This is a genomic window from Jiangella aurantiaca, assembly GCF_004349105.1.
Taxonomy (GTDB): Bacteria; Actinomycetota; Actinomycetes; order Jiangellales; family Jiangellaceae; genus Jiangella; species Jiangella aurantiaca.
The window spans coordinates 57672-115342 of sequence record NZ_SMLB01000003.1 but is presented as its reverse complement, the minus strand read 5'-3'; the positions used below and the strand labels follow the sequence as shown (position 1 = coordinate 115342).

At 72.1% G+C, this 57671-nt stretch carries 55 protein-coding genes, 2 tRNA genes and 1 riboswitch (2 of these 58 cut by a window edge); of the genes, 18 read left to right on the top strand and 39 right to left on the bottom strand.

What is annotated here, in order from left to right; genetic code table 11:
- Window positions 1–205 carry the beginning of a peptidylprolyl isomerase gene (locus tag E1262_RS03045; protein ID WP_132101565.1) on the bottom strand. The gene continues 320 nt to the left of window position 1, outside the view, so 205 of the gene's 525 nt are visible here — the first part of the coding sequence; its start codon is at window positions 203–205; its stop codon lies beyond the left edge, outside the window.
- A gap of 148 nt (window positions 206–353) precedes the next feature.
- Here E1262_RS03045 and E1262_RS03040 point away from each other — a divergent pair, with 148 nt between their 5' ends.
- Window positions 354–1136: a hypothetical protein gene (locus E1262_RS03040; protein WP_132101564.1), complete on the top strand. Its 783-nt coding sequence runs from the start codon at window positions 354–356 to the stop codon at window positions 1134–1136.
- A 32-nt stretch (window positions 1137–1168) separates the two neighbouring features.
- On the opposite strand, the gene cobT is transcribed toward E1262_RS03040, so the two are convergent.
- The 11 genes from cobT to E1262_RS02985 all read right to left on the bottom strand — a co-directional run bounded on the left by cobT (window position 1169) and on the right by E1262_RS02985 (window position 14552).
- The gene (gene cobT / locus E1262_RS03035; protein ID WP_203453487.1) at window positions 1169–2239 is read right to left on the bottom strand and encodes a nicotinate-nucleotide--dimethylbenzimidazole phosphoribosyltransferase; all 1071 of its coding nucleotides are present in this window, start codon (window positions 2237–2239) and stop codon (window positions 1169–1171) included.
- Entirely contained in the window at window positions 2236–3837 is a 1602-nt protein-coding gene (gene cobC / locus E1262_RS03030; protein ID WP_162605747.1) for an Rv2231c family histidinol phosphate aminotransferase CobC, read from the bottom strand. The genes cobT and cobC overlap by 4 nt, the downstream gene beginning before the upstream one ends.
- Window positions 3838–3995: 158 nt before the next feature.
- Window positions 3996–4763: an adenosylcobinamide-GDP ribazoletransferase gene (gene cobS, locus E1262_RS03025; protein WP_132101562.1), complete on the bottom strand. Its 768-nt coding sequence runs from the start codon at window positions 4761–4763 to the stop codon at window positions 3996–3998.
- Entirely contained in the window at window positions 4760–6154 is a 1395-nt protein-coding gene (locus tag E1262_RS03020) for a cobyric acid synthase (protein ID WP_132101561.1), read from the bottom strand. Before E1262_RS03020 ends, cobS begins: the two co-directional genes overlap by 4 nt.
- A complete protein-coding gene (gene cbiB / locus E1262_RS03015) occupies window positions 6151–7062 on the bottom strand; it encodes an adenosylcobinamide-phosphate synthase CbiB (protein WP_203453486.1) in 912 nt (303 codons plus the stop codon). The genes E1262_RS03020 and cbiB overlap by 4 nt, the downstream gene beginning before the upstream one ends.
- Window positions 7059–7853 (bottom strand): ABC transporter ATP-binding protein, encoded by a 795-nt coding sequence (locus E1262_RS03010; protein ID WP_420810500.1) that lies wholly within the window; start codon window positions 7851–7853, stop codon window positions 7059–7061. Before E1262_RS03010 ends, cbiB begins: the two co-directional genes overlap by 4 nt.
- Before the next feature lie 5 nt (window positions 7854–7858).
- Window positions 7859–8875 carry a FecCD family ABC transporter permease gene (locus tag E1262_RS03005; RefSeq protein ID WP_132101704.1) on the bottom strand — a complete coding sequence of 339 codons (1017 nt, stop codon included), beginning with the start codon at window positions 8873–8875 and terminating at the stop codon, window positions 7859–7861.
- Between the two features lie 49 nt (window positions 8876–8924).
- Window positions 8925–9902, bottom strand: a complete 978-nt coding sequence (locus E1262_RS03000) for an ABC transporter substrate-binding protein (RefSeq protein WP_132101559.1) — start codon at window positions 9900–9902, stop codon at window positions 8925–8927.
- Between the two features lie 73 nt (window positions 9903–9975).
- Window positions 9976–10121, bottom strand: a riboswitch (cobalamin riboswitch).
- Window positions 10122–10144: 23 nt separating this feature from the next.
- Window positions 10145–11050 carry a sigma-70 family RNA polymerase sigma factor gene (locus E1262_RS02995; RefSeq protein ID WP_132101558.1) on the bottom strand — a complete coding sequence of 302 codons (906 nt, stop codon included), beginning with the start codon at window positions 11048–11050 and terminating at the stop codon, window positions 10145–10147.
- 29 nt (window positions 11051–11079) lie between these two features.
- On the bottom strand, window positions 11080–13965 hold the full coding sequence (locus tag E1262_RS02990) for an FAD-binding and (Fe-S)-binding domain-containing protein (protein ID WP_132101557.1): 2886 nt from the start codon (window positions 13963–13965) through the stop codon (window positions 11080–11082).
- Window positions 13966–14156: 191 nt separating this feature from the next.
- Window positions 14157–14552, bottom strand: a complete 396-nt coding sequence (locus E1262_RS02985) for a winged helix-turn-helix transcriptional regulator (protein ID WP_132101556.1) — start codon at window positions 14550–14552, stop codon at window positions 14157–14159.
- A 65-nt stretch (window positions 14553–14617) separates the two neighbouring features.
- On the opposite strand from E1262_RS02985, the gene E1262_RS02980 reads away from it, so the two are divergent.
- Window positions 14618–16900 (top strand): LLM class flavin-dependent oxidoreductase, encoded by a 2283-nt coding sequence (locus tag E1262_RS02980; protein WP_203453484.1) that lies wholly within the window; start codon window positions 14618–14620, stop codon window positions 16898–16900.
- 84 nt (window positions 16901–16984) lie between these two features.
- Window positions 16985–17191, top strand: a complete 207-nt coding sequence (locus tag E1262_RS02975; protein ID WP_132101555.1) for a hypothetical protein — start codon at window positions 16985–16987, stop codon at window positions 17189–17191.
- 751 nt (window positions 17192–17942) lie between these two features.
- Here the strand turns inward: E1262_RS02975 and E1262_RS02970 are convergent.
- The 12 genes from E1262_RS02970 to dnaA form a co-directional block, all read right to left on the bottom strand.
- Window positions 17943–18018, bottom strand: a tRNA-Ala gene (locus E1262_RS02970).
- A gap of 143 nt (window positions 18019–18161) precedes the next feature.
- The gene (locus E1262_RS02965) at window positions 18162–18914 is read right to left on the bottom strand and encodes a MerR family transcriptional regulator (protein WP_132101554.1); all 753 of its coding nucleotides are present in this window, start codon (window positions 18912–18914) and stop codon (window positions 18162–18164) included.
- Window positions 18915–19068: 154 nt separating this feature from the next.
- Window positions 19069–19209, bottom strand: coding sequence for a DLW-39 family protein (locus tag E1262_RS30745; protein ID WP_169790490.1), 141 nt, complete (start codon window positions 19207–19209; stop codon window positions 19069–19071).
- Window positions 19210–19353: 144 nt separating this feature from the next.
- Window positions 19354–19427 (bottom strand) — tRNA-Ile (locus E1262_RS02960).
- Between the two features lie 88 nt (window positions 19428–19515).
- Window positions 19516–20541: a DUF3566 domain-containing protein gene (locus tag E1262_RS30740; protein WP_203453483.1), complete on the bottom strand. Its 1026-nt coding sequence runs from the start codon at window positions 20539–20541 to the stop codon at window positions 19516–19518.
- A complete protein-coding gene (gyrA, locus tag E1262_RS02950) occupies window positions 20538–23009 on the bottom strand; it encodes a DNA gyrase subunit A (protein ID WP_132101701.1) in 2472 nt (823 codons plus the stop codon). Before gyrA ends, E1262_RS30740 begins: the two co-directional genes overlap by 4 nt.
- Window positions 23010–23212: 203 nt before the next feature.
- Window positions 23213–25213, bottom strand: coding sequence for a DNA topoisomerase (ATP-hydrolyzing) subunit B (gene gyrB, locus E1262_RS02945; RefSeq protein ID WP_203453482.1), 2001 nt, complete (start codon window positions 25211–25213; stop codon window positions 23213–23215).
- A 252-nt stretch (window positions 25214–25465) separates the two neighbouring features.
- Complete coding sequence (locus tag E1262_RS02940) at window positions 25466–26086, bottom strand: DciA family protein (protein WP_132101552.1); 621 nt, start codon at window positions 26084–26086, stop codon at window positions 25466–25468.
- A gap of 22 nt (window positions 26087–26108) precedes the next feature.
- Entirely contained in the window at window positions 26109–27284 is a 1176-nt protein-coding gene (recF, locus tag E1262_RS02935) for a DNA replication/repair protein RecF (protein WP_132101551.1), read from the bottom strand.
- 19 nt (window positions 27285–27303) lie between these two features.
- Entirely contained in the window at window positions 27304–28245 is a 942-nt protein-coding gene (gene gnd / locus E1262_RS02930) for a phosphogluconate dehydrogenase (NAD(+)-dependent, decarboxylating) (RefSeq protein ID WP_238992804.1), read from the bottom strand.
- Between the two features lie 105 nt (window positions 28246–28350).
- Window positions 28351–29484: a DNA polymerase III subunit beta gene (gene dnaN, locus E1262_RS02925; RefSeq protein WP_132101550.1), complete on the bottom strand. Its 1134-nt coding sequence runs from the start codon at window positions 29482–29484 to the stop codon at window positions 28351–28353.
- 427 nt (window positions 29485–29911) lie between these two features.
- Complete coding sequence (gene dnaA, locus E1262_RS02920; protein WP_238992803.1) at window positions 29912–31387, bottom strand: chromosomal replication initiator protein DnaA; 1476 nt, start codon at window positions 31385–31387, stop codon at window positions 29912–29914.
- 512 nt (window positions 31388–31899) lie between these two features.
- Between dnaA and rpmH the strand changes: the two genes are divergently transcribed.
- The 8 genes from rpmH to E1262_RS02880 all read left to right on the top strand — a co-directional run bounded on the left by rpmH (window position 31900) and on the right by E1262_RS02880 (window position 37246).
- Window positions 31900–32037 (top strand): 50S ribosomal protein L34, encoded by a 138-nt coding sequence (rpmH, locus tag E1262_RS02915; RefSeq protein WP_053203721.1) that lies wholly within the window; start codon window positions 31900–31902, stop codon window positions 32035–32037.
- Window positions 32038–32074: 37 nt separating this feature from the next.
- Window positions 32075–32446 carry a ribonuclease P protein component gene (rnpA, locus tag E1262_RS02910; protein WP_132101549.1) on the top strand — a complete coding sequence of 124 codons (372 nt, stop codon included), beginning with the start codon at window positions 32075–32077 and terminating at the stop codon, window positions 32444–32446.
- On the top strand, window positions 32443–32790 hold the full coding sequence (gene yidD / locus E1262_RS02905) for a membrane protein insertion efficiency factor YidD (RefSeq protein ID WP_132101548.1): 348 nt from the start codon (window positions 32443–32445) through the stop codon (window positions 32788–32790). Before rnpA ends, yidD begins: the two co-directional genes overlap by 4 nt.
- Window positions 32791–32797: 7 nt before the next feature.
- Complete coding sequence (yidC, locus tag E1262_RS02900) at window positions 32798–33724, top strand: membrane protein insertase YidC (protein WP_203453481.1); 927 nt, start codon at window positions 32798–32800, stop codon at window positions 33722–33724.
- A 78-nt stretch (window positions 33725–33802) separates the two neighbouring features.
- Complete coding sequence (locus E1262_RS02895; protein WP_132101546.1) at window positions 33803–34324, top strand: Jag family protein; 522 nt, start codon at window positions 33803–33805, stop codon at window positions 34322–34324.
- Window positions 34325–34381: 57 nt separating this feature from the next.
- The gene (rsmG, locus tag E1262_RS02890) at window positions 34382–35059 is read left to right on the top strand and encodes a 16S rRNA (guanine(527)-N(7))-methyltransferase RsmG (protein ID WP_203453480.1); all 678 of its coding nucleotides are present in this window, start codon (window positions 34382–34384) and stop codon (window positions 35057–35059) included.
- A 242-nt stretch (window positions 35060–35301) separates the two neighbouring features.
- Window positions 35302–36216, top strand: coding sequence for a ParA family protein (locus E1262_RS02885; RefSeq protein ID WP_132101697.1), 915 nt, complete (start codon window positions 35302–35304; stop codon window positions 36214–36216).
- Window positions 36209–37246 (top strand): ParB/RepB/Spo0J family partition protein, encoded by a 1038-nt coding sequence (locus tag E1262_RS02880; RefSeq protein ID WP_132101545.1) that lies wholly within the window; start codon window positions 36209–36211, stop codon window positions 37244–37246. The genes E1262_RS02885 and E1262_RS02880 overlap by 8 nt, the downstream gene beginning before the upstream one ends.
- A gap of 26 nt (window positions 37247–37272) precedes the next feature.
- Here the strand turns inward: E1262_RS02880 and E1262_RS02875 are convergent, their stop codons facing one another.
- The 3 genes from E1262_RS02875 to E1262_RS02865 form a co-directional block, all read right to left on the bottom strand.
- On the bottom strand, window positions 37273–38238 hold the full coding sequence (locus E1262_RS02875; protein WP_132101544.1) for a D-alanine--D-alanine ligase family protein: 966 nt from the start codon (window positions 38236–38238) through the stop codon (window positions 37273–37275).
- Window positions 38239–38253: 15 nt separating this feature from the next.
- Window positions 38254–39591 carry an aminotransferase-like domain-containing protein gene (locus E1262_RS02870; RefSeq protein WP_238992801.1) on the bottom strand — a complete coding sequence of 446 codons (1338 nt, stop codon included), beginning with the start codon at window positions 39589–39591 and terminating at the stop codon, window positions 38254–38256.
- Window positions 39592–39708: 117 nt separating this feature from the next.
- A complete protein-coding gene (locus E1262_RS02865) occupies window positions 39709–40845 on the bottom strand; it encodes an N-acetylmuramoyl-L-alanine amidase (protein ID WP_132101543.1) in 1137 nt (378 codons plus the stop codon).
- A 418-nt stretch (window positions 40846–41263) separates the two neighbouring features.
- Between E1262_RS02865 and E1262_RS02860 the strand changes: the two genes are divergently transcribed.
- Both E1262_RS02860 and E1262_RS02855 read left to right on the top strand, forming a co-directional pair.
- Window positions 41264–41644: a hypothetical protein gene (locus E1262_RS02860; protein ID WP_203453479.1), complete on the top strand. Its 381-nt coding sequence runs from the start codon at window positions 41264–41266 to the stop codon at window positions 41642–41644.
- The gene (locus E1262_RS02855) at window positions 41638–42567 is read left to right on the top strand and encodes a hypothetical protein (RefSeq protein WP_132101541.1); all 930 of its coding nucleotides are present in this window, start codon (window positions 41638–41640) and stop codon (window positions 42565–42567) included. Before E1262_RS02860 ends, E1262_RS02855 begins: the two co-directional genes overlap by 7 nt.
- A gap of 64 nt (window positions 42568–42631) precedes the next feature.
- On the opposite strand, the gene E1262_RS02850 is transcribed toward E1262_RS02855, so the two are convergent.
- The 12 genes from E1262_RS02850 to E1262_RS02795 all read right to left on the bottom strand — a co-directional run bounded on the left by E1262_RS02850 (window position 42632) and on the right by E1262_RS02795 (window position 54176).
- On the bottom strand, window positions 42632–45742 hold the full coding sequence (locus tag E1262_RS02850) for a LysM peptidoglycan-binding domain-containing protein (protein WP_162605746.1): 3111 nt from the start codon (window positions 45740–45742) through the stop codon (window positions 42632–42634).
- A 125-nt stretch (window positions 45743–45867) separates the two neighbouring features.
- Window positions 45868–46299, bottom strand: a complete 432-nt coding sequence (locus E1262_RS02845) for a hypothetical protein (RefSeq protein WP_132101539.1) — start codon at window positions 46297–46299, stop codon at window positions 45868–45870.
- Window positions 46296–46733 carry a TadE family protein gene (locus E1262_RS02840; protein ID WP_132101538.1) on the bottom strand — a complete coding sequence of 146 codons (438 nt, stop codon included), beginning with the start codon at window positions 46731–46733 and terminating at the stop codon, window positions 46296–46298. Before E1262_RS02840 ends, E1262_RS02845 begins: the two co-directional genes overlap by 4 nt.
- Window position 46734: 1 nt before the next feature.
- Window positions 46735–47079 (bottom strand): TadE family protein, encoded by a 345-nt coding sequence (locus E1262_RS02835; RefSeq protein ID WP_162605745.1) that lies wholly within the window; start codon window positions 47077–47079, stop codon window positions 46735–46737.
- A 90-nt stretch (window positions 47080–47169) separates the two neighbouring features.
- Complete coding sequence (locus E1262_RS02830) at window positions 47170–47370, bottom strand: hypothetical protein (protein ID WP_132101536.1); 201 nt, start codon at window positions 47368–47370, stop codon at window positions 47170–47172.
- A gap of 124 nt (window positions 47371–47494) precedes the next feature.
- A complete protein-coding gene (locus E1262_RS02825) occupies window positions 47495–48388 on the bottom strand; it encodes a type II secretion system F family protein (RefSeq protein ID WP_203453478.1) in 894 nt (297 codons plus the stop codon).
- A gap of 55 nt (window positions 48389–48443) precedes the next feature.
- The gene (locus E1262_RS02820; RefSeq protein WP_203453477.1) at window positions 48444–49352 is read right to left on the bottom strand and encodes a type II secretion system F family protein; all 909 of its coding nucleotides are present in this window, start codon (window positions 49350–49352) and stop codon (window positions 48444–48446) included.
- Window positions 49349–50947 (bottom strand): TadA family conjugal transfer-associated ATPase, encoded by a 1599-nt coding sequence (locus E1262_RS02815; RefSeq protein ID WP_132101534.1) that lies wholly within the window; start codon window positions 50945–50947, stop codon window positions 49349–49351. Before E1262_RS02815 ends, E1262_RS02820 begins: the two co-directional genes overlap by 4 nt.
- A complete protein-coding gene (locus E1262_RS02810) occupies window positions 50940–51749 on the bottom strand; it encodes a CpaE/TadZ family protein (RefSeq protein WP_132101533.1) in 810 nt (269 codons plus the stop codon). Before E1262_RS02810 ends, E1262_RS02815 begins: the two co-directional genes overlap by 8 nt.
- Window positions 51749–52447: an SAF domain-containing protein gene (locus E1262_RS02805; protein WP_162605744.1), complete on the bottom strand. Its 699-nt coding sequence runs from the start codon at window positions 52445–52447 to the stop codon at window positions 51749–51751. The genes E1262_RS02810 and E1262_RS02805 overlap by 1 nt, the downstream gene beginning before the upstream one ends.
- A 72-nt stretch (window positions 52448–52519) precedes the next feature.
- Window positions 52520–52939, bottom strand: coding sequence for a hypothetical protein (locus tag E1262_RS02800; RefSeq protein ID WP_132101531.1), 420 nt, complete (start codon window positions 52937–52939; stop codon window positions 52520–52522).
- Between the two features lie 436 nt (window positions 52940–53375).
- Window positions 53376–54176, bottom strand: coding sequence for a hypothetical protein (locus E1262_RS02795; protein ID WP_132101530.1), 801 nt, complete (start codon window positions 54174–54176; stop codon window positions 53376–53378).
- A 254-nt stretch (window positions 54177–54430) separates the two neighbouring features.
- On the opposite strand from E1262_RS02795, the gene E1262_RS02790 reads away from it, so the two are divergent.
- The 5 genes in view from E1262_RS02790 to E1262_RS02770 are tightly spaced (at most 51 nt apart) and all read left to right on the top strand, a layout consistent with a single transcriptional unit that may run on beyond the window.
- Window positions 54431–54757, top strand: a complete 327-nt coding sequence (locus tag E1262_RS02790) for a hypothetical protein (protein ID WP_132101529.1) — start codon at window positions 54431–54433, stop codon at window positions 54755–54757.
- A complete protein-coding gene (locus E1262_RS02785; protein WP_132101528.1) occupies window positions 54754–56037 on the top strand; it encodes a conjugal transfer protein in 1284 nt (427 codons plus the stop codon). The genes E1262_RS02790 and E1262_RS02785 overlap by 4 nt, the downstream gene beginning before the upstream one ends.
- A 46-nt stretch (window positions 56038–56083) precedes the next feature.
- Window positions 56084–56407 carry a hypothetical protein gene (locus tag E1262_RS02780; protein ID WP_132101527.1) on the top strand — a complete coding sequence of 108 codons (324 nt, stop codon included), beginning with the start codon at window positions 56084–56086 and terminating at the stop codon, window positions 56405–56407.
- A 51-nt stretch (window positions 56408–56458) separates the two neighbouring features.
- Entirely contained in the window at window positions 56459–57199 is a 741-nt protein-coding gene (locus E1262_RS02775) for a hypothetical protein (RefSeq protein ID WP_132101526.1), read from the top strand.
- On the top strand, window positions 57192–57671 hold the 5' portion of the coding sequence (locus E1262_RS02770) for an ATP-binding protein (protein ID WP_132101525.1). 2109 nt of this gene lie beyond the right edge of the window; the window shows 480 of its 2589 coding nt (coding positions 1–480); the start codon lies at window positions 57192–57194; its stop codon lies beyond the right edge, outside the window. The genes E1262_RS02775 and E1262_RS02770 overlap by 8 nt, the downstream gene beginning before the upstream one ends.

The window sequence follows — 57671 nt, the reverse complement described above, 5'->3', positions numbered from 1 at the left end:
TGAAGCCCGAGATGACGCGGTGGAAGACGGTGCCGTCGTACAGCTTGTCGGTCGTCTTGTCGCCGGTCTCCGGGTTGACCCACTCGCGCTCGCCCTTGGCGAGCTCGACGAAGTTGCGCACCGTCTTCGGGGCGTGGTGCGGCAGGAGTGCCACGGTGATGTCGCCGCGGTTGGTGTGCAGGGTGGCATGAAGCTCATCGGCCACGGGTAAGCCCTTCGCTGTTCGATTTCCTCGATTTGCTCCATCCTCGCACGCCGTGGCGTATGTCGGCATACGGTCGTCGGTAAGGCAAGATCGGGGGGATACGACGGGGACAGGGGCCCTGCACGCGATCCGACAAGGGAGGCCCAACGTGAGCAGGCTATTCAGCATCCGGCGGAAGAGCCGCACCGAGGACGCGAAGGTGCGCACGCAGGAGGCTGCGGAACAGGCCCGCCAGGCCGCGCGCGAAGCCGGTCGGCGCGCCCGCGAGGCCGCGACACCGGTGGTCGACTCCGCGCGTGAACGGCTGACTCCGGTGGTCGAGTCGGCCGTCGACAAGGTGGGCCCGAAGGTCCAGGCCGCCCGCGAGAAGGTGGGCCCGGCCGCCAACCAGGCCAAGGACACGCTGCTGCACGACGTCGTCCCGCGGGTCGCCGACTCGCTGGCCGTCGCGGCGGACAAGTTCTCCGAGCGCGCGCACGAGCTGTCCGAGCGCACAGCCGCGCTCGCGGAGAAGGCCGAGAAGCAGCGCAAGAAGCAGCGCCGCCGCCGCGTCGTCGCGGTGCTGGGCGGGTTCGCCGCCGCGGGCGCCGCGGTGGCCGCCGTGGCGCGCCGGCGCGGGCAGTCCGACCAGTGGACCACCTACGACCCCTCCACGGGTCCGTGGGCTCCGGCGCCGTCGCCCGACGACAAGTCGGCCGAGAAGGCCACCCCGAGCGGGTCGGCTGCGGCGGCGACGTCCGACGCGAGCGATGAGGCCGCGAGCACCGACGGGACGGGTGACGACAAGCCGGCCGCGAAGAAGGCAACGCCGGCGAAGAAGAGCGCTCCGGCCAAGAAGACCACCGCCAAGAAGGCGCCGGCGAAGAAGACCGCGCCCGCCTCGGCCGCCAGCAACAGCAGCCAAGGCACCCTCGACGGTAGCCAGAACTAGGAGGTGTCTCCCGGCCTCCGGGACACCCGCCCCTAGCCGGCGTCCTTCGTCACGTCGGCCAGCGTCGCCATCTCGGTGAGCACCCGCGCCGCGGCCTGCACCAGCGGGACCGCCAGCAGCGCGCCGGTGCCCTCGCCGAGCCGCAGCCGCAGATCGAGCAGGGCCGGTTCGCCGACCCGGTCGGGCAGCGTTCGCCCGCCCGGCTCGGCGGACGTGTGTCCGGCGACCAGATAGCCGGCCAGGTCCGGGCAGAGCGCGACGGCGGCCAGCGCCGCGGCCCCGGTGACGACGCCGTCGATGACGACGGGGATCCGCGCGGCCGCCCCGGCCAGCATGACGCCCACCAGCGCCGCGTGCTCCAGCCCACCCAGCGATGCCAGCGTTGCCAGTGGTCCCTGTGCCCCGGCCGCGGCGTCGGTGGCGTGCCGGGCCAGCGCCGTCCGCACGACCTCCACCTTGAGCGGCGTCCGCCCGTGGTCGAGGTTGGCGCCTTTCCCCGTCACGTCGGACGGGTCCGCGCCGGTGAACGCGGCGAACAGGGCGGCCGACGCCGTCGTGTTGCCGATGCCGACCTCGCCGGTCACCAGGAGGTCGGTGCCGCCGTCGATCAGCTCGGCCGCCACCCGGGCGCCCGCGCGGATCGCCGTCCGGCACTCCTCGAGCGTCATCGCCGGCTCGACCGCCAGGTCGCGGGTCGCGCTGCGCACCCGCTCGTCGCGGACGCCGTCGGGCACCGGGCCGAGCCGCAGCGTCCCGACGTCGACCACGACGACCCGCGCGCCGACGGTCCGGGCGATCGCGTTCACCGCGGCGCCACCTGACGCGGCGGTCGCGACCATCGCCGCGGTCACCTCCTGCGGCCAGTCCGACACACCCTGGGCGTGCACGCCGTGGTCGGCCGCGGCGACGACCACCGCGGGCGACGACGGCACCGGCGGCGGGCAACGGCCGCTGATCGCGGCCAGTCGGGCGCCGAGGTCCTCGAGCCGTCCGAGGCTGCCCGGCGGCTTGGCCAGCCCGGCGTGCCGCTCGCGGGCCCGCTCGAACGCCGCGTGGTCGACTTGCAGGACCGACCCGATGAGCTCCTCCACCGTCGGCGTCACACCGACCCCCCTTCCTCGATGGTGCGCAGTGCGGCGACCAGCCGCTCGTTCGTCGCCCGGTCGCGGACGGCCACGCGCACGGCGCGGTCGTCCAGCCCGGGGAACGTGTCGGCCCGGCGGGCGGCCAGGCCGTGCTGCAGCAGCCGGTCGCGCAGGCCGGGCCGGCCGGAGCGGACCAGCACGAAGTTGGCGTGCGCGTCCCACACGTCCAGGCCGCCGACGGACCGCAGCCCCGCGACCAGCTCGGTGCGCAGCTCCGCGACGGCGCCGGCGCGGGCGCGCCGCTCGTCCTCGGCCACCGGCGCCGTCAGCGCCTCGATCGCCGTCAGCGCCAGGCTGTTGACGGTCCACGGCTGGCGGCCGGCGGCGAGCCGGCTGATCAGCTCGACTGGCCCGACGACGTAGCCGACGCGGAGGCCGGCCAGCCCCCACAGCTTGGTCAGGCTGCGCACGGCGACGACGCCGGGCAGGTCGCGGCGCCCGGCCAGGCCGTCGGCATCGTCGAGGAACTCGGCGAACGCCTCGTCGACGACGACGGTCCGGCCGGGCCGGGCCAGCGCCGCCACCGTCTCGCCGCGATCGAGCACGCCGGTCGGGTTGTCCGGCCGCCCGAGCACGACGAGGTCCGCGGCCGCGGGGATGCCCGCCGGATCCAGCCGCCAGTCCTGCCCGGCGTCGCGCATGACCCGGACGACAGGGACGCCGGCCGCCAGCAGCGCCGCCTCGGGCTCGGTGAACGAGGGGTGCACGCAGGCGGCCAGCCGCGGCCGGAGCACCTGGGCCAGCAGCCAGAACGCCTCCGCGGCGCCGTCGACGACGAGGCACTCCTCGGCGGGACGGCCGTGCCGGGCGGCGGCCGCGGCCCGGGCGGCGCGGTCCTCCGGGTAGGCGGCGAGGTCGCGCACGGCCGCCGCCAGCCGGTCCGCCAGCCACGACGGCGGGCCCGGCTGCACGTTGACGGCGAGGTCGACCGCACCGGGCGGCACCTGGGTATCGCCGTGCTCGCGCAACAGCGGATCCACCACCGGCGCGGACCTGGCCGGCTCGGACGTGACGTCGGCCTCGAGCCGGACCACACGGCCGCCGACGACGAGGAGCGCCTCGTCCGCCGCCGCGGACAGAACCTGCACCGCTCGTCCGTGCACGTCGACGTACAGGCGGGCGCCGGGACCGCCGGCGTGCACGCCGAGCCCCGGCTGCCCCGCGATGACCAGCACGTCGACGTCCAGGGCGGCGACGGCATCGGTGAACGCCCGCAGCGCCGCAACCACGGCGTCCTCGGCGCGCGCCCGCAGCGCCGGGTCGGGCACCTCGTCGCCGACGAACACGCCGGCCGACTCCAGCGTCTCGGCCAGCCACGTGTCCAGCGCGTCGACCAGCACGAACGACCCCGCACCGGCGTCGGCGACCGCGGCGGCCAGGTCGAAGGTCTCGAGCGTCCGCCAGTGCGCCGGACGGTCCGCGCGGTGTCGCGCGACCCGCGCCTTGAACTCGTCGTCGCGGACGACGGCCGGCGCGACGACCACGACCGGACGACCGCTCGCCTCGGCCCGGCGCGCCGCCAGGCCCGACTTGCCCGACTTCTGCCCGCCCAGCACCAGCGTCAGCCGCCCCCGCGACGGCCCCCTGTCCCGTTGATCACGGAGAAAGTCGGGCTTCCGGGCACTCGGAACCCCCCTTTCTCCGTGATCGACTTCGGTTGGGGTGAGGCGGGAGCGAGGGTCGGACGCAGGCGTCGGGGGCGACGGAGTCACAGTCACAGCAGGTCCTCTTCCTGGGCAGCAAGGGCCGCGACGGCGATCGCGACCGCGAGATTCGTCAGCGCCACCCCGGCACCGAGCACATCGCCGGTGACCCCGCCGATGCGCCGACGGGCCGCCCGGCCTAGTCCGAGCACCGGCACGGCCGCCGCGGCGAGCACGACGAACGCCCACCAGCCGGCCGCCAGTACGGCGACGACCAGCACGGTGAGCGCCGCCACCGCCGAGTCCACCACGCCCAGCCGGCCGAGCCGCCGACCTTGGCCGTCGGTCCGGGCGGGCGGCAGCCACGCCGCCAGGACCAGCGGCGCCGCTCGCCCGATGACGTGGCCGGCGAGCAGGATCCGGGCGACGTCGGCGAGCCCCGACGACCCGGCTCCGGCCGAGGCGAGCACCGCCACCCGCAACAGCAGGTCGCCGGCCAGGGCCAGCGCGCCGTACGTGCCGAGCCGGCTGTCGCGCATGATCTCCAGGCGCCGCTCCCGGGTCGCGCCGCCCCAGAGCCCGTCGGCGGTGTCGGCCAGCCCATCCTCGTGCAGGGCGCCGGTGACGATCACGGTCGCCAGTACCGCCGCGACCGCGGCCACCAGCGGACCGGCCAGCGCGTCCGTCGCCCACCACATGACCAGCCCGACCCCGCCGACCAGCGCGCCGACCAGCGGGAACCACGCACCAGCGCGGTCCAGCGCCGGTCCGGCGAACGGCGCCGAGCCGACCGGGATCCGGGTCAGGAATCCCACCGCCGCCCGCAGCGCCCCGATCACGACAGCCCCGCCAGCGAGCGCAGCAGCCGCGTGTCCAGGTGGTCCTGCACCACGTCGGCCAGCCGCTCGAACGTCGCGTCCAGGCTCCGCGTCGGCCGGCCGCCGAACAGCGCCTCGAGCACAGCCGCGTCTTCGAACAGCCCGTGCAGGTACCAGCCGGCGACGTTCCCTTCAGACACGACGACGGCGTCTGCGCCGGCCTCGCCCACGGTGCGGCCCTGCCGGATCTCGTAGCCGTCGACCCCCAGCCCGCTCAGTGCCGCCCACGGCTCGCCGAACACGGGCAACGACAGCGACCGCCGCCGGACCAGCTTGTCGCGCTCGAACGTCGTGGTCAGCGGCAGCAGGCCGAGCCCGTCGCCGGCACCGTCGACCCCGAACGGGTCCTCCAGCCGCCGCCCGAGCAGCTGCAGCCCACCGCAGACACCCAGCACCCGCACTCCGGGCCGCCCGGCCGCCGCCACCACGGCCGCATCGACACCCGACGCACGCAGCCACGCCAGGTCGGACGCCACGTGCTTCGACCCCGGCAGGATCACCGTCGCCGCACCCTCGAGGTGCCACGGCTGCGTCGCCCAGCGCACGTCGGCCACCTGCTCGAGGAGCGCGAACTCGTCCAGGTTGGACGCCGTGGGGTAGCGGACGATCGCGACCGGCGGCAGCCCGCCCCGGACCGGTGCCCGCAGCGCCGCGCCCTCCTCGTCGGGCAGGTCGTGTCGGATCATCGGCACGACGCCGACGGTGGGCACGCCGGTCAGCCGTTCCAGCTGCTCCGGGCCGGGCGGCAGCAGCGAGGCGTCGCCGCGGAACCGGTTGAGCACGAAGCCGCGGATCCGCCGCTGGTGGTGCGGCGGCAGCAGCGACCACGTGCCGTAGAGGTGGGCGAACGCGCCGCCGCGGTCGATGTCGACGGCGAGCAGCACCGGCGCGCCGGCCCGCTCGGCGACCCGCATGTTGACGATGTCGTTGGCGGCGAGGTTGATCTCCGCCGGGCTGCCGGCACCCTCGATGACCACGATGTCGTACTCGTCGAGCAGCTCGGCCAGCGCGTTCTCGACGGTGGGCCAGAGGGCCTCGCTGCGATCGCGCCACGGCCACCGGGACAGCTCGGCGTCGACCCGGCCGAGCCGTACGACCTGGCTGGACCCGGACTCGGGCTTCAGCAGGACGGGGTTCATCCGCGCCTCGGGTTCCACCCCGGCGGCCCGCGCCTGCAGCCACTGCGCGACGCCGATCTCGCCACCGTCGATCACGCGCGCGTTGTTGGACATGTTCTGCGCTTTGAACGGCGCGACCTTCAGGCCCTGCCGGGCGTACCAGCGGCACAGGGCTGTCGTGAGCAGGCTCTTCCCGGCCCAGCTCGTACAGCCCTGGATCATGACGGCGGTCATCGGCGGCCTCCGCGCGTCCGCACCCCGGCGATTACGGCGGCAGCGACGGCCAGCGCCCACCCGCGGCGCCGGGCCAGCCGGAGCGCGGACGCGACGTCAGCAGGGCCGACCGGCCGCCCCTCCGCGCCCAGCACGTAGACGCCAGGCTTGGCCAGCCGCACGCCGAGCCGCAGCGCCAGCGCCGCCATCGGCCAGCCGGCGTTCGGCGACGGGGTCAGCGCGGCCTCCGCGCGCAGCCGGCCCCACGACACGCGACGGCCGCCCAGCAGCCCGCCGGTGAGCCGGGCCGGGACCAGGTTGAGCACGTCGTCGGCGCGGGCGGCGATCCGGCCGGCGTGGTTCCAGCGCGGCGTGCGGTAGCCCCAGACGGCGTCGGCGGTGTTGGCGAACCGGAACACGGCAGCCGCCGGCAGTCCGCCCACGGCGTACCAGAACAGCGGCGCGACGACGGAGTCGGACAGGTTCTCGCCCAGGGACTCGACCGCCGCCTGCCGCACCTCCTCGGCCGACAGCGCGGACACGTCGCGGCTGACGATGCGCGCCACCGCTGCCCGGCCGGCCGCCACGCCGTCCGAGGCCAGCGCCCGCTCGACCCCCGCGACCTCGTCGAGCAGCATCCGATGCGCGAAGAGCGGCCACAGCGCCACGCCGGCGACGACCGGCCGCACCGGCAGCGGCAGGCGTGCCGCCGCCCGCGACACCGCCAGGCCCGCGGCGTACGCCGTCGCCGCACCGGCCGCCCATGCCAGCCCGCCGGCCACCACCGCGCGGCCGGGCGGGCTCGACGGCACGCGGCGTCCGGCCCACGTCAGGTAGCGCCCGGTCCAGCGCACCGGGTGCACGGCCAGCGGCGGCTCCTTGAACGCCGCGTCCAGCACGACGGCGACGCCCACCGCCACGGCGCTCACGCCACGCCCTCCTGACCGCGGGCCGGCCGCGAGCGGAGTGGCACCACCACCACGCCGCCGTACGGGTCGGTGACCACGCGCACGCGCGCGCCGTAATGCTCCCGGATCAGCTCTTCGGTCAGCACCTCCTGCGCCGACCCCTGCGCGACCATGCGACCATCGACCAGCAGCACCAGGTGGTCGGCGAACTGCCCGGCCGTGGTGAGGTCGTGCAGCGCACTGACCACCGTCAGCCCACGCGACGCCCGCAGCTCGTCGACCAACTCGAGCACCTGCTGGGCGTGGCCGAGATCCAGCGAGCTGGTCGGCTCGTCGAGCAGCAGCACCGGCGCCTGCTGGGCCAGCGCCCGGGCCAGCACGGCGCGCTGGAACTCCCCGCCCGACAGTGCGGTGACCATCCGTTCGGACAGCGAGCGCAGCTCCAGCGTGTCGAGCAGCTCACCTGCCACCGCGAGGTCCTCCGCCGATTCCGTCCCCAGGTACGGCACGTACGGCGTGCGACCGAGCAGCACGTAGTCGAGGACGGTCATGCCGTCGGGCCGCGCCGGGTCCTGCGGGACGACCGCCACCTGGCGGGCCCGCTCGCGCGAGCGCAGCCGCGCCACTTCGACGCCGTCGAACGTGATGGTGCCGACGTGCTCGACCGCCCCGGACACCGCCCGCAGCAGCGTCGACTTCCCGGCGCCGTTCGGCCCGACCAGCGTCAGCCACGTCCCCGCCGGGACGGTGAGGCTGACGTCGTCGACCACCCGGCGCTGCAGCAGGGTGACGCCGACGCCGTCGACGGTCAGCGCGGTCACCACGGCCTCCGCGAGCTGCGCAGCACCAGGGTGAAGAACGGCGCGCCGACGAACGCCGTCACGACGCCCACCGGCAGCTCGCCGGGCGAGACGACGGTGCGCGCGACGAGATCCGCGACCACCAGGAACGTCGCACCCACCGCCGCCGCCAGCGGCAGGACGATCCGGTACGACGAGCCGGCCAGCATGCGGACGATGTGCGGCACGACGATGCCGACGAACCCGATCAGCCCGCTCACCGACACCGCCGCCGCCGTCCCGAGCGTCGCCGCCAGGACCACCGCCAGCCGGACCCGGGCCGCCGGGACGCCGAGCGTGCCGGCTTCGTCCGAACCGACACTGAGCACATCGAGCAGCCGCCGGTGGGCGAGGATCACGATGGCCGACACCCCGATGTACGGCAGCACCGCCAGCACCTCGTCCCACCCGGCGGTGAGCAGCCGGCCCAGAATCCAGCCGTACACCTCGCGCAGCGAGTCGGAGTTGCGCTGGTTCACGTACGTCTGCACCGACGTCAGGAACGCCGCGACCGCGACGCCGGCGAGGATCAGCGAGTTGGTGCTGCGCCCGCCGACGCTGCGGCCCAGCGCGTACGTCGCGGCCACGCCGAGCACGCCGCCGGTGAACGCCGCCAGCGGCACCAGCAGCCGGTTGCCGCCGGAGACGATCGCGAACGTCGCGCCCAGCCCGGCGCCGGCGGCGACGCCCAGCAGGTACGGGTCGGCCAGCGGATTGCGGAACACGCCCTGGTATCCGGCCCCGGCCAGCGCCAGCATCGCGCCGACCAGCAGGCCGAGCACCACCCGCGGCGCCCGCAGCTGCCAGAGTACCGCCGCCTCGCGGTCGTCCAGCCCGCCGGCGAGGTCGACGCCCGGGACCACGTCGACGATCTCGGTGACGACGCCGCGCAGCGGCAGCCCCGCCGGCCCCACGGTGAGGCCGAGGAGGACCGCCGCCACCAGGACCGCGAGCGACCCGAACACCCAGCGCCGGAGCAGCCGGACCGGCCGCAACGTCGGCGTCGCGGCGTCCTGCTCGGTTCCGGCGGCACGGCTCACGGCGTCATTCGACCGGCGCGAGCGCCGTCCGCTCCTCGACGACGGTCCGCAGGAAGTCGACGATGCGCGGACCCCAGCGGCTGGCGATGTCGGGGTCGACCTCGACGACGCGATTCTCCTGGACGGCGGTGAGCTGGTCCCAGCCCGGCCGGGCTGCGATGTCCTCGGCGGTGACGCCACCGACGCCGCCGTCGGCGAAGAAGACGACGTCCGGGTTCGCGGTGACGATGAACTCCGGCGACAGCTGCGGGTAGCCGCCGGCGGCGTCGGGCGCGTCGTCGGCGATGCTGGTCATGCCGGCCAGCGAGTAGATCTCGCCGATGAACGTGCTGCTGGTGACGGTGTACAGGTTGGCGTCGAGCTCGTGGTAGTACGTCACCGGCGGCGCGTCGGCGGGCACCTGCGCCACCAGCTCGTCGACGTCGGACTGCAGCCGCTCGACCAGCTCGGCGGCGTCGCCGACGTGCCCGGTGACGGCGCCCAGCTGCTCGAGCTGCGTATAGGTGTCGTCGAGCGTGGCGGCCGGGGCCAGGACGACCGCCGGGACGTCCACCGCGGCCAGCCCGGAGACCAGCCCGCCCGGGTCGCTGGACGCGATGACGAGGTCCGGGTCGTAGCCGACGATCGCCTCGATGTTCGGCTCGAACGCGGAGAGGTCCGTGGTCGGCGCCTCCGCCGGGTAGTTGGAGTACGAGTCGGCGGCGACGACGGCGTCGCCGGCGCCGATGGCGAACAGCATCTCGGTGGCCGTGGCCGACAGCGAGACGATCTTCTCCGGCTGCTCGGCGATCTCGACCGGCCCGTCCTGGGTGTCGATCGTGACGGGGAACGTGGCCTCGTTGCCGGCGTCTGTGGCCGCGGCCGGCGGCGGAGCGTCGCTGGGCGCGGCGGCGTCGCCGTCGCCGTCGTCGCCACAGGCCACGAGGACGAGCGGGAGCGCGGCCGCCAGCAGGGCGAGCCGCAGGGGACGGGTGGATCTCACGTAGCGCCTCCTTCACGACGGTAAAGGGGCGCGGATGGCGGGGCGCCATCTGCGAACCGCCCTTCTACCGAGGACGAATCCGAGCCACGAGGCTGGCGACCTGGCTCGTCCGTCCGCGGCAGGCGGGCGGCATCACAGTTGCGGGACAGCGCCGGAATCGAACCGGACTTCGCAGACACTCGTCGCACCCGGGCCGCAGCCCGGGCATTCGCGATCCTATCGCCTCCCGCGCGGTGCCGGCATCACGGCCGGAGCAGGGTGACCTCCAGCCGGGCGATCTCGTCCGGGTCGCCGACCAAGTCGATGGCGGTGATGCGGTCGCCGTCGAAGGTGAACCGGAACAGCGCCCGGGGCCGCCCGCCGGGCGCCCAGGCCGCCGCCGGGACGCCGTCGACGAGGACGGTCTCGGCGCCTGCCGCGCGGCCGGAGAAGACGCCCGCGACGGCGTCCGCGCCGCGGAGCAGGCGGACCAGTTCCGGCGCCCCCTGCGCCCGACCGGCCCGCGCGTTCTCGACCGCGACCTCGTCCGCACGGAGCACGACGTCGGGGTCGAGCAGGGCGAGCAGGTCCTCGAACTGGCCGTTGCGCGAGGCGGCGAGGAACGCGTCGACGACCAGGCGCTGCCGGGCCGGATCGGCGGACGGGGCGCGGGCGCCCTGGACCCGGCGGCGGGCCCGGCTGGCCAGCTGCCGCGTGGCCGCCGGCGTGCGCTCGAGGATGGCCGCGATCTCGTCGAACGGCATCCCGAACAGGTCGTGCAGGACGAATGCCAGCCGCTCGGCCGGCGCGAGCGAGTCGAGCACCACGAGCAGCGCCGGCCCGACGGCGTCGGCCAGCATCGCCTCGCCCTCGGGGTCGGGTGCGGCGGTGTCGATGGTGGCGGCGTCGCGGTCGCTGTCGTCGTCGAGCGGGTCCTCGCGCCGTGACGTCCGCGAGCGCAGCATGTCCAGTGCCACCCGCGACACCACGGTCGTCAGCCAGCCGCCGAGGTTCTGCACGTCGCTGGTGTCCGTGCGGCTCAGCCGCAGCCACGCCTCCTGCACGGCGTCGTCGGCCTCGACGGCCGAGCCGAGCATGCGGTAGGCCACGGCGCGCATCCGCGCCCGGTTCTCCTCGAACCGCTGAGCCAGCCAGTCGTCGTCGTGCATCACGTCCCACTCTCCCGTGCCGGGTCCAGTCACATCCTTGACGGACCGCGCGCCGCGGATGTGACCGCGCCGCGTACCAGCAGCTCGGCCAGGTGCAGGCCACGCACGCCGGCCAGCTGGTCGGCCTGGGTGCGGCAGGACAGCCCGTCGGCCAGCAGGACCGTGCCGGGCGCGGCGGCGCGCAGGGCCGGCAGCAGCGCGTTCTCGGCCACCGCGACCGACACGTCGTAGTGGCCGCGCTCCATGCCGAAGTTGCCGGCCAGCCCGCAGCACCCGGTCAGCACGGTGGTCGTGGCGCCCAGTTCGCGCAACAGCTCCTGATCCGGTCCGTAGCCCATGACGGAGTGATGGTGGCAGTGCGGCTGCACCACGACCTCGACCCCCCCGAGGTCCGGCCGCTCCCACTGATCTGCGCCGGTCCGCGTCAGCAGTTCGGCCAGCGTCACGGTGCCCGCGGCGACGGTGGCGGCGCGCGGGTCGTCCGGCAGCAGCTGGACCAGGTCGGACCGCAGCACTGCCGTGCACGACGGCTCCAGGCCGACGATCGGGACGTCCTGTTCGGCGTATGGGGCCAGCGCGGCGACCAGCGCAGTCAGCCGCGACCGCGCCGCCGTGAGCTGGCCGGTGGTGATCCAGGTCAGCCCGCAGCAGACGCCTGGCGGAGGGGTCAGCACCTCGTAGCCGGCCGACTCCAGCAGCTCGACCGCCGCCACGCCGATGGACGGCGAGAGCAGGTCGGTGAAGGTGTCGACCCACAGCAGCACTCGTGGCCTCGTCGTCGTCGTCGCCGCCGCCGGCCGCCGGCGCCGCCACCACTGGTGGAACGATAGCGGCGCGAACCGCGGGATCGACCGGCGCGGGTCCATGCCGCCCAGCCGCAATGCGAGGCTCTCCACCGAGCGGACGGAGAACAGCGCGTTCAGCGGCCGGGCGAACCGCGACGCCATCCCGGCCCACTGCGGCAGCCGGCCGAGCGTGTAGTGGGTCCACGGCCGCCGCCGTCCTGCGTACGCGCGGTGCAGCACCTCGGACTTGTAGGTCGCCATGTCGACGCCGGCCGGGCAGTCGGTGCCACACGCCTTGCAGGACAAGCAGAGGTCCAGCGCCTCGTGCACCTCCGGCGCACGCCAGTCGCGGGCCACCAGCGAGCCGTTGAGCATCTCCTGCAGCACCCGGGCGCGGCCGCGGGTGGACGTCGTCTCGTCGCCGACCGCCACGAACGACGGGCACATGAAGCCGCCGGTGGACGTGTGATCGGCCCGGCACTTCCCGACGCCCACGCACCGGTGCGCCGCGTTCGTGATGTCGCCGCCGTCGTGCGCGAAGGCGAACCCGTCGGTCGCGGGCATCGGGGCGGCCGCCGGACGACGCAGGTCGCGGTCGAGCGGCGCCGGCCGGACCACGACCTCCGGGTTCAGCACGTCGGACGGGTCGAACAGCGCCTTGAACCGCTCGAACACTCCGATCATCCGGTCGGAGTACAGGTACGGCAGCAGCTCGCCGCGCGCTCGTCCGTCACCGTGCTCGCCGGACAGCGAGCCGCCGTAGCCGGCGATCAGCCGCACGGCGTCGGTCATCAGCGCCCGCAGCGCGGCGCCGCCGGTGTGCAGCGGCACGTCGACCCGCACGTGCACGCAGCCGTCGCCGAAGTGCCCGTACGGCGAACCGGACAACCCGTGCTGCTCCAGCAGCGCGTCGAGGTCGCGCAGGTACGCGCCGAGGTGCTCGACCGGCACGGCGGCGTCCTCCAGCCCGGGCCACGCCTGTGCACCGTCGAGCGTCCGGCCGGCCAGCCCGGCGCCGTCCTCGCGGATGCGCCAGATCGCGCGCGCCTCCGGCCCGTCCGGCACCACCCGGATGCCGGTGGCGCCGGCCTCCCGGCCGTCGCGGACCAGCCGGTCGGCCCGCTCCCGTGCGTCGTCCGGGTCCCCGCCGCCGACCTCGACCAGCAACCAGCCGTTCCCGTCCGGCAGATCCGGCACCGCTGCGGTACCCCGGACGGTCCGGAGGGTCTCGATGATGCGGCGGTCGAGCCCCTCGATGGCCAGCGGCCGGTGCGACAGCAGCGCCGGGACGGCGTCGGCGGCTGACGGCATGTCCGGGTAGCCGAGCACAACGAGCGCCGGCCGCTGCGGCGCCTCGACGAGCCGCAGCGTCGCCCGTACCACGACGCCGCAGGTCCCCTCGGTGCCGACCAGCGCCTTGGCGAGGTCATGGCCGCGCTCCGGGAGCAGGTGCTCCAGCGAGTAGCCGGAGATCTGCCGGTCGAACCGGCCCAGCTCGGTGCGGAGGACGTCGAGGTTCGTGCGCACCAGGGCGGACAGGCCGGGGACGGCGTCGAGGTCGCGGCCAGCGGTGAACCGGCGGCCGTGACCGTCCACGACGTCGAGCTCTAGCACGTTGTCGGCGGTGCGCCCGTACACCAGCGCGCGGGGACCGCAGGCGTTGTTGCCGATCATGCCGCCGACGGTGCACCGCGACCACGTCGACGGGTCAGGGCCGAACCGCAGCCCGTGCGGGGCGGCCTGCTGCTGCAGCGCCCCGAGCACGACGCCGGGCTCCACGACGGCGATCCGCGCGTCCGGGTCGACCAGCTCGACGCGGTCCAGGTGCGCCGACAGGTCCATGACGATGCCCGGCCCGACGGCGTTGCCGGCCACCGACGTGCCGCCGCCGCGCGCCGTCACCGGGACGCCGAGGGACCGGGCGACCTCGACCACGCCGGCCACCTCGTCGGCGTCGCGGGGGAACACGACCACCCGCGGGACCACGCGGTAGTTCGACGCGTCGGTGGAGTACTCGGCGCGGCGCAGCGACGACGCGTCCACGTCGCCGATGCCGTGGGCCCGGAGCGCCGCCGCGACGAGCTCTCCGTCGGCGCTCCGGCTGTTCACGAGGGGCGACGCCAAGCGCATGGATCTCCTTCCGATCCGGCACGGACGAGCGCCCATCCATCGTAGGCATCGCGGCCGACCGTTCCGGCGAGATCGCCGGGACGAACCCCTACCATCACGCCGTCGCAGCCCTTCGCCACGATGACCGGCAACCAGCTGGGTTCTGCCGGCACCGAGCCGGTCGGCGACAACTGGCTGATCGACGACGTGGGCTACACGCGTCCCTGATCCGGCCGCCGATGCGTGCGCTCGTAGTCGTCGACGCTCCAGGCGACCAGCGGCTGGAGCGCACGCATCAGGCTCCGGCCGCGTTCGGTGAGGCGGTACCGCACCAGCACCGGAGTGGTCGGCACCACCGTCCGCTCGATCAGCCCCTCGGCCTCGAGCTCCTTGAGCCGCTGGTTGAGCAGGCGGTCGGAGATGCCGCGGACCGCCGCGCGATACTCCACGAAGCGGGTGGCGCCGCGCGCCGCGGCCATCATGATGCCGCCGCTCCACTTCTTGCCGATGGTCTCGATGTAGCCCGTGAACAGCCGGCACTTCTCGTCGTCGATGTGCTCGTAGCCGGTGGTCGGGCGCTCGGGGGCGACTCTGGTTTCGATAGCCACTTACTCATGATAAGTCTCTGACCGCGGGTTGGCCAAGTGTGGCGCCGATCCGGAGACTGAGGATCGTGAACTACGGCCACCGTCTCGAGTTCGGCACCTTCATCACCCCCACGAACCAGTCGCCGCAGACCCCCGTCGCGCTCGCGCAGCTGAGCGAGCAGCTGGGGTTCGACGTGGTGACGTTCCAGGACCATCCCTACCAGCCCGCGTTCCTCGACACCTGGACGCTGCTCACCTGGGTCGCGGCGCAGACGTCGCGCGTGCGGCTGTCCGCAAACGTTCACAGCATCCCACTGCGTACGCCCGCCGTCCTCGCCCGGGCGGCGGCCAGCCTCGACCTGCTCTCGGACGGCCGGGCCGAGCTCGGCATCGGAGCGGGCGGGTTCTGGGACGCGATCGAGGCGATGGGCGGGCGCCGGCTCACCCCCGGCGAGTCCGTCCAGGCGCTCAGCGAGGCGATCGACGTCATCCGCGCGCTGTGGGACGTGGACGCGCGCGGCGGCGCCCGCGTCGGCGGCGACTTCTACCGGCTGGACGGCGCCAAGCGCGGCCCCGCGCCGAAGCACCCCATCCCGTTGTGGATCGGCGCGCTGAAGCCGCGCATGCTCCGCCTGATCGGCGAGAAGGGCGACGGCTGGCTGCCCAGCCTGCCGTATCTCGAGCCGGGCGACCTGAAGCGCGGCAACGCGATCATCGACGAGGCCGCGCGCGAGACCGGCCGCGACCCGCGCGAGATCCGCCGGCTGCTCAACATCGGCGGCCGGTTCGGCGCGTCGCGCACCGGGTTCCTCCAGGGCACCAGCCAGGACTGGGTCGACGACCTGCTGCCGCTGGTCGTCGAGGACGGCATCGGCACCTTCATCGTCATGGGCGACGACCCACGGACGATGCAGCAGTTCGCCGAGGAGGTCATACCCGCCCTGCGTGCGGCCGTCGACGACGCGGTGCCGGCGGGCTCCGCGGGCGAGCGGATCCGGCCGGCGGCGGCGCTCGCGGCCCGTCGCGAGGGCATCGACTACGACGGTGTGCCCGCGTCGCTGCGGGACTCCGCCGTCGAACCCGGCGACCCCGACTACCGGACCGTGCGCGGGGGCTACCTGCGCGGCGGGTCGCCCGGCCTGGTGCTGCGCCCGTCGTCGACCGCTGAGGTGGTCGAGGCGCTGGCGTACGCGCGGCGCCACCCCGACCTGCCGCTGGGCATCCGTAGCGGCGGCCACGGCATCAGCGGGCGGTCGACGAACAACGGCGGCATGGTCATCGACGTCGGCCGACTGGACCGGATCGAGGTGCTTGACGAGTCGCAGCGGTTGGTGCGTATCGGCGCCGGCGCACGCTGGATGGACGTGGCGACGGCGCTGGCTCCGCACGGCTGGGCGTTGTCGTCCGGCGACTACGGCGGGGTGGGTGTCGGCGGGCTGGCGACGGCCGGCGGGATCGGCTTCCTGTCACGGTCGCACGGGCTGACCATCGACCACCTGCGCGCGGTCGAGGTCGTGCTGGCCGACGGGTCGGTGGTGCGGGCCAGCGAGACAGAGCACCCCGACCTGTTCTGGGCGGTCCGCGGCGCCGGCGGCAACTTCGGCATCGTCACCTCCTTCGACTTCGTCGTCGACGAGGTGGGCGAGGTCGGCTGGGGCCAGCTCACGCAGGTCCCCGAGAACGTCGCGGACTACCTGGTCGGCTGGGGCGCCGCGGTCGAGGGCGCGCCCCGCGACTTCACGAGCTTCCTCATCATGGGTCCGCCCCGAAACGGCCAGCCGGCGATCGCGCAGACCTACTCGGTGGTCGAGTCGTCCGACCCCGACGTCGTCGTCGCGCGGCTGCAGGAGATCGCGTCGATCGCGCCGCTCTACGACCAGGAGGTGACGATCCGGCCATACGCGTCGATCATGCAGAACGCCGCCGGTCCCGCCCACGTGTCGACCGGCGAGCCGCTCGCGCACAGCGGCCTGATCGAGCACATCACACCCGAGTTCGCCGCGGCCGTCGCCGCGGCCCTGTCGAGCGGCGCGATCCACTTCTTCCAGATCCGCGCCGTCGGTGGCGCCGTCTCGGACGTCCCCGCCGACGCGACGGCGTACGCGCACCGGTCGGCGAACTTCTCGGTGTCGGCGATGGGAGCCCACGTCCAGCGGCTGGCCGAGGCCTGGGCCACGCTCCAGCCGTTCTTCTCCGGCCTCTACATCAGTTTCGAGACCGACCAGAGCGCGGAGGTGCTGGCCGCGGCCTTCCCGCCGGCAACGCTGGAGCGGTTGGGCGAGCTCAAGGACCGCTACGACCCCGACAACGTCTTCCGGCACAACTTCAACGTCGCACCCACCACCGCGACGGCAGCCGTGGCGACCTGACCGTCACGGCCCGGAGCACCGCCTCACGATAGAGCAGTAGCTGCTACTGACGTCCGATGCATTGTCACAGGTTATTCTGTGTCCATGTCACAGGATCCCGGCCAGCTGCGCTACCGGGGACGATGCGTCGAGTGCCCCTGGGTCGGACGGCAGTTCGTCCGCTACAGGCTGGCCGACGCGGCGGCGCGCCACCACACCAACGCCCACCACCACACCACCTGCGTGGTCGACCAGTACGACCTGCGCATCGCCGGGTCGATGGTCCGGCCGGGAGGCGCGCGAAAGGCGTAGCGCAGCGACCTGGCTCGAACGGGCACGAAGCGTCGCCGACCAGGCGCCTACCCGACGGTCGGTGCCGGCTCGTCCTCCGGTCGTTCAAGGCAGAATGGCTTGCATGAGCGCTGGCGGCACCCCTGGGCTACTCCGCCCACCTGGGCGGGGATGGTCCCGGGAGGTCACACGATGGCGCACTCGCCACACCGGCGCCGCAAGGGCTGCGGTACCTGCAAGCCGCACAAGCACCGCGGGCACGGGGACGCTGCCCGCGCGCCGTGGTCGGTGAATCGCAAGGTCGGTCGCCGGCGGCGCTGGAACCGCCACGACGTCGATCGGGAGGGCTGAACTCAGAGCGACAGGCGGCCCCGCACCACTGTGTCTTAGCCGCCATCGAGATTGCCGATGATGGCGTCATCGTTCATGAGGATCTGGCGGTCAGGTGTGACCGGCGCGGCAACGGCGCCGTCGTCACGGCGTCACCCCGCTCGGGGCGCTGGCCGACCCGGGCAGGACAGGCGATCACGACCCGGCGTGTTGACGCCAGCGCCAACCGTTGGCGCTCATGCCACCACCCGCGCCTCACCGAGTTGATCATGGAGAAGGTCGGGTTTCCCGCGACTCCAGAGCCGACCTTCTCCATGATCAAGCGTGCCCGGTCGTCGCGGCCTGTGGGATCTCTGTTCAGGTCAGCCGTAGGTGTCCAGGTCGTCGTTCTGCCGCGATGACAGCCACCGTCGTTGAACGCGCAGGTGAATCTCAGGAGATCTGGTGGAGACGAGGGGAATCGAACCCCTAACCCCTGCCTTGCAAAGGCAGTGCTCTGCCAATTGAGCTACGTCCCCGATGGTGCGGAGCGGCGCCGCGCCGAGGGCACGGGCCGGACCGCGCCGACAACCTTAGCGTGTCACCGCGCTGTACAGCGAATTCGTACCCGAATCCAGGGCCCGCGGGCCGGGAGATCTGCAGCTCTCCCGAACCCGTCGGACTACTGGCCGAGCCGCGAGTCGGCGTAGGCCTTCATCGCGTCGCGGAGGTACTCGACCAGGGCGTCGTCGCCCTGACCGATGTTCTGGCGGAAGCGGTCGTCGTCGACGTAGAGGTCGGCGAGGCCGCGGTAGGCGTCGCGGTCGGGCGTCCAGAACAGGCACACCCACCGGTAATGGCCGTCCACGACGTCCTGTGCCCGCGGGTCGTCGACGGGCACGCCGTCGGCGCGGAGCGCGGCGAGCGCGGCCAACGCCGCGCCGAAGCCCTCGCGAGCCTGCGCCGCCTGGTCCGCCGACCAGCGGCGCATCCGGGCGGTCGCGTCGTCCACCGCGAGGTCGCCCCAGCGGGAGCGCGCCTCCTCCTCGTACGGGTTCTGCTCGAACCCCGCGAACATCGAGTTCACCGTCATGGTCCCTCCCTTCTCGAGGGTGGTCATGGTGGACTCCACGGTCACGACGAGCCGGTCGAGCCGGGCCCGCTCGGCCAGCAGCCAGGCGCGGTGCCGCCGCAGCACCTCGACGGCGCTGGCGCCGTCCTGCGCGGCGAGCACCTCGCCGATGGCGTCCAGCCCGAGACCGAGCTCGCGCAGCAGCAGGATCCGCTGCAACCGCAGCAGCTGCTCCTGCTCGTAGAAGCGACGGCCTCCGTCGGCCGTCCAGGCCGGCTCGAGCAGCCCGATCGCGTGGTAGTGCCGCAGCGTCCGCGACGTCACCCCGGCTGCCCGCGCCACCTCGTTGATCGACCAGCTCATCGTGTGTTCCGTGTCGTTCACCGGACCGGGCTCTCCGATCCGCCCACGACGGTAGTCGTTGACGCTACGTCAACTTCAAGTCGAGCAGACAGCAGACGGCCACGCAGACCTCGCCGCGAAGGGGCGAGGGCTCACGTGGCCGTCGGTGGATGAATCAGCGCGGGTCGGCGGGCGGGATCGGATCCGTGGCCTCGGCCCACAGGTCCTGCTCGGCCCGTCCGGACTGGTAACGGCGGTAACCGAGGTAACCGACCACGGCCACGACCGCTCCGAACAGGATCTTCTTGTTGAACACGATGGTCCGCCTCCAGACGGTGATCGACTCTCGTGTGAGGTTAACGCAGAGCCGCCGGCGGCAGCAGGGCGACGTCGGAATCACGCATGGGGACGTCAGCAGCACGAAGCCCTGCCGAGCGAGTCGACAGGGCATCAGGTGGGGTGGGCCTAACAGGACTTGAACCTGTGACCTCTTCCTTATCAGGGAAGCGCTCTAACCGTCTGAGCTATAGGCCCGGTGTGTTTCGCACCAAGTGCGCCGCAGCAGCGTACCTCACCGTCGGCGGCCAACCCAAACCGGGCGACTACCGCCGCTGACACCGGCTCAGTCGTCCTCGGCGAGGGTCAGCTCGAGTCCGCCGAGCAGGCTGGCGGAGAGGTTGTACAGGAACGCGCCCAGCGTCGCCAGCGCCGTCAACAGCACGACGTCGACCACCGCGATGAGGGTGGTGAAGCCGAGCACGCGGGACAGCTCGACGTACTGGTTGATGTCGATGCCGGAGTTGCTGTCGGACGCCGTCATGTCGGTGACGACGTCGTCGATGGAGCTGAACACGCCGGCGGCGTCGAGCACCGACCAGAGCACCGCGACGGCGACGAACAGCGTGATGCCGAGCGCGACGGACAGCAGGAACGCCGTCTTCATGACCGACCACGGGTCGACCCTCAGCAGCCGCAGCCGAGCCTTGCGGACGCGGCCGGGGCGGCGCGAGCTGGTGGACCGGGACGGGCTCGGGGTCGCCGACGCCTTCGCCGGGGCGGACGGACGGGGCGCGGGCGGGACGGCCTCGAGGCTGGCCTGGGTGTCGACGGCGAGATTCGACGGCGGCACGGGCGCGGCCGGGACCGGGCCGGGCTGCGTGCCGGGCGCGGCCGCCGGGAAGGCCGACGGCGCCGCGCCGCCCTGCTGGGCGACCAGCGACGGCGGCGGCACCGGACCTTGGTGCGGCGACGCGCCCGCGGCCTGGCCGGACGGGGCCGGGGGCGGCGCGGGACCGTTCGGCGAGGCCGCGGCGTTCGGGGCTCCGTTCTGGGCGGGCTGGTCACCCGGGCGGGCCCACGGGTTCTGCGTGGAGTCGCCCCCGGTACGCGGCGTGGTGTCTTCGCGCGAGCGGTTGCGGGTGGCGACCCGGGCGGCCGCGGCACCACGCGGCTGCCCGCCGCCCTGCTGGCGGCGGTTCTCGACCGCTGGATCCGCGCCGCCCTGCTGGCCGTTCGGCGACCCGTTGTTACTGGGAGGCCCGGGCTTCGCGCCGTTGGACTGCTGGTCCTGCCGGTCCGCCGGGGGCGCGCTCTTGTTGCGCGCGTCCTGGTCGGTCCCCGGACGCCCGGTCGCGCCGCTGCTCGTCACGAGCCATCACCCTCCGCGTCGATCTCGGAGTCCGTCACGTCCTCGACAGCCTCCTCCACCGAGTCATCCTCGGCACTGTGCGCGATGGCGACGACGGCATCGTCGCCACCCAGCGCAACGTACTTGACTCCCATGGTGTCACGACCCTTGGCGGGAACGTCCGCCACTGGACTACGCGTCACCCCTCCGGACGCCCGGATGGCGAGCACCTCGTCGCCGTCGCCGACAACCAGGGCGCCCACGAGAGAGCCTCTGTCCTCATTGATCTTCATTGCCTTGATACCCAAACCCCCGCGTCCCTGAACACGATATTCCTCGACAACGGTTCGTTTGGCGAATCCACCATCTGTGACGGTAAAGACGTACGAGTCGGTTCCATCACGCACAACGGACATCGAGAGTAGTTCGTCCCCGTCGCGGAACTTCATGCCGAAGACGCCGCCGGTGGCCCGGCCCATCGGCCGCAGCTGGTCGTCGGTGGCGGTGAACCGGATGGCCTGCGCCTTGCGCGACACCAGCAGGATGTCGTCGTCGGCGCTGACCAGCTCGGCGCCGATCAGCTCGTCGTCCTCTTCGCGGAACAGGACCGCGATGACGCCGCCGGAGCGGTTGGAGTCGTACTCGGTGAGCCTGGTCTTCTTCACCATGCCGTGCTTCGTGGCCAGCACGAGATACGGCGCTTGCTCGTAGTCCTTCAGGGTGAGCACCCGGGCGATCTTCTCGTCGGGCTGGAAGGCCAGCAGGTTCGCGACGTGCTGGCCCTTGGCGTCGCGGGCCAGCTCGGGCAGCTCGTACGCCTTGGCGCGGTAGACCCGGCCGCGGTTGGTGAAGAACAGGATCCAGTGGTGCGTAGTGGTCACGAAGAACTGGTCGACGACGTCGTCCTCGCGCAGCTGCGCGCCCCGGACGCCCTTGCCGCCGCGCTTCTGCGAGCGGTAGAGGTCGGCCTTGGTGCGCTTGGCGTAGCCGCCGCGGGTGATCGTGACGACCACCGGCTCCTCGGGGATGAGGTCCTCGGCGGTCATGTCGCCCTCGCCCGGGATGATGCGGCTGCGGCGCTCGTCGCCGTACTTCTCGACGATCTCCGCCAGCTCCTCGCGGATGATCGTCCGCTTGCGCTGTTCGGAGGCCAGGATGTCCTCGAGATCGACGATGTCGGCGACCAGGGTGTCGTGCTCGTTCTGCAGCTCGTCACGCGACAGCGCGGTGAGGCGGCGCAGCTGCATGTCGAGGATGGCTCTGGCCTGCAGCTCGTCGATGTCCAGCAGCTGCATCAAGCCCGCCTGCGCCTCATCGGCGTCGGACGACCGGCGGATCAGCGCGATGACCTCGTCGATCGCGTCGATCGCCTTGAGCAGGCCGAGGACGATGTGCAGCCGCTCGCGCTTCTTGCGTAGCCGGAACTCGGTACGCCGGCGGATGACCTCGATCTGGTGGGTGACCCAGTGCCGGACGAAGCCGTCCAGCGGCAAGGTGCGCGGAACGCCGTCGACCAGCGCGACCATGTTGCAGCCAAAGGTGTCTTGCAGCTGCGTGTGCTTGTAGAGGTTGTTCCGGACCACCGTCGCGACGGCGTCGCGCTTGAGCACGACCTCGATGCGCATACCTGTGCGGGACGACGAGTTGTCCTTGAGGTCGGCGATGCCGGGCACCTTGCCGGTGTCGGCGAGCTCGGCGATCTTGCGCAGCAGCGCGTCGGGGTTGACCTGGTAGGGCAGCTCGGTGATCGCCAGGATGGCGCGGCCCCGGCTGTCCTCCTCGACATCGACGACGGCGCGCATGGTGACCGAGCCGCGGCCGGTGCGATACGCCTGCTCGATACCGGTGGTTCCGACAATCAGGGCGCTGGTGGGGAAGTCAGGCCCCTTGATCCGCTCGAGCAGCGCGTCGAGGAGCTGCTCGCTGTCGGCGTCGGGGTTGTCCAGGTACCAGTCGACACCCGCGGCGACCTCACGCAGGTTGTGCGGCGGGATGTTGGTGGCCATACCGACGGCGATGCCGCCGGAACCGTTGACCAGCAGGTTGGGGAACCGCGCCGGCAGGACGTCGGGCTCGTCGCTCCTGCCATCGTAGTTCGGCGAGAAGTCGACGGTTTCTTCCTCGATGTCGCGCACCATCTCCATGGCGAGCGGCTCCATGCGGCACTCGGTGTACCTCATCGCCGCTTGCTTGTCGTCGCCGCGCGAACCGAAGTTGCCCTGGCCCTTGACCAGCGGGTACCGCATCGACCACCACTGCCCGAGCCGGACCAGGGTGTCGTAGATGGCGGTGTCGCCGTGGGGGTGGTAGTTGCTCATCACCTCGCCGACCACACGCGAGCACTTGTAGAACCCGCGGTCGGGACGGAAGCCGCCGTCGTACATCGCGTAAAGCACGCGCCGGTGCACCGGCTTGAGGCCATCGCGGACGTCCGGCAGCGCGCGACCGACGATGACGGCCATCGCGTAGTCGAGGTAACTGCGCTGCATCTCGACCTGCAGGTCGACCGGTTCGATCCGTCCCCCGGGCCCGAACCCGTCGCCGGCCGTGGTGATGTCGTTCGTCACGAGTGGTTCCTCCAGGTGCGACCTGCCGGTTGCACATCAGGTATGACGCGCGGGACAGCCTCGCGGTTGTCCTCGGCCCCGTTGTCTTTCATGTCGTGCTCGGATTGCTGTGTTTCGCGCCCGGCTCAGATGTCCAGGAAACGGACGTCGCGGGCGTTGCGCTGGATGAACTTGCGGCGGCTCTCGACGTCCTCGCCCATGAGGGTGGAGAACACCTCGTCGGCGTGCGCGGCATCGTCGAGCGTCGCCTGCAACAACAGCCGCTGTGTGGGGTCCATGGTGGTCTCCCACAACTCGTCGTCGTTCATCTCGCCCAGACCCTTGTAGCGCTGGATGCCGTTTTCCTTCGGCAGCTTCTTGCCGGCGGCGACACCCGCCTCGACGAGGGCCTCCCGCTCGCGTTCCGAGTACGCGTACTCGGGCTCGACGTCACGGCCGCTCCACTTGATCTTGTAGAGGGGCGGGCAGGCGAGGAAGACGTGGCCCTGCTCGATGACGGGGCGCATGAACCGGAACAGCAGCGTCAGCAGCAGGGTGCGGATGTGCTGGCCGTCGACGTCGGCGTCGGCCATCAGCACGACCTTGTGGTACCGCAGCCGGTTCAGGTCGAGCTCCTCCTGAACGCCGGTGCCCAGCGCGTTGACGATCGCCTGGACCTCCTGGTTCTGAAGGATCCGGTCGATGCGCGCCTTCTCGACGTTGAGGATCTTGCCTCGGATCGGCAGGATCGCCTGGGTCCGCGAGTCACGCCCCTGCTTGGCCGGCCCGCCCGCGGAGTCACCCTCGACGATGAAGAGCTCGCACTCCTCCGGGTCGGTGGACTGGCAGTCGGCCAGCTTTCCGGGCAGGCCGGCACCGCCCATCAGCCCCTTGCGACTGCGCGCGGCGTCGCGCGCCTTGCGGGCGGCCACGCGGGCGATGGCGGCGCTCTGCGCCTTGCGGGCGATCAGCTTGCCCTCGGTCGGGTTCTGCTCGAACCAGGCACCGAGCTCGTTGTTGACGACCTTCTGGACGAAGCTCTTGGCCTCGGTGTTGCCCAGCTTGGTCTTCGTCTGGCCCTCGAACTGCGGTTCGGCCAGCTTGATGCTGATGATCGCCGTGAGACCCTCGCGGACGTCCTCACCGGTCAGGTTCGGGTCCTTCTCCTTCAGCACGCCCCAATCGCGGGCGAACCGGTTGACCAGCGTGGTCAACGCCGCCCGGAACCCCTCCTCGTGCGCGCCGCCCTCGTGGGTGTTGATGGTGTTGGCGAACGTGTGCACCGACTCGGTGAACTGGTCGTTCCACTGCATCGCGACTTCCAGGCTCATGGCCTGGCCGTCGCCGTCCTCGGACTCCGCCTCGAAGTCGATGACGGTGCGGTGTACCGGCGACTTGGCGTTGTTGAGGTGCTGGACGTAGTCGACCAGTCCCAGCTCGTATCGATAACGGACCTCGCGCGGCTCGGAGCTCTGGTCGCTGTCGACGTCCTCGTCGGCGCCGACGTCGACGCCCTCCGGCCGCTCGTCGCGCAGGATGATGGTCAGGCCCTTGTTGAGGAAGGCCATCTCGCGGAACCGGGTGGACAGCGTCTCGAAGTCGTACTCGGTGGTCTCGAAGATGTCGGGGCTGGCCCAGAACGTCGTGGTGGTACCGGTGCGGCCGGACTCCTCGTGCCGCTGCAACGGAGCATCGGGCACGCCCAGCGAGTAGGACTGCGTCCATCGGTAGCCGTCGCGGTGGATCTCGAGGTCGATCTTCCGCGAGAGCGCGTTGACGACGGAGACACCCACGCCGTGCAGGCCGCCGGAGACCTTGTAGCCACCGCCACCGAACTTGCCGCCGGCGTGCAGCACGGTCATGACCACCTCGACCGCGGGACGCTTCTCGACCGGGTGCTCGTCGACGGGGATGCCTCGGCCGTTGTCAGTGACGCGGACGCCGCCGCCGGGCAGGAGCACGATCTCGATCTCGTCGCAGACACCGGCCAAGGCTTCGTCGACGGAGTTGTCGACGACCTCGTAAACCAGGTGGTGAAGACCTCGCTCGCCGGTGGAGCCGATGTACATTCCGGGCCGCTTGCGGACCGCTTCGAGACCTTCGAGTACGGTGATGGCGCTGGCGTCGTAGGACGTGGTGTCCGTCACGAGCGGGGGACCTCCTGCCAGGGATCAGGCCACACCGCGCCACCTGCAGGCCGATGAGAGGGCCCAGGAGACCGCGCGGCCTGGATGGACAGCCCTATTCTACCTTGTGCCGACACCAGAATGTGCGTTCTGCGGCCCTGAATGCCCCGTGGAGCCGCGTAGATCGCCGCGCATGTGTCCCCATACCCGCACCGGGAGCCTCAACGACGCTGGGGGCCGTCTGGCGCCGCGTAGCGGATCGGGGGATTTCGGTCAGCCGTAGGTGTCGCGCGGTCCTCGCCCGGGTACGCTCCGGGGCCCCCGCCGCCAGCTCGGCGCCTGCGGTCCGCGGACGTCGACCCTGGTGACGGAGCCGTCGCCGACCTCGGCGTTGAACCGGCGGACCAGCTCGGCCGCGAACAGCCGCACCTGCGTCGCCCACGCCGTCGAGTCGGCCCGCACGGTCAGCACGCCGTCCTCGTAGTGCTCAGGCTGGACGTGCGCCGCGACCTCCGGCCCCACGACCTGGTCCCAGCGGGCCACCGCGCCGTGCACCGCGATGTCCTCGGCCCACCCGTGCTCGCCGATCAGCCGGTCGACGGCCGAGCCCACCGTCTGCGGGTCGCGGTCGTCCGAGCCCGGGCCGCTCCAGCCGGCTCCGGGGGCGCGGCGCCGCCGCCAGCCGCCGCCACCACCCGAGCCGTCACCGGTCTTGCGGGCCGGCGCGCGACGACCGGTCCGGCCGGCCGCCTTCGCCCGCGCGAGCAGCGCCTTCGCGAGATCGTCGCCGTCGGGGTTCCACGTGAAACCGTCCGCGGGCCCCACGGGGTCCGTGGCGGGCGCCGGCAGGTCGACGTCCGGCGCCGGAACGGTGACATCGTCACTGTCACTCATCGCCTCTGTCCACCTCCCGTGGTCAACCCGATCGCCGGACCTCGCCGCCCAGCACGTCGACCCTGGCGCCGCTGAGCCCGGCCGGCACGTCGGCGGCAACCGCGGCAGTGACCAGCACCTGCTCCGCGCCGGCCGTGAGCTCGGCCAGCCGGTCGCGCCGGCCGGAGTCGAGCTCGGCGAAGACGTCGTCGAGCACCAGTACAGGGTCGCTGCCGGCCGAACGCAACAGCTCATACGAGGCGAGCCGCAACGCCAGCGCGAACGACCACGACTCGCCGTGGCTCGCGTACCCCTTCGCCGGCATCGGGCCGAGCGACAGCACGAGGTCGTCGCGGTGCGGCCCGATCAGTGACACGCCGCGGTCCAGTTCGTCGCGCCGGACCCCGGCCAGCGTCTCGAGCAGCGCCGCCGCCAGCGTCTCGCGCGACGGCACCAGCTCGGCCTCGCGCCCGAGCGAGGACTTGTACGTGAGCCGTGCCTCACGGTCGCCGGACGTGCCGGAGCCGCCGGCCACCGCGTCGTACGCCTTGGCGACCAGCGGCCGCAGCGCCTCGACGAGATCGAGGCGGGCGGCCAGCAGCTCGGCACCGGCCTGCGCCAGGTGGGTGTCCCAGACGTCCAGCGTGCTGAGATCGGGGCCGCGCGACGACCCGCCGCCGCGGCTGGCCCGCATGGCGGTGCCGGCGGATTTGAGCAGGGCGTTGCGCTGTTTCAGGACCCGCTCGTAGTCGGATCGGACGCCGGCGAACCGCGGCGCCCGCGCGACCAGCAACTCGTCGAGGAACCGGCGCCGCTCGGACGGATCGCCCTTGACGAGCGCGAGGTCCTCGGGCGCGAACAGCACGGTGGTCAGCACGCCGAGCAGCTCGCGGGGCCGGGAGACCGGGGACCGGTTCAGGCGGGCGCGGTTGGCCTTGCCCGGCGTGATCTCGATCTCCAGCAGCGTGCTGCGCGGCTCGCCGCCCATCGTCTCGACGACACTGCCGCGCACGACCGCCCGCTCGGCGCCGAGCCGCACCAGGGGAGCGTCCTGCGCGACCCGGTGGCTGCCCAGCGTGGCGAGGTAGTTCAGCGCCTCGACCAGGTTGGTCTTGCCCTGGCCGTTGGGTCCGACGAACGCCGTGACGCCCGGCTCGAGCGGCAGCTCGACCGTGGCGTACGAGCGGAAGTCGGCCAGCGACAGATGGGCGACGTGCATGAGCGACCGGTCCCGGCGCTCAGGAGCGGGTGTCGCCCGTCCCGGACGTCGGGCCGGCCTCCGCCGCCTTGACGGCGTGGCCGCCGAACTGGTTGCGCAGCGCGGCCACCGCCTTCATGGCGGGGGAGTCGTCCTGCCGGGACTCGAACCGGGCGAACAGGGCGGCCGTGATGACCGGCGCCGGCACGGAGTTGCGGATGGACTCCTCGACCGTCCAGCGGCCCTCGCCGGAGTCCTCGACGTAGCCCTCGATCTCGGCCAGCGCGGGATCCTGCTCGAGTGCCCGGACCAGCAGGTCGAGCAGCCAGGACCGGACGACCGTGCCGCGGGACCACGCCTTGAGCGTGCCGTGGATGTCGTCGACGATGCCGGAGGCGGCGAGCAGCTCGTAGCCCTCGCCGTAGGCCTGCATGAGGCCGTACTCGATGCCGTTGTGGACCATCTTGGCGTAGTGACCGGCGCCCACGCCGCCCGCGTGGACGAAACCTTCGTCGCGGGGGCCCTGTGGCCGGAGGGAGTCGAAGATCGGCATCAGCCGCTCGACGTGCTGCTTGTCGCCGCCGGCCATCAGCCCGTAGCCGACCTCGAGGCCCCAGATGCCGCCGGACACGCCGCAGTCGACGTACCCGATGCCGTGCTCGGCCAGGATGTCGGCATGCACGCGGTCGTCGGTGAACTTGGAGTTGCCGCCGTCGATGACGAGGTCGCCCTCGTCGAGCAGCTCACCCAGCTCCTGGACGGTGGCCCGGGTGGCCTCGCCCGCCGGCACCATGACCCACACCGCCCGCGGCGCGGACAGCCGCTCGACCAGCTCCTTCAGGCTCCCGACATCGCTGACCTCGGGGTTGCGGTCGTAGCCCACCACCGTGTGACCGGCTCGCCGCAGCCGCTCGCGCATGTTGCCACCCATGCGGCCGAGTCCGACCAGGCCCAGCTCCATGACGTTCCCTTCCGTGGCCACCAGTGTTCCTCCCCGTGACGATGCGCCCGTGCCGAGGCGCGAGCCGATGTCACCATCCTCGCGCGCCGGGTCCGCCGCATGCGACCGGGTCGCCGCCGAGTGTCGTCAGCCCGAGAGCCGGATGGGCATGGCCAGGTACCGGTAGCCGCCGTCGGGCTCGGCCTCGGCGCTGCCGACGCCCTGGATGACCACCGGCTTCAGCGGGGTGTCGGTGAAGGACAGGTGCACGAACGGCGTGCCCAGCGCCTGCAGGCCGTCGAGCAGGTAGGTGGGGTTGAAACCGGTGGCGATGGCCGGGCCCTGGACCTCGGCGGGCAGCGCCTCGGAGGCCTGCGCGTCCTCGCCGCTGCCGGCCTCGAGCACCACCTGGCCCTCGTCGAAGGCGAGCCGGACCGGGGTGTTGCGCTCGGCCACCAGGGCGACACGCTTCACCGACTCGACCAGTGCGGAGATCTCGACTCGGGCGACGGTGGCGGTCTCGGCCGGGAACAGCCGGCGATAGTTGGGCACCCACTCGCCGTCGATGAGCCGGCTGGTGGTGTGCCGGCCACCAGCGGCCAGACCCAGCAGGCTGTCTTGCGTGCCGGTGCCCAGCGCCAGCGTGACCTGGCCGGCCGGGCCGAGCGTCTTGGCGGCGTCGACCAGCGTGCGGGCCGGCACCAGTGCGACCGCGGAGATGTCGGGCGTGCCGGGGTTCCAGGTGAACTCGCGGACCGCGAGGCGGTAGCGGTCGGTGGCACCCAGGGTGACAGTCTCGCCCTCGATCTCGATGCGGATGCCGGTGAGCGTGGGCAGCATGTCGTCGCGGCCGGCGGCGACCGCCACCTGGCTGACCGCCTCGGCGAGGACGGCGCCGTCGACGGTGCCGGAGGCCTCGGGCATGGACGGGAGGTCGGGGTACTCCTCGACCGGCAGCGTCTGGAGCGTGAAACGGGCGCTGCCGCAGGTGATGGTGACCTTGGCGCCGTCGGCGTTGAGGTCGACCGGCTTGTTCGGCAGCGACCGCGCGATGTCGGCCAGCAGGCGGCCGGAGACCAGGACGGTGCCACCGTCGGCGACGTCGGCGTCGACGGACACGCGGCCGGACACCTCATAGTCGAACGACGAGAACGTCACTTGGGTGTCGGACGCGTCGATGCGCAGGCCGGCCAGGACCGGCACGGTCGGCCGGTTGGGCAGGGTGCGGGCCGTCCAGGCCACCGCCTCTGCCAGTACATCGCGATCGAGCCGGAACTTCACCGGTCCGTCCTCCCCTCGGGCACCAGCCCGGGTCGTTGTGGTTCGACGTCATCCTTCCACGGGCCGCCGACAGCGGCGGCCAGAGGCGTCAAACGACGGCCGTGAATCGCACGATCCACAGGAACCGGCCCGCCAGGCTTGTGCGCTGTTCGTCGATCCATAGATGGTCTGGTCAGGTTCATAGCGTTGGTGGAAAGTGTGGAAAACCATGAACGTCGCAGGTGAGCGGCGCTACCGTTGTCCACGAAGGCTGTGGGCGCGAGCAGTGGGTGACGTGGACCGCCCGAGGTTGTCCACCGATGGGTGACACTTTCCCCGTCCCGGTCCACGGCGATGGCACTCATGTCCACAAACTTGTCCACAGCCTGTGAGAAGTCGATCACTCCCCGTGCGTGTGCTTCCCCGGCCGTGGCGGCGCCGGCCACCGTCATGACTGCCTGGCCTGCTGCTTGATGCGGTTGGTCAGTTCGGTGACCTGATTGAAGACACTGCGCCGCTCGGCCATGAGCGTGCGGATCTTCCGCTCGGCGTGCATGACCGTCGTGTGGTCACGGCCGCCGAAGTGCTGTCCGATCTTCGGCAGCGACAGCTCGGTCAGCTCGCGGCACAGGTACATGGCGATCTGCCGGGCCGTGACCAGCACCCGGCTGCGGCTGGTGCCCTGCAGGTCCTCGATGGTCAGGCCGAAGTAGGCCGACGTCTGCGCCATGATCGTGGCGGCGGTGATCTCGGGACCGGAGTCGGTCGGCACGAGGTCGCGGAGCACGATCTCGGCCAGCGAGAGATCGACAGGCTGGCGGTTGAGGCTGGCGAACGCCGTGACCCGGATCAGCGCGCCTTCGAGCTCACGGATGTTCGTGGCGATGCGGCTGGCGATGTACTCCAGGACGTCGGGCGAGACGTTGAGGTGGTCTTGGGTGGCCTTCTTCGACAGAATCGCGATGCGGGTCTCGAGGTCGGGCGGCTGCACGTCGCACGTCAGGCCCCACTCGAACCGGTTGCGCAGGCGGTCCTCCAGCGCCGAGAGCTGCTTCGGCGGCCGGTCGGAGGTGATGACGATCTGCTTGTTGGCGTTGTGCAGCGTGTTGAAGGTGTGAAAGAACTCCTCCTGCGTCTGGATCTTGCCCTCGAGGAACTGGATGTCGTCGATGAGCAGGACGTCCACGTCGCGGTAGCGGCGCTGGAACGCCGACGCCTTGTCGTCGCGGATGGAGTTGATGAAGTCGTTGGTGAACTCCTCGGAGCTCACGTAGCGCACCCTGGTACCGGGGTACATCGTCCGCGTGTAGTGGCCGATGGCGTGCAGCAGGTGGGTCTTGCCCAGGCCCGACTCGCCGTAGACGTGCAGCGGGTTGTACGCCTTGCCCGGCGCCTCGGCGACGGCGACCGTGGCGGCGTGCGCGAACCGGTTGCTCGAGCCGATGACGAAGGTGTCGAACGTGTACCGCGGGTTGAGGTGCGGCTCGACGTCGCCGCGCCGGGCCGGGCCGTCCGACGACGGCCGCGGCACGAACGCCGGCGCCTCGGTGGCCGCGCTCACCAGCGGGATCTCCTCGGTGTCGACCGACGACGACGCCGGCTCGCGGAACCCGCCGAGCGGCGGTGGAGGAGGCACGGGGTCGAGGGGGGCGCCGTCGGGCGGCGGGGCGACGCTGACGGCGAGGCCGACCGGCCGGCCGAGCACCGCGGACAGCGCGTCGACGATGTGTGAGCGCAGCCGCTGCTCGACCTGTGCCCGGGCGAAGTCGCTGGGGACGGAGATGACGGCGGTGCCCTCGACGAGGGTGACGGGACGCGCCTGCGAGAGGAACGCTCGCTGTTGCGGCCCGATCTCGATGGACTCCAGGTCGGTCAGAGCCTTGGCCCACGCGGTCGCGAAGTCGATTCCGGCCTCGTCTGCCACAGTTCCCCTCCAAGCTCGACGATGGCCGCCGGCCGACGGCACATCAGAACATCAGTGGCGACTGGCTGGCCACCCCCGTCGTCTCTTGTCCACACGGTCGTCCACAGGGTGTGGAGGGTGTCGACACGTGCGGGTTTGTCTCCATCCGCTCCATTGTGACCTGCGCGAACGCGGCGCCGGTACCGTGGTCCGGTATCGGACTGACAGCGTGCTGGAGCACGTGACGCTAACAACATGTGGCCAGGGCTTCAACTGATGTCCACAGGTTCCCCCCAGGACACCGGCGTGTCGTTGCCGGCCGCGCCATGTTCCAGGGTGCCACGATGGGCGGTTGCCGTCGTGGGGCGCCTGCCGCATGACGAGTTTGACCTGAGGCGCGGCGACCGCGTACCGTGAATCGGTCCGACGAGGGCTCCTTTTGTCATGCCTGGGCTGCACTGCCCGGGGATGCGCGGACCCTGCACGGCAACCCGAAGCATGCACATCTCATCGATCGACACAGGAGCTCGGACGTGGTCAAGCGCACCTTCCAGCCGAACACCCGCCGTCGTGCGAAGACTCACGGCTTCCGGCTGCGTATGCGTACGCGTGCCGGCCGTGCCATCCTCGCCGCCCGCCGTAGCAAGGGCCGTGCCAAGCTGTCCGCCTGATTCGGCAGGCACGCTTGCGCTCGCTCGACGATCCGAGGTGCTGAAGGCCGAGCACCGGCTCCGGCGCTCGGCCGATTTCAGGGTGATCGTGCGCCGTGGCGTCCGCGTCGGACGACCGACCATGGTCGTGCATCTGCTGCCCGCCGGCGACTCCGCCGACACGGCCGATGCCGGCCCCGCGTCGGTGGGTCTGGTCGTCGGACGCATGGTTGGGGGTGCAGTGGTGCGCAACACCGTCCGCCGCCGCCTGCGTCATCTCCTCGCCGAGCGGGTCGACCGCCTCCCCGCCGGCTCCAAACTCGTGGTCCGGGCGCTGCCCGGCATCGCCGGCGCTCCGAGCTCCGCACTCGCGCGCGAGCTCGACGCCGCCATCGACCGCGCCGTGACCCGAGCGGAGCAGCGGCGATGAAGACTCTCCTGGTGGCCCTCCTCAAGGGCTACCGCCTCGTCATCAGCCCGCTGTACGGGCAGACCTGCCGCTACTACCCGTCCTGCTCGGCCTACGCCTTGAGCGCGGTGGAACGGCACGGTGCCCTGCGCGGAAGTTGGCTGGCCCTGCGCCGGCTCGGCCGCTGCCACCCCTGGTGTGCCGGCGGCGTCGACCTCGTGCCCACCCGCGAGAGCTACCGCTGGTGGGGCCGGGCCGCCGGTACCGACGGCGACGACGAGCCGCTCGCGGCTCCGTCGCATGGAGCTTCCGCGCCGCGGGCGGACCTGCCGCCCGGCGCACCGACCTCTCTCCGAGGAGTCTGATACACCCGTGGATACCATCCTCGCGCCGCTGTACTACCTGGTCAGCTGGATCATGATCGGCTGGCACTGGCTGTTCTCCGAGCTGATCGGCATCGATCACGACGGCGTCAACTGGGCGTTGTCGATCATCGGCCTCGTGGTGGTCATCCGCATCCTGCTGATCCCGCTGTTCGTGCGGCAGATCAAGTCGCAGCGCAAGATGCAGATCCTCCAGCCCCAGCTGCGCGAGCTGCAGAAGAAGTACAAGGGCGACCGCGAGCGTCTCCAGCAGGAGATGATGAAGCTGTACAAGGACACGGGCACCAACCCGTTCGCGTCCTGCCTGCCCATCCTGCTCCAGGCGCCGTTCCTGTTCGCGCTGTTCCGTGTGCTCGACGGCGTTGCGCACGGGCATGAGCGGGGCGCGTTCACCAGCCAGCCGGAACTGTTCGAGTCCGCAGGCCAGGCGCAGATCTTCGGTGCCCGCCTGGCCGACACCTTCCTGAACGCCGATAGCGTCAACACCCGGATCATCGCCGCGGTGATGGTCGTGCTGATGTGCGTCACGCAGTTCATCACCCAGCGCCAGATCATGCGCAAGAACATGCCGAAGGAGGCGCTCGAGGGCCCGTTCGCGCAGCAGCAGAAGATCCTGCTGTACGTGCTGCCACTGGTCTTCGCGTTCTCGGGTGTCTACTTCCCGCTCGGCACCGTCCTCTACTGGCTCACCTCGAACTTCTGGACCATGGGGCAGCAGCTGTACGTCATCCGCCGGATGCCGGCGCCCGGTACGGAGGCCGAGAAGGCGCACCAGCGCCGCCTGGAGGAGAAGGCGCGCAGGAAGGGCATCGAGCTGCCCACCCCGGACACCGGCCAGCCGGCGGAGCCGGAGCAGACCGAGATCGTCCGGCGGCAGCCGAAGAAGACGTCGCGCTCACAGCGCAAGAAGAAGTAGCCGGCGGCGACGACCGCACGGCAGCAGGGCTCGGCGGGCAGCGGATCCGCCCCACAACGAACGTAGAAGGAGTCGACGGTGAGCGACGCTGGCACGGAACTCGATGCGGCGCAGGAACGAGGGAGTGACGCTGGGGAGAGCCTGGCGAAGCGGCTCGAGCGCGAGGGTGACATCGCGGCGGACTACCTGGAAGAGCTGCTCGACATCGCCGACCTGGACGGCGACATCGACATGGACGTCGAGGGCGACCGCGCGGTGGTCTCGATCATCGGCGACGGCCTCGACGCGCTGGTCGGCGACAACGGCAAAGTGCTCGAGGCCCTGCAGGAGCTGACCCGGCTGGCCGTGGTCCGCGAGACCGGCGAGCGCAGCCGGCTGATGCTGGACGTCGGCGGCTTCCGGGCCAACCGGCGGGCCGAGGTGCTGGAACTGGCGAAGCGGGTCATCGAGGCGGTGCGCACGTCCGGCGAGCCGGAGTCGCTGGGCGCCATGTCCCCGTTCGAGCGGAAGGTCGTCCACGACGCCGTCGCCGAAGCCGGACTGCGCAGCGAGTCCGAGGGCGAGGAGCCCCGGCGGTACGTCGTGGTGATGCCCGCCTAGTGGTGCGTGCGTGTTTCACGTGAAACCACACCGCTGACATTCCCAGGAGGCCGAGTCTTGGACGACGTTCTCGCCGTGCCGGACTCGGCCTCCGCCGTGTTCGGGGACCGGCTGGAGCTGGCCGTGGCGTACGCCGCGCGGCTCGCGGGCCCCGGCATCGAGCGCGGCCTGCTGGGGCCGCGTGAGGTCCCGCGGATCTGGGACCGGCACATCCTGAACTCGGCGGTCGTCGCCGAGCTGGTCGACGAGGGGCGGATCGTCGCCGACGTGGGTTCCGGCGCCGGCCTGCCGGGCATACCCCTGGCGATCGCCCGGCCCGATCTCGAGGTCGTCCTGGTCGAGCCGCTGCTCCGTCGCAGCGACTTCCTGACAGAGACGGTGGCAGCGCTCGGGCTCGACGGCGTGAGCGTCCTGCGATCGCGGGCCGAGGACGTCCGTCCGCGGGCCCGGTACGACGTGGTGACGGCCCGCGCGGTCGCGCCGATGGACCGTCTGGCGGGCTGGACCCTGCCGCTGTTGCGCCCCGGCGGGGTGCTCCTGGCGCTCAAAGGCCAGTCGGTTTCCGAAGAGTTGCACGATTCCGCCGCGTCATTGGCGAGAATGGGCGCGGCGTCGTGGAGAGTTGAGGAAGTCGGCGCAGGCGTGGTCGATCCGGTCGCGCGTGTCGCCGTCGTGGTCGCCGGACGCACGGGGACGGCGCCGAAGCAAGGTGCACGACAACGGAGGACGAACTGATGACCGATACCACCGTCGTGGCGGGCCTGGGGTGGCCCGCAGCCGGTGGGGTCGTCGCAATCGACAGCGCTACGGGGGAACGGCGGTCGCCCACGGGGTGGCCGCGTGTCAGTGGGACCATTGATCCGACGGACGGACCGTCGAACCTGGAGCGTGAGATTTCGGTGAATGCGGGCGACCGACCGGCCGAACCGGCCGCGAGCACCCACGTACGTTCGACGTCCGACCTGGCGGGCTTCGCGATGTCCGGCTCGCTGGCCGACCTGGACACACCCATCGCTCGCGAGGCCGCAGTCGCGCTCATGGCGGTCGGCCGGCGGACGGCGCCGATGCCGAAGCCCGACCAGACACGCATCATGGTCGTGGCCAACCAGAAGGGCGGCGTCGGCAAGACCACGACGACGGTGAACCTCGCCGCGGCGCTCGCGGTCAGCGGGCTTCGCGTCCTGGTGATCGACCTCGACCCGCAGGGGAACGCGTCGACGGCACTCGGCATCGACCACCACGCGGAGATCCCCAGCATCTACGACGTCATGGTCGAGGAGACCCCGATCGGCGATGTCGTTCAGAAGGTCGAGGAGATCGACGGGCTGTGGTGTGTGCCCGCCACCATCGACCTCGCCGGCGCGGAGATCGAGCTGGTGTCGATGGTCGCGCGCGAGTCGCGCATGCGGAAGGCGCTCGACCAGTACCTGCAGGCGCCCGGGGTCGAGTACGACTACGTGTTCATCGACTGCCCGCCGTCGCTGGGCCTGCTGACGGTCAACGCCTTGGTCGGTGGCGACGAGGTGCTCATCCCGATCCAGTGCGAGTACTACGCCCTCGAGGGTCTGAGCCAGCTGCTCAAGAACATCGACATGGTGCGTGCCCACCTCAACCGCGACCTCGCGGTCTCGACGATTCTCCTCACCATGTACGACGGCCGCACGCGCCTGGCCGCGCAGGTGGCGGACGAGGTCCGCCGGCACTTCGGCGACACCGTGCTGAAGACGGCGATCCCGCGCTCGGTGCGCATCAGTGAGGCGCCGAGCTACGGCCAGACCGTGATGACGTACGACGCCGCGTCCAGTGGCGCGCTGTCGTATCTGGAAGCCGCGCGCGAGATCGCGGAGCGGGGAGCATCGGGCAGCACACATGGGGAGACGATTCATGGCTGAGAAGAGGCGGGGGCTGGGGCGCGGTCTTGGTGCCCTGATCCCGACGGGGGAGCCGGCGAGTGGCGACGCGCTGCGCAAGTCGCCGGTCGACGTCTTCTTCCCAGGCGGAACGACGACACCCAACGGCTCCGCACCGCATGTTTCACGTGAAACGGCGTCGGACGAGGGCGACGAGCTGTTGCCCGTCGACGGCGCCACGTTCGCCGAGATCCCCGTCGACGCGATCGTGCCGAACCTCCGCCAGCCGCGGCAGGTGTTCGACGAGGACGCGTTGGCCGAGCTGGTGTCGTCCATCCAGGAGGTCGGCCTGCTGCAGCCGATCGTCGTCCGTCAGCTGGAGTCCGGGCGCTATGAGCTGGTCATGGGCGAGCGGCGGTGGCGGGCGACCAAGGAGGCCGGGTTCCCGACCATCCCGGCCATCGTCCGGACCACTCGCGACGACGACATGCTGCGCGACGCGCTGCTGGAGAACCTGCACCGCAGCCAGCTGAACCCGCTCGAGGAGGCGGCCGCCTACCAGCAGCTGCTCGACGACTTCGGCTGCACGCACGACGAGCTCGCGGTGCGCATCAAGCGCAGCCGGCCGCAGATCTCCAACACGCTGCGGCTGCTGAAGCTGCCGCCGCTCGTGCAGCGCCGCGTCGCCGCCGGCATCCTGTCCGCCGGCCATGCACGGGCCCTCCTCGGCCTCGGCGACGGTGCCGCGCAGGAGCGGCTGGCGCAACGGATCGTCGCTGAGGGCCTGAGCGTCCGGTCCGTCGAGGAGATCGTGGCGCTCGACGACACCAACGACGCGCCGAAGACCCGAGCCCGCCGGGCGGCACGCCCGGTGGCGCCACGGCTCGACGACATCGCGGCCGCGCTCTCTGAGCGGCTCGACACCCGCGTGAAGGTCGACCTCGGCCGCAGCAAGGGCAAGGTCACCATCGAGTTCGCCAGTATCGACGACCTCGAGCGCATCGTGGGCACCATCGACCCGCGCATGGTGAAGCAGGTGCGCGAGGCGAGCGGTGACGGCGCGTTCGAGTGACGCGCCGTCACAAATAGCAGCGAAGGTCAGCCGGCGGTTCGCAGGTGGCGGTCGACGGCGGCGGCCAGGAGCTCCCGCGCCAGCACGCCGAGGTCCAACCCGGCCGCCTGCACGGCCTGCGGCAGCAAAGAGGTCTCCGTCATGCCCGGTGCGACGTTGATGTCCAGCAGCCACGGCACGCCGTCACGGTCGACGATGAGGTCGGTGCGCGACAGGTCGCTGAGCCCCAGCGTCTGGTGCGCCGCCACCGCCACCTGGGCCACGGCAGCGGCCGCCTCGCCGTCGAGCCGGGCCGGCACGAAGAACTCCGTGGTCCCGGCCGTGTAACGGGCGTGGTAGTCGTACGTGCCCGACTCCGGCACGATCTCAACCGCCGGCAGCGCCCGCGGCCCCTCGCCGGTGTCGAGCACCGACACTGCGACCTCGGTGCCGTCGATCCACTGCTCGATCAGCGCCGGCTCGCCGTAGGCGAAGCACTCCACCATGGCGGCGGGAAGCTCGTCGGCCGAGCGCACCACCGTCGTGCCCAGGGCGGAGCCGCCGCGCGACGGCTTCACGACCAACGGTAGGCCGAGCCGGGCGACCAGCGCGTCGAGCAGCACGGCGGCGCCCAGCTCACGGAAGGTCGCCTGCGACAGCACGGCCGACGGCGGGGTGGCGATGCCGGCTCGCCGCACGATGGCCTTGGCGACCGGCTTGTCGAAGGCCAGCCGGCAGGCCGCCGGTGCCGAGCCGACGTAGGGCAACCCTGCCAGCGACAGCACCTCCTGGATGGCGCCGTCCTCGCCCGACACGCCGTGCAGCAGCGGGAAGACGACGTCAGGGACGTCGTGGCGCAGCGAGGCGAGGAGGTCGGCGTCGGCGTCGCGCTGTTCGACGTCGAGGCCCACCTCACGCAGCGCCTCGGCCACCCGGCGACCCGAGCGCAGCGAGACGTCACGCTCGTGCGACAGGCCGCCGGCGAGGACGAGTACGCGGCCGAGATCAGTCATGCTGGAACGAACCCCTCAACTCTGGTCCGGCGCCGGTGCGTCGAGGCCGGGCCGCTGTGCGGCACTCCAGGCGCCGAACGTGGCGCGCAGCTCCATCTCCTGCTCGATGACCTGCGCCAGCCGGCGCACGCCCTCGCGGATGCGCTCGGGCGTCGGGTAACAGTACGACAGCCGCATCGAGCGCGAGCCGAAACCGTCGGCGAAGAACGCCGTGCCCGGCACGTACGCCACCCGGTTGGTGACGGCGCGCGGCAGCATGGCCTTGGCGTCGATGCCCTCGGGCAGCGTGAGCCACACATAGAACCCGCCGGAGGGACGGGTCCAGTGCGCGCCGGCCGGCATGAGGTCGTCGAGCGCCTCGAGCATGGCGTCGCGCCGCTCGCGGTACATCTCGCGGAAGTCCTTGACCTGCGCCATCCAGTCATGGCCGGCCAGGTAGTCAGACACCGCCAGCTGGCTGAACGACGGCGGGCAGAGGATGCTGTTCTCCGACGCCAGCACCAGCTTCTCGCGGACGGCGTGGGGTGCGAGCGCCCAGCCGACCCGGAAGCCGGGGGCGAACGTCTTCGAGAACGAGCCGACGTAGACGACCTGTTCGGCATCGTCGGCTCGGATGGCGCGCGGCACCTCGCCGTCGAAGCCGAGCAGGCCGTAGGGGTCGTCCTCGACGATCAGCACATCCGCCTCGCGGCAGATCTCGAGCACCGCGGCCCGGCGCTCCGGCGGCTGGGTGACGCCGGCGGGGTTGTGGTAGCTCGGGATGGTGTAGAGGTACTTGGTCGACTTGCCCGCGGCGCGCACGGCGGCGATGGCCTCACGCAGCCGATCGGGGATCAGCCCCTGGTCATCCATCTCGACGTGCACGATGTCGGCCTGGTACGACCGGAACGTCCCCAGCGCGACGACGTACGACGGCGCCTCGGCCAGGATGACGTCGCCCGGATCGATGAAGATGCGGGTCAGCAGGTCGAGGGCCTGCTGCGAGCCGACCGTGACGGTGACGTCGTCGGGATGGGCGTTGATGCCCGTAGGCCGCATGACCTCGCAGATCTGCTCGCGCAGCCTCGGGTCGCCCTGGCCGGAGCCGTACTGCAGCGCCGTCATGCCCCGCTTCGCGACGAGCTCGCTCGTCAGTGAGCCGACGACGTCGAGCGGCAGGCCGGAGATGTTCGGCATGCCGCCGGCCAGCGACACGACCTCGGGCCGGGAGGCCACCGCGAACAGCGACCGCGTCTCCGACGCCGTCATGCCGTGGGTGCGGGTGGCGTAGCGGTCGACGTATGAGTCCAGACGTGAGCCGGTGGCGGCTGCTGCGTCGGTCGTCTTCCGGTTCGGGCTGGGCTGCTGGCTCACGTACACACCTCCCGGGAAAGGACCGACACAGACGATGGGGACCGGATGTTCCGGTACCCCAGAGTCAACTGTGCCTCATCGGGCCAGGTGGTGGCGAATCGATTGCCCGCGATTCGGTCAGTTCGAGGCCAGATCGTGGAACCGCAGCGCACCGGTAGCTGCGTCCTCGCCTGACGGCAGGTAGACCCGCTGGATGGCGACGACGATGGCCTCGGCCACGACGTCACGGAAGTCGGGGTCGGCCAGCCGCGCGGCGTCGCCGTCGTTGGTGATGTAGCCCAGCTCGACCCGGACCGCGGCCATCCTGGTGTGCCGCAGCAGGTCCCAGGTCTTCGGGTGCGCGCGGCAGTCGACGAGGTCGGTGCGGGCGACGATCTCGCGCTGCACCAGGCCGGCGAACTGCTCGCCGATGGCGCTGGCCGTGCCAGGCTCGTGGCTGCCGTAGAAGTAGGTGGCGACGCCGGACGCGTCAGGATTCGCGTGCGCGTCGACGTGCAGCGAGACCAGCAGGTTGGCGCCGGAGTCGTTGGCGAACGCGGCGCGCTCGGCCTCGCTGGGCGACGCGTCGGCGCCCGGGCCGCGGGTCAGGTAGGTCTGGACGCCGGTGGCCGTCAGCCGGCCCTCGATGCGGGCGGCGAGGTCCTCGACGACGGCGGCTTCGTCCAGGCCGTTCGCCCGGTGGCCGCGGTCGGGGCCGCCGTGGCCGGGATCGATGACGACCACCTTGCCCGGCAGTCGCTTCCCGGCCTGACGCAGCGCCTCCACCGCGCGCAGGCTCTCCGGGCGGCCCCCAGTGACGATGGGGGCCAGGCGGCCGAGCGCCTTGAACGTGCTGGGCCCGCAGGTGCCGTCGGCGGGCAGGCCGATGTTTCGCTGGAAGTCGCGCAGCGCGTCGCCGGTGCGCGCTCCGAACACGCCGTCGACCCGGCCCACGTCGAAGCCCAGCTCGGACAGCCGCCGCTGCAGCGCGATGACGTCGTCGCCGGCCTGCGGGTTGCCGACCACGTACGACAGCAACCGGTCGCCGAGCCGCCAGCGCGCTTCGTCGAGCACCCGGTACGTCGTGGCGTCGACGACACCGGTCGCCGTGAGCCCGCGCTCCTGCTGGAACTGCCGGACCGCCTGGGCGACGTCCTCGTCGAACGTGCTGGGGCCGGGCGCGGTGTCGTCGAGGAGTCCGAGCTGCGTGAGCTTGGAACGGATCTCCGCGATCGCCGGTCCGGTGTCGCCCAACTGGTAGCGAAGCGAGGTCATCCGGAGGTGGTCCTTCCCTGGGCCGTGTCCTGACATCGGGCTGTACGACGTACCAGCTCCGTCGGTTCCCGTTTCACGTGGAACCCGCACAACCCTCCGCCACAGCTCGCGCCGATTCTACCCACAACGGGCGCCGCCAACCGTGTCGCGGTGAGCCCGGGTTCGCCGCTGCGGCCAGCGGAAATGACATCCATAGTTCACGACGTTCGTGTTGCCCGTGTCACGGACTGATCGCTATTGTCCCTGCATGAGCGGCTCGTTTCCCCGGGCGGGCCGGCGCTTCACGGTCGGCTTGGTGTGTATCGCAGTCGTGGCCGCATGCAGCGGCGACGACGACCTCGGCGATCCCGCGTCGCCGGAGCCCAGGGCCACCGTCACGGACGACGCAGCCACGCGGGCAGAAGATGAGATTCGAACGGTGTTCGAGCAGTTCATCGATGCTGTGGTCGAGGCGCAGAGCGGCCGCTCCGACGATCCCGCCACGCTGTTCGAGGGCCTCGCCACCGACGAGACCATCGAGTTCAACGCCGGCATTGCATCGCGCTACGCCGACCAGGGCATCGTCCGAGTCGGCGAGCCAGTCATCAGCGATGTCAACGTCCAGGTCGTCGACCGGTCCGGGGTCGTGAGCGCCTGCATGGACGAGTCCGAGTGGGCGCCCCAGCTGGCTTCCGGCGAAGCCATCCCGCCCGCCGAGGAGCAGCTGACGCCGCACCCCGTGGTGTACGAAGTCGTCGAGTCCGATGGTGCGTGGCTCATCGGTGACCCGATCGAACCTGGAGGGACCATCACATGCTGACCCCCCGACGCGTGTCCCAGGTCCTGCTGGCCGCCGCCGTCCTGCTGGCCGGCCTGCTCGGCGGCGTCGTTCCCGGCCAGGCCGCGACGGTGCGTCCGGCCGCGGCCGACGCGGTCGATCCGGCCAACGACCCCTGCTACGTGCTGATCCAGGTGCGCCCGGGCGTCTTCGAATACGTCAACATCTGTCCCGATCCTGACGAGAACGACGATGGCGGCGACGGCGGCTCGGGCGGTGGCGGGCCGCGGTGCGACCTCACCGAGGAGCCGTACGACGAGTTCTGCCTCGGCACGAAGGCCTGCCGGGCCGACATCCCGTCGCCGCTGCCCGAGGATGAGTGGCCCGAGCACACTCGGCCCGGCCCGGACCACATCTTCACGTTCGTGCAATGCCGCGTTCCCGGGCAGGAGGAGCCCTACGAGCGGTGGCGGTGGATCGAGCCGTACGAGGGTGCCCTCCCAGGCCTGGGCTGGCAGGCGCTGGGCCGGCTGCAGACCCCGGCGTTCACCATGCGCTTCGAGCCGGCCGGCATGACGTACGTCGGCGCCGACACCCGGTTCCTGCTCGACGGCCTCGGCGACGGCGAGATCATCGGCAGTGTGGCAGGCCCGCTGCAGGCCACCGGCACGCTCAGCCACGTCGAGATCGACCCCGGCGACGGGTCCGACACCATCGACTGCGATCCTGACCTGCGCTCGCGCGCCTGTGAACACGTCTACCTGGAGATGTCGCACGACCAGACGGCCGAGGACTTCGACGGCAATCCGGGCTTCGCGGCCCAGGCACGGCTCGTCTACGACGTCACGTTCACCATGGGCGGCGCCGAGGTGAACCTGCCGGGTGTGCCCGACAGCCTGGAGAGCCCCTGGAACGGCACGGTCGTCCCGGTCGGTGAGATCCAGGCGCTGGTCCGCACCCGCTGAGTACGGCGCACACGAAAGGGCGCCGCCCCGGCCATCCGGGTGCGGCGCCCTTCGTCGTGTCGGGCTAGAGGCGTTCCGGCACGCCGGAGCGTTCCGGCGCCGGGCTGGTGAGCTCGGCGATCAGCCGGACGGTGGCATCTTCCAGGTCGTCGCCGAGGTCGGCGCTGATGGCCGTCATCCGGGCGATCGCGTCGTCGATGCCGGCGCGGTTGCCGGCCAGGTGCTCGGCCTTGATGCGGTCGCGCCACAGCAGCTCCATGCCGGGCTCGACCTGCAGGCCGATGGTCGACGCCTTGCGGGCGAGGTGGGCGTCGCCGCCGCGGAGGGCCCGCTGGGCCAGCTCGTGCGCGGCGTCGACGATGGCCGAGATCATCTCCTGCTTGAAGTGCTCGGCCCAGCCGTAGCGGCGCGGGTTGACGCCGGTGAACGGCTGGCCGCGGACCAGCTCGAGCGCCGCGACCAGCTGCTGCGTGCCCGCCAGTGTGGGGTCGTCCCCGACGAGCGATCGCCACTCGTCCCAGTCGGTGGTGACGCCCGCGTGGAACCGGTAGCCGGAATCGACCCGCGGCAGGTAGTCGTCGCCGTTGGCGTCGCGGCCGAACCAGCGGCGCAGCTTGGAGATGGCGGTGTTGCGGGTGTTCTGCGTGACCCGGCTGCCGGGCCACATGGCGTCGTCGAGCGCCGCGTGGCCGAGGCCGGGGTGCAGCGCGATGAACGCCGCGATCTCGGTGAGCTGCCGGTACTTGGACTGCTCGACCGGTCCCTCGGCGTCCTCGACCTCGACCGGTCCGAGCAGCAGGACGGTGGGACCGTCGCCCGGCACCGGGGCGGGCGACGGCGGTGCGCTCGGGGGCTGTGCGGCCGGTGCCACGGCGGCGGGCTCGGCTACCGGCAGAGCCGGCGGCTCGGCCGGGTGCAGCCGGTCCAAGTCGGCCTCGAGGCTCTCCAGCAGCCCCGGGCCGACGTCGCTGGGCTCCGGCTCGTCGGCCGGCCGGCCACCGGGGTCGACCCAAGGCCGCGCCGGCTGCGTCGTGACGCCGAGCAGCTCCAGGATCTGGTGGTACTGGTGCTGGTCGAGCCGCTGCGGCTGGACGTCGACGCCCACAGGCTGCAGCACGGCGGCGTCGGGATCGCCGGCGGTCAGCTCCAGCGACCACTGGCCCACAGCGCCGTCTCCGCTGGTCACCGCGGCGACCGCCACGCGCGGCAGCGACTGCACCAGTTCGGCCAGCTGCGCGTCCTGCTCGGGGCCCAGCGGCTCGCCGAGCAGGACGATCTCGGGTGTCCACGCGGCGGCGGCGACCCCGCGGGCGCGGGCGTCGTCGAGCGAGTTGGCGCCGGATTCGGCCATGGCCGCGCGGTCGTGCCGGGCGCGCGTGCTCAGCTCAGTGAGCAGGCTGCCGGCCGTCGGCAGGTAGCGGATGCGGCCGGTGTCGAGTCCGCCGGCCAGCTCGGGGCAGGTGCCGACGAGCGTGACCTGGAGGTCGTCGGCCCATGGGCTGGTGGCCAGCTCGACCGCCAGGGCGGCCATGACCTCGCGGGACGGCTCGCGGTCGCCGACGACGGCGAGCGTGCCGACCCGCTCGAGGTCGAGCAGCAGGTGGCCGTCCTCGGGGCCGTGGCCGACGGTGACCAGGCTCGGGTACGGCGCCGGCACGTCGCGCAGCTCGTCGGCGTCGAAGGCGCGACCAGCGGCCGCGGGGAGCAGCCACACGTGACCCTGATCGGTCGCGACGAACGGCGGCGGCAGCTCCGCCTGGTCGGCGAGGTACAGCTCGAACTGCTCGGACGTGAGCCGCCCGATGCGCAGCGGCGGCAGCGAGACTCCGCGCCGGGCGCAGTCGGCGGCCAGGCCACGCAGCGCGACGTCGACCAGCTCGACGCTCATCGGGTCGGCGACGCCGCGCAGCTCCCGCTCGGTGTCGGCCAGCGCGCCGGCCGGCATGGCGATGCGTTCGCCGGGCTCCCGCCGCCGCTGCTGAGTGCGACGCCGGACGGCCAGGAACGCCAGCACGCCCGCCGCCAGGAGTGCGCCGACGCCGGCGGTGGTGCGGATCGGCACGTCGACGTCGTCGCCGACGGCCTGCGTGGCGGAGTCGCCGACGTCGGAGTCGCCCGGCTGCTCGGCGACCGGCGGCTGTACCGGCTGCTCCGCCGGCGGCTGCTCCTCGGCCGGAGCTTCCTCCTGGGGCTGCTCGGCGGCGGGCGGCGGCACCTCCTCCGCGGGCGGCGGAGCGGGCTCCTCAGCCGGCGGCGGCTGCACGGGCTCGCGCGACACCGGGTCGCCGACCACCGGCGGCGTGCCGGCGGTGCCCGGGATCGTGATGGTCCAGCCGGGCCGGATGAGGTCGGGGTCGGTGAGCCGCGCACCGTCGGGCTGGACGGTGTCGCGGCTGGCCTCGACCAGCTCGGGGTACCGGGCGCCGTCGCCCAGCCGCTGCTCGGCGATGCCCCACAGGGTGTCGCTCTCGGCCACGACGTGCGTGGTGGCGCCGGTGTCGGCGACCGGGACGGCCGACGGGGCGGGCTCCGGCGGCAGCAGCAGCTGCCAACCCGGGTCGATCCAATGGGTGTTGTCGAGCGCCCGTCCGCCCGGCTGCGGGACGCCGTAGTTGAGCTCGGCGATCTCGGGCCAGCGCATGCCGTCGCCCAGCTCCTGCTCGGCGATGCGCCACAGCGACTCGCCGCGCTGGACGGTGTGCGTGCGCTGAACCGTGGCCGGCTGGGCCGCCTCGGGAGCGGCGGGTGCCGCCTCGGCCGTCGCCACCTCGGACGCGGCCGGCGCCTGGGCCGTCGTGACCGGAGCGGGTTGCGGCGCCGGCGGCTGGACCGGCTCCGTGGCCGTGGCCACGCCGACCGGGCCGACGACGAACACGGCGGCCACGGCGGCGACCAGGCCGGCGGCGGCGCGCTGCTGGAACCGCAGCGCCGGCAGTCGCGGCGCCTTCCGGCCGCTGAGCGCGGCCGGGATCTCGACGACCAGGCCGACGGCGAAGCTGATCCAGCCCAGCCAGCCGATCCAGACCAGCGCCTGGAGGAACAGCGACCCGTCGTCGGGCTCGGTGAGCGCGGAGGTGACGTCGTCCCAGCTCGGCACGGAGTCGGGGAGTGGGTTGCCGGCGACGGCGATCAGTGCGAGTGGGATGCCGACCAGGACCGCGACGATGACGACCAACGCTCCCAGACCGCGCAGGACCGATCCGAGCCGCGATAGCCGACCGCGAGGTCTGACGTCAGTCCCAGATGAAATCGTGCGCCGGGGGCGGGCGGTTCGATGGGTTCGAGGCACGGGGATACTCCTCACTGTTCCGTACCGACGCCGCGCGCGAGGCGGGCCTGCGCGCTACCTGTGGCCTGGGACGTCGGGGGTCCGATCAGGGACAGGAAGACGTTGTCGTAGGTGACGGTGGTGTCGACCTGGACCGTCGTGTCGTCGACCCGGCGGCAGTCGGTCGCCTGCCCACCCGCCGCCGTCACGTAGTTCATGGCGGCGGTGCAGGCGCGGGCGAAGTCGATGGTGGGGTGACCGGCGCCGTTGCCGTCGATGATGACCGCCTGTGCGCCGGTGCGGGCGGCCTCGGCGGCCATGGCGTTGGCCCGCTGCATCGCCCGGATCTTGCTGCCGCCGTCGACGACCAGCCCGATGGCCAGGAACAACGCCATGACGATGACCACGGCGAAGATGGCGACGGCGCCCCGTTCGCCCTCGGCCCGCAGGCTCCGGGCCGTCATCGGCGCATCCTGTAGGTGTCGAGCGGGCTCTCGACCGTCTCGGTGATCTCCCGCGAGCCGGGCAGCCCGGGGATGGCGAGGTCGGAGAGCTGGACCCGGCAGGTGACCGTGGCCGAGACCGTGGCCGGCTCGCCCGGTGGCCGGCTGAACTGGCTGGTGTCGATCTGGATGGACGGTCCGCCGACGCACAGGAGGTCCTGCTGCGCCAACGACGCCTCGGCGGCGTTGCGGCCCTGGATGAGCGCATCGCTCTCAGTACGGGCGATGGACGCCGTGCGGGCAGCCTCGGCCGCCGCGTGCTCGACCGAGCCGCCGGCGATGGTGACCCGGCCGCCCAGCACCAGGAGCGCGATGATCATCAGCAGGCCGGGCGCGACCACCGCGAGCTCGACGGTGGCCGAGCCGTGTTCCCTGCGTGCTGCCAGCGCGGACATGTCAGCCCGGCCCGGTGAAGCGTTCGACCGGCCCGCTGGCCGTCTGGGAGACCTGGTGACCGGACCAGCCGGGGAACAGGCTTTGCGACGAGCCCTCGACGGTGATGCTGACCTCGACGTCGCCACCGTCGCCGGTGACGGTGACGCTGCTGAGCACGCCGTCGGCACCGGCCTCCTGGGCGAACGAGCGGGCCTCGGCGACGCCGGCCGCGAGCGTCCCGCCGTTGCCGGTGGCCACCCGCACGCCCTCTTCGGCGGCGGCGAGGGCGACGTTGCGCGCGTGGTACCACAACGCACCTTCGATGACGCCGAAGGTGATGAGCAGGACGACCGGGAACAGGACCACGAGCTCCAGCGTCGCCGCGCCTCGTTCGGGACGTCCGGGGAGGCGGCGCCGGGGACGCCGCTGCCCGTCACGTGGCCGGCGGCTCATGGCCTACTGGATCTTCGCTTGTTCGCGGTTGATGACGCCGATGATGATGCCCACCAGCGCCACGGCGGCGACGAACACCGCGGCGGCGATGACGACGTACTCGAGCGTTGTGGCGCCCTGCTCGGGGCGGCGTTCGGTCAGCTCGGAGTAGCGGTCGCGCAGCTCGGCGGACAGGACCGTCATCCATGTCTGGAGTTGCAGCATTGTCGTGTTCCTCTCGGGGGTGCGGGCTGTTCCCGACCCGTCACAGCTGTAGGCATGTCCGGGGAGACTTCTGTGACGCGCCAGGATCGGGGAATTCCTGACTGAGGAAATAACGGACAAAGAGTCATTCGAGCATACGCATCACCGTTGGAGCCGCCAGTAGAGCCATGAAAACCACGCCCAGAAGTGCGACGGGCATGACCATTCGTTCGCTATCGGCATTGGCACGGGCGTGCTCCGCCGACAGGGTGGCGTCGCGCAGTCCGCTGGCGCGGGCGCGCAGGCTCTCGTAGACCGTGGCACCCTCTTCGCCGGACAGCCGCATGATGTCGGCGAGGTCGTCGAGGTCGCTGAGTCCGAGCTGGATCGAGAGCGTGTGCAGGCCCTCCCAGGGCGTCGTGCCGGACCACCGGGCCCGGGCCAGCTCCTCGCGCAGCCGCTGGAACACCCAGGAGTCGCCCACCTCGGCGGCGTTCTCCAGCGCCTGGGTCGACCCGGCGCCGCCGGCGCGTTCCAGCGCGACGAGGTCGATGTAGGCGCCGAGCGCGCGGGTGAACTCTTCGCGGGCGTTGTTGGCCTTCTGCCGGGTCTCGATGTCAGGCAGGAACCACATGACGACGGCGAGGATGAGGCCGACGAACGCCGGCACCGTGAACGGCAGTGAGACGCCGGTGATGGCCAGCGTCAGCGTCAAGATGGCCGGGAACGCCAGCCCGAGCAGCGCCCACAGAGCCTTCTCGCCGTAGTAGCGGTAGGCGGGGATACGCAGCAGGTCCAGCTCCTGCCGCGGGAGCCGGAAGCCCACCAGCGTCGGCAGCCGCTGCTCGAGGAGCCGGCCGAGGCGGTCTTGGAAAAGCGAACTCGACTGGGTGGCCTGCGGCTCCAACGACCGGGTGGTCTCGGTGCCGGTGTCGTGCAGCCGGCCCAGCGTGGCCCGCAGGTGCGGCTGGGCCGGGACCAGTTCGCGCACGACGAGGGCCAGCCCGAGGCCGGCCAGCGCCCCCGCGAGAATGCTCAATTCCCAGATCATGGGACATCCGTCCTGGCCGCGCGCAGACTCCGCTGTGCCCACATCATCGCGCCTCCGTTCGGGTCGGTCCGCTGGACGAGCGGAGGTCCCAGCCCATGATGCGTGGCAGTGGCCGTGGCTTGGTGATCTGGCGCATCCACAGCAGGCACAGCACGTAGCAGCTGAGCAGCACGATCAGCACGATCTGCCCGATGGCCGAGCCGTACGGCTCGATGTAGGAGCTGTTGAACGTCATGAAGCCGAGCACGACCAGCGTGATGATGGTGACCATGCGCGCCGTGGTGCGCGGCTTGGAGCGGTCGGCCTCGATCTTGCGCCGCACCTGGACGTCCTGCGCCACCGTCGCCGCCAGCCCCTCGAGCACCGCGGCGAGGCCGGCGCCGCGCCGCGTCGCGCCCAGGATCAGCGACGACGCGATGAGGTCGCCGGTGGCGTCGTCGAGGTCGTCGGCGAACGCGCGCAGCGCCGCCACCGTCGGCCAGCGGGCGCGCAGCCGCGCCACCAGGGTCGTCACCTCGGCCCGCAGCGCGTCGGGGGTGGACTTCATGGTGGCGGTGATGGCCTGTTCCAGCCCGACGCCGACGGTGAGCACGCCGGCCAGCGACCGTGTCCACTCCTCCATCGCCTCGAGCTTGGCGACCGGGGTGGCCGACGGCGGCGGCGCGAGCAACGCGGGCAGGCCGATGAGCGCGGCCGGCACGAGCACGACGAGGATCAGCCAGCCGGTGAGCAGCCAGCCGGCCATGCCGCCGGCCAGGCCGATACCGAGCAGGATGCGCAGCTGCCGGGCTGCTGGGTTGCGGCCGCCGGTCATGCTGATGAATCGTGCCTTGAGCCGCTGCCCGGGCGTGGCCGGACGCGCCTGCACCGGCTGCGGGATCAGCCCGACGACGATGACGAGCAGCCCGCCCAGTACCAGGATCGCGGCGAGGGCCGCCGCGAACGGCGTCACGGCACACCGCCGTGGTCGAGCAGCCGCGGGTTGAAGCCGACGCGTTCGAGGTCGCCCAGCCAGATCGGCGGCGTGCCGGGCACCGCGCGGCCGTCGGGGCCGGGTTGGAACACGTCGGTGACGGCGGGCAGGCCGTGCTCACCCGGCTCGATCGCGATGATCTCGCTGATGTACCGCGACCGCTTGCCGCCGGAGTGGCTATCGTCGACCAGCTCGATCTGGACGATGAGGTCGATGTGCTCGGCGATCTGCCGGTACGCGAAGGACTCCGTGACGTGCTGGCCGGCCTCCATGGCGCAGGTGACCAGGCGCTCGATGGCCGCTCGCGCGGAGTGCGCATGCGTCGTCGAGAGCGAGCCGGCGCCGGACTGCATCGCCTTGAACATCGGCAGCACCTCGCGGCCGCGCACCTCGCCGACGATGAGCCTGGAGAGGTTCATCCTCAGCGAGTCGAAGACGAGGTCGTCGAGGGTGATCTCGCCGACGGCGCGCCCGTCGGGGCCGCGCTCGCCGCTGCCCGGCCGCGCCTCCCACGCCACGATGCGCTTGTGCCGGTCGGGCATGTCGTGCAGGTGCAGCTCGTACTCGGTCTCGATGGTGCCGATGCGCTCCATCGGGTCCAGCTCGTTGGTCAGGGCCCGGACCAGCGTGGTCTTGCCGGCGCCCTGCGCACCGGAGACGACCAGGCTCTTGCGGGCCCGGACGGCGGAGGCCAGGAACGCCGCGGCGGCCGGGCTGAGCATGTCGAGGTCGACCAGCTCCTTGATGCCGATGTCAGTGAGCCGGTGCTTGCGGATGACGGCGACCGGCCGCGGCGTGATCCACGCGGTGGCCGCGAGCCGCGACCCGTCACGCAGCCGCAGGTGCAGCCGCGGGTTCGACGGCGAGAACGGCCGTTCGTTGGTGCCCGTGCGGGTGGCCAGGAACGACAGTGTCTCGATCAGCTCCTCGTCGCTGTCGGCCACCGGCGGGCCTTGGACGATGCGGCCGTCGTCGTAGATGAGGTGGACGTTGTCGTGCCCGTTGATCTCGATGTTCTCGATGCCGGGGTCGTCGACCAGCGGCTGCAGCCGGCCGAGACCGAACAGCGCGGCCATGATGGCCTCGGCCAGCTGGATCTGCTCGTCCGGCGTGATGATCGGCAGGCCCTTGGTGAGCGCCCGCTCGGCGTGGTCGGCCAGCAGCTCGACCACGATGCTGCGGCCCAGCTCGCGCCGGCCGGCGTCGTCGAGACCCTCACGGCTGCGCAGCGCGTGCGCCAGCTGGTCGGCGGCCTGCTCGCGATAGGCGCGGACCAGCCCCCAGTCGACCTCGCCGCCGCGCGACATGGGCCGCAGCACGCCACCGTTGCGTTCCAGCGCGGTGAGGTCGTCGTCGGCGCGCCGGGCGTGCTGGCCCGACGGCACCGAGCCGCGGCCGCGCTGCGCCGAGGCGGACGCGAGCCGCGCCTGCAGCGACCGGCGCAGGTCGGTCTGGCCGGGCCCGCTCAACGAGTGATGGGTGTCGCCCCACTCGTCGCCGGAGCCGTTCCCGCCGTTCTCCGCGAACAGCGGGAGGTTCTCGAGGCTCGCAGCGGCCTGCGTGGGGTCAGCCATAGGTGTGCTCCTCCATCAGGGACTCCGCGGCCGGGGCCAGCCGGGTGCGATGGCGGTCGATCAGCTCGTGCACGGCGCCGATGACGACCCGCGTGCTGCGGAACAGCGGAGCCGCCGCGAACCGCCGTCCGTACGGCGCGCCCACGCTGAGCGAGTCGGACGCCGCCTGGTCCCAGGCCATGGACGCCAGCACCGGCACGCCGAGCGCGGAGTGGATCTCGCGGGCACGGTAGGGCTGGCCCTCGCCGATCAGCAGCATGGCGAGCGTGTCGTCGCCCTGGCCCAGCTCGAGGAGGTCCTCGCGCAGCACGTTGACCCGGGCTCGGGCCGAGCTGACGGCGGGCAGCGTCGTGCGGGTGACCAGCAGGACGGCGTCGGCGGAGCGCAGCAGCGGCATCGGCCCGTGCCGCATGCCGAGCCGCCCGGCGTCGATGATGACGTCGGTGCCCGTGCGCTCGAGGTTGGCCAGCACGATGCTCAGCGGCGACCACAGCTTGTCCATGCTGGCCGCCTGCTGGGCGTTGACCAGCCCGGGGACCAGCCGGACGCGGTTCTCGATGAGCGGGATGCTCTGGTCGTAGAACTTCTCGTCCAGCACGCCGCGCCGGTGCGCGACGGCCAGGCTGACCAGGCCGCGGTCGGGTGGGACGGTGCCGCGCAGGTACCCAGCGAGGATGCTGCTGCTTCCGGCGACGTCGGCCTCGACCAGCACGACCGACCGCGGCCACAGCATCGCCATGGCCAGCGCCGTGGTTGTGACGCCAGGGGCCCCTCGTGCCGAGGTGAGCGCGACGACGGCCATCACTCGCCTCCCGCGCGCGACATCAGAATGACGACGATGCGCCCGGTCGCGACGCGGGCGGCGAGGTCGGGGGCGCGCACCTCGGGCAGGACGACGTTGACCATCCGCTGACCCGTCTCCGGGTCGACCGACGTCGACACGACCGTCGCCTCGATCGAGTCGGGCGTCGAGCCGGGCGGGTCGTCCTGCGGGTTCGGGGTGTCGACGATGCGGACGGTGTCGCCGGGGCGCAGCGGCTCGCTGGGCAGCTGGGCGGTCGTCACCGCGACACCGACCATCGACTCGCCCTCGGCGGGCTGGATGCTCCCGCTGAACGAGTTCTCGGTGACCAGCGTGCCGGCCGCGAGGTCGACGGACGCGTACTGGCCGACCACCTCGCTGCGGCGCGTCTCGGGTATCGGGTCGAGCGCGGGGTCGGCGTTGATGCTCGCCCTCGTGAGGTCGTCCTCGGTGATCTGCTCGCCGCGGGCGACGTCCTCGCGCACCGCGATGACGTCGACCGTCTCACTCATGCTCGTGGCCAGCCAGGCGGCGCCCAGGCCACCGAGGGCGACCAGGGCCACGCCGAGGCCGATCAACGCCGGCCGGCGGCGCTGCTTAGGCGGCGCGGCGACGGCCGGTTCCAGCTTGGCCTCGGCGATCTCGAAGTCGTCGTCGAGCTGATCGGGCGCCGGCTGATGGGTGGGGGGCGAACTCATCATTGCCGTCCTGCATGTCCGGGGAAGGGAGGTGTCGCTGGTGTTGCTGGTTGGGCAGGGCTGTGCTGGTCGCTAGGTGGAGCGGTCGAGGTAGTGGGCGAGGGCCAGGGTCGCCAGCCGGCTGCGGGAGCCTGCGCCGAGCTCGGTGACGAGTCGGTCCAGTACCTCGTAGTCCTGTTTGTAGAGACGGATGTTGAGCGGCGAGAGGGGCTGGGCCACGGGAAGTTGGGGCTTCGCCGTGCGGGCGGTGAAGAGTCGGCCTCCTATGCTGTTGGACTCATTGTGCAGTTTGACCAGGTGTTCGTGTCCGGCTTCGATCGCATCGATGAGGATCTGCCCGTTCGACCGGCCCGACCGCTGGCGCTCCGCCGCCACCAGCGACAGCAGGCTGGACGGGACGTGCACCACGCTCGGCTTGATGACCGGCGCGACGTCGACCGCTGGATTCATGCCCTGCCGCAGGAACTCAGCGGTCGGAGTGCTCTCGGTCAACGCCGGCCTCCTCGATACACGTGCGAGGCCGCGCCCTGCACGGGCGGCCTCGTGGCATGAGGGTATGTGACTGGGCCCACAACCGTATAGGCCACGGATTGTTAAGTCTTGGCGACCGTCTGGTGACTGTATGACCCATGTATGGGCTCCATCCGGGGCGGCCGAACATCCCTGCCGACTCGGCCGTTCAGCCGATCTTCACGGCTGACCAGCGTCGGCGCAACCCGAACAGCCCAGTTCCGTGATCACTACGGTTCAGGTGTGACCCGCGTGAACAGAGAGGCTCCTGCTGCTGGTTCGAGGCTCACCTGGCAGGCAGCGCCGGAAGATCTCCGGCACTCCGGCCGTCGCCGCCCAGCCGTGATCATCAACGATGTGTGGAGCCGACCTCGACGAACGTGGCATCGGCCCACGTCGACCCAGCCTCCGTCATCCGTCAGGCGGCCGTGGGCACGTCGGCGCGGAGCTGGCGGGCGACCTTGCGGATGGCTCGGCTGGCCCGCTGCCGCGCCGCCGGCCAGCTGAGGCCGTGCCGTTCCGCCGCGGCCGCCCCGCCCTCCGAACCGGGCGCGGGGGTGTAGATGTCGAGGATCAGCGTCGCGTCGGCCGCGGTGATGGTGCCTTCGTCGACCGCCCAGGTGAGCAGGTCGAGCAGTTCGTGGTCGGCGGTGGTGCGCTTGGACGGGGTCAGTGGCATGAGGTCGGCGGCCAGGACGTCGGGGCTGGTGGGGGTCTCGCTGAGCTGATGGGTCAGTTCGCCGGTGACGGCACGCAGCGTCTCCATCGCGATGTTCGCCGCGACCTTGGCCGGCCGCCGCTCGATCGGATACGTCGCGATGGTCGTCCACAGGGCGGCGACGGCGGTGTGCTCGAGGCTCGGCTTGGTGTCGCGGCCGGCGCGGGTCGTGGCGATGCGCACCGCCTTGCCGAGCATCAGCTGGAGCACGGTCCGGCCGGCGAGTGAGTCGCCCGCGCGGGCGAGGCGCAGCAGCGCCAGCAGGATCCGGTCGGCCTGTTCCGCGTCGGCCGCGGTAACCGCCAGCTCGACGTCCTCGAGGGCGAGGCAGCCGGCGAGCTCGGGGTGCCGGCGGGCCCAGTGGGCGACGGCGGACTCGGTGCGGGGGTCGGCGCAGAGCCGGCTCCATTCGCCGTTCAACCGGCCCACGAGACTGGCGTCCGTGCGGCGGCGGGCGCCGGTGCAGGTGACGTCGTGGGCAGGGGCTCCAGGTATCGGCATCGGGTGGCTCCTCCGGGGTGGATCGACCCCTCAACCGTGGTGGGCGGGGCTTGCCCCGGCTCTTGCCCGCAAGGCTCCGGCGCGGGTTCATTCTCTTGCCCGCTCGGGGAGTGCGCAGGTCAGCGGCTTGCCCGATGCCCGTGATGGTCCGAATGCCCGATCCGCCGCCGCAACCCGCACCGATCACACCGTCACAAGACGCCATCCCCCGGCACCTACGCAGACAACCGACCCGCCGACCGAGGGAGCCCGAGATGGCAGAGCGCTTCAGCAACCGGCAGTCCCTCATGGACGCGGCGACGGTTCTGGCGGCGCGACGGGCCATCGACAGGGAGCTCGCCCACCTCATCGCCGACCCTTTCGACCGCGACGCCGCCAAGCGGCTGCACGACGCTGTCGGCGCCAACGCCGACCGCGCGCAGGAGGCGCTCGAACGGCTGGTGCAGGTGGCAGATCTACGCGAGCCATGGGAATCCGGCGCGGTCGGGACGGACCCCGGTGCGGGCTCGGACGGTGAGGTGGCTCCGCCGTCCTCGAGCCCGCACCGGCACGACGCGACACACGAGGAACCGGCACCATGAAGATCAACTGGGGTTTCGGCCCGCCGAAGGAGCCGAAGGGCACCGACGGCGAGGGTGCCGCGCGCGACGGCGCGAGTGTCGCGTCCCCGCGCTCGGAGCAGCACACCTGGACCGGCGGCTCCCAGCTCGCCACCCGCATAGTCGTCGGGCTGCTGTGGGGCGCGCTGATCGCCGGCCCACTGGCGCTGGCGCTGCAGGTGCTCCTGCCCGAGAGCCGCCCCGTCGTCCGTCAGGACGGCTACGTCGACCGCATCGGCGAGGCCGCCGCCGTCAGCGAGTTCGCCGAGCGCGCCGTCGTCGCCTGGCTCGAGACACCGTCCGAGGAGTCCGACGCGCTGCGTGCCTACTTCGGCGACCTCGGGCAGAGCCGGCCCGACATCCCGTGGACCACCTCCGGGTCCGCCGTCGCCGAGATCGTCAAGGACGACAGCGGGCTGTGGTCGGTCACGGTGGGCGTCGACGCCGCCGAGGGCACGTCCCCGCCCGACGCCGAGCCCGCCTCGGAGCCGGCCGAGACGCCGGCAGACGCGCCAGTCGAGACCCCCGCCGAAACGCCCGCGGAGGGCGACAGTGACGACGGCGACGCCGAGCCGGTCGAGCGCATCACCTCCGGCCGCCTCTACTTCCAGGTGCCGGTCCTCTACGTCGACGGCGAGATGATCGCGCAGGCGCTGCCCGCGCCGGTGCCGGCGCCTGACGAGTTCGACCAGCTGGCCTCGGCCTACGACCACGGACTGGCGGCCGACCACCCCGCGTTCGCCCGGGTGGCCAACTTCCTCAACGCCATGCTCGTCAGCGGCGACCAGGCCTCGCTCGAGGCCTACAGCAGCCCGGGCACGTCGTTCCGGGTGCTGAACCCGGTGCCGTACGCCGGCGTCCGGGTCGAGACCATCGTCGCCGCCGGCGGCGAGGCGCCCAGCGAAGAGCCGTCCGACGGCGAGACCGCCGAGGTCCAGGCCAACGTGACGTTGAGCGGCTCCAACGGCGAGCAGCTCGGCGCGCAGTACTCCCTGGTGCTCCAGGCACGCGAGGGCCGGTGGGAGGTGGCCCGGCTGCGCACGTCGCCCGCGCTGGCCGAGCCGGTCCCGCTGCCCGAGCCGGTGCCGGTCACCACCACGCCATCGTCCGGATCGTCATCGGCTGACGGCCACACACCTCCTTCTGGGACGAGCACGTCGCAGGGGACCTCGTCCCAGGGCCCAAGCCCCACACCGTCCGAGGAACCGACGAGGGAGGCCGGATCAGACCCACCGACGGGGACGACCACCGAGTCGCCCTAGATCACCCGACCCCAGCACCACAGCCCGCTCACAAGGAGAAGGAGCCATGAGCCTCATCACCGGACTCACGGCGACGGCACCCGACCTCGCCACCTCGTCCATCACCATCCAGGCCGGCCTGCTCGACTGGACCACCGACACCGCATCGAGCCTGCAGACCGTGCTGCGGGTGGTGGCCATCACGGTGGCGATCCTGTTCGTCGTCTACAAGGCCGTCCAGTCCAAGTTCGCCATCGGCACGATCATCGTCTCCGCGCTCGCGGCCGGCGTCTTCATCTGGATCGTCTACAACGTCACCGCCCTGCGCGACACCGTCGGCGAGGACCTTCCCGGGTCGGCGCCGGCGTCACAGCAGGTCGACCTGACCTAGTCGTCCCCACGAGCAGGCCAGCCACGAGACCGAGGGCGGAGGTGACGATCGATGGCCGAGGACCCGGACGAACTGGAGACCGTCAAGTACTACACGCGGGCCCGGAAGTTCCCGCAGCTGCTGGGGCGGATGCCCGATGGCACGAAGATCCCCGGCGGGCCGTACACGGTCCAGCAGCTCATCGCGGCCATCATCATCATCGTCGTCGGCGGGCTGACCATCGACACCTGGGGCGTCTTCGGGGTCTTCGGCAACATCGCGCTGCTGTTCGGGGCGGCCTTCGGCGCGGTCTTCCTCATCGGCCGGCTGCCGATGAACGGCCGCAACCCGCTGTATGCGCTGCTCGGCCTGTACCGGGTGCTCAACGCGCCCGCGTCGGGCAAGTACCAGGGCCGGCCGGTGCGGTTCCGCCGGCCGCGGCGCATCCGGCACCGGACCAGCGTCCATCTCGGTCCGCTGCCCGGCACCGACCCGTGGGCCGGTCTCGAGCCGGGCGTCGCCGTCGCCGTCGAACGGGAGCTGCCCGACGCGTTGCGGCGCCGGCTGGACCGGACCCCGGCACCGGTCGAACCGGTCGGCGAACCGGCCACCGCGGTCGCGCCGGTCACGGCGCAGCCCGCCGCACCACTGAGCGGGGTGCAGGCGCTGCTGGCCCTGCTCCCGGCCGAACAGCACGACCATCGACCCGCGAACGCACGGCGTGCGGCGCCGCGTCCGCGGGGCCAGCAGCGCACCGCCGTCCGGCAGGGGAGCGGCGAGGTCAGCGATTCGTGGGGTGAGGACGATGCGTAGTCCGGCGCGGGCCATGGCCGGCCATCTGCTCTGGTCGCGGGGCGGGACGGTGTGGGCGACGTGGCGGCTGCAGGCTCTGCCGTACGGCTTCCGTCCCGACAAGGACAAACACGGCGTGCGGGCGGCGCATCAGGCTCTGCTGCGGGCGTTGCCCGGTGAGGCGCTGCTGGTGGGTGCCTGCGCGGCGCTCGACCCGGCGGCCATCGTCGAGCGGATGATCACCGGCATCCCGCTGGAGCACTGCCCCGAGTGGGCGGCCGAGTGCGAGGCCACCCTCGACACCCTCGACGACCTCGCCCTGGGGCAGCGGACGTTCTGGCTGAGCGTCCCGCTGCGCAACGGCGGCCGGTTCGGCAACCTCGGCGAGTCCTTCCGGGCCGCCGTCGACGACTTCCGCGACCAGCTCGCACTGCCGCGGCACGGCATCTCGCCGGCCGAGTTGAAGGTGCGCACCGAGCAGGCCCGCAAGGTC

Coding starts and splice junctions, on each gene's coding strand:
- E1262_RS03020 (WP_132101561.1), bottom strand. CDS start 6,154: ATGACCGCCGTCATGATCCAGGGCTGTACGAGCTGGGCCGGGAAGAGC.
- E1262_RS02995 (WP_132101558.1), bottom strand. CDS start 11,050: ATGCACGACGACGACTGGCTGGCTCAGCGGTTCGAGGAGAACCGGGCG.
- E1262_RS02990 (WP_132101557.1), bottom strand. CDS start 13,965: ATGCGCTTGGCGTCGCCCCTCGTGAACAGCCGGAGCGCCGACGGAGAG.
- E1262_RS02975 (WP_132101555.1), top strand. CDS start 16,985: ATGTCACAGGATCCCGGCCAGCTGCGCTACCGGGGACGATGCGTCGAG.
- E1262_RS02965 (WP_132101554.1), bottom strand. CDS start 18,914: ATGAGCTGGTCGATCAACGAGGTGGCGCGGGCAGCCGGGGTGACGTCG.
- gyrA (WP_132101701.1), bottom strand. CDS start 23,009: ATGCAGCGCAGTTACCTCGACTACGCGATGGCCGTCATCGTCGGTCGC.
- E1262_RS02940 (WP_132101552.1), bottom strand. CDS start 26,086: ATGAGTGACAGTGACGATGTCACCGTTCCGGCGCCGGACGTCGACCTG.
- recF (WP_132101551.1), bottom strand. CDS start 27,284: ATGCACGTCGCCCATCTGTCGCTGGCCGACTTCCGCTCGTACGCCACG.
- yidD (WP_132101548.1), top strand. CDS start 32,443: ATGAAGACTCTCCTGGTGGCCCTCCTCAAGGGCTACCGCCTCGTCATC.
- E1262_RS02885 (WP_132101697.1), top strand. CDS start 35,302: ATGTCCGGCTCGCTGGCCGACCTGGACACACCCATCGCTCGCGAGGCC.
- E1262_RS02880 (WP_132101545.1), top strand. CDS start 36,209: ATGGCTGAGAAGAGGCGGGGGCTGGGGCGCGGTCTTGGTGCCCTGATC.
- E1262_RS02875 (WP_132101544.1), bottom strand. CDS start 38,238: ATGACTGATCTCGGCCGCGTACTCGTCCTCGCCGGCGGCCTGTCGCAC.
- E1262_RS02865 (WP_132101543.1), bottom strand. CDS start 40,845: ATGACCTCGCTTCGCTACCAGTTGGGCGACACCGGACCGGCGATCGCG.
- E1262_RS02855 (WP_132101541.1), top strand. CDS start 41,638: ATGCTGACCCCCCGACGCGTGTCCCAGGTCCTGCTGGCCGCCGCCGTC.
- E1262_RS02845 (WP_132101539.1), bottom strand. CDS start 46,299: ATGACGGCCCGGAGCCTGCGGGCCGAGGGCGAACGGGGCGCCGTCGCC.
- E1262_RS02840 (WP_132101538.1), bottom strand. CDS start 46,733: ATGTCCGCGCTGGCAGCACGCAGGGAACACGGCTCGGCCACCGTCGAG.
- E1262_RS02830 (WP_132101536.1), bottom strand. CDS start 47,370: ATGCTGCAACTCCAGACATGGATGACGGTCCTGTCCGCCGAGCTGCGC.
- E1262_RS02815 (WP_132101534.1), bottom strand. CDS start 50,947: ATGGCTGACCCCACGCAGGCCGCTGCGAGCCTCGAGAACCTCCCGCTG.
- E1262_RS02810 (WP_132101533.1), bottom strand. CDS start 51,749: ATGGCCGTCGTCGCGCTCACCTCGGCACGAGGGGCCCCTGGCGTCACA.
- E1262_RS02805 (WP_162605744.1), bottom strand. CDS start 52,447: ATGAGTTCGCCCCCCACCCATCAGCCGGCGCCCGATCAGCTCGACGAC.
- E1262_RS02795 (WP_132101530.1), bottom strand. CDS start 54,176: ATGCCGATACCTGGAGCCCCTGCCCACGACGTCACCTGCACCGGCGCC.
- E1262_RS02790 (WP_132101529.1), top strand. CDS start 54,431: ATGGCAGAGCGCTTCAGCAACCGGCAGTCCCTCATGGACGCGGCGACG.
- E1262_RS02785 (WP_132101528.1), top strand. CDS start 54,754: ATGAAGATCAACTGGGGTTTCGGCCCGCCGAAGGAGCCGAAGGGCACC.
- E1262_RS02780 (WP_132101527.1), top strand. CDS start 56,084: ATGAGCCTCATCACCGGACTCACGGCGACGGCACCCGACCTCGCCACC.
- E1262_RS02775 (WP_132101526.1), top strand. CDS start 56,459: ATGGCCGAGGACCCGGACGAACTGGAGACCGTCAAGTACTACACGCGG.